General features: G+C 43.5%; 53 protein-coding genes (1 of these 53 running past the window's edge). 24 read left to right on the forward strand and 29 right to left on the reverse strand.

Annotated features, from left to right (window positions below; translation table 11 throughout):
- Positions 1–207 precede the first annotated feature (207 nt).
- Positions 208–681, reverse strand: a complete 474-nt coding sequence (locus O3Q51_13700) for a hypothetical protein (protein ID MCZ4409870.1) — start codon at positions 679–681, stop codon at positions 208–210.
- Positions 682–852: 171 nt separating this feature from the next.
- Here O3Q51_13700 and O3Q51_13705 point away from each other — a divergent pair, with 171 nt between their 5' ends.
- Both O3Q51_13705 and O3Q51_13710 read left to right on the forward strand, forming a co-directional pair.
- Positions 853–1,428, forward strand: coding sequence for a HupE/UreJ family protein (locus O3Q51_13705; GenBank protein MCZ4409871.1), 576 nt, complete (start codon positions 853–855; stop codon positions 1,426–1,428).
- 23 nt (positions 1,429–1,451) lie between these two features.
- The gene (locus O3Q51_13710) at positions 1,452–3,743 is read left to right on the forward strand and encodes a M1 family metallopeptidase (protein ID MCZ4409872.1); all 2,292 of its coding nucleotides are present in this window, start codon (positions 1,452–1,454) and stop codon (positions 3,741–3,743) included.
- 113 nt (positions 3,744–3,856) lie between these two features.
- On the opposite strand, the gene O3Q51_13715 is transcribed toward O3Q51_13710, so the two are convergent.
- The 3 genes from O3Q51_13715 to O3Q51_13725 form a co-directional block, all read right to left on the reverse strand.
- Positions 3,857–5,326 carry a glyceraldehyde-3-phosphate dehydrogenase gene (locus tag O3Q51_13715; GenBank protein MCZ4409873.1) on the reverse strand — a complete coding sequence of 490 codons (1,470 nt, stop codon included), beginning with the start codon at positions 5,324–5,326 and terminating at the stop codon, positions 3,857–3,859.
- A 42-nt stretch (positions 5,327–5,368) separates the two neighbouring features.
- Positions 5,369–6,232 carry a sigma-70 family RNA polymerase sigma factor gene (locus O3Q51_13720; protein ID MCZ4409874.1) on the reverse strand — a complete coding sequence of 288 codons (864 nt, stop codon included), beginning with the start codon at positions 6,230–6,232 and terminating at the stop codon, positions 5,369–5,371.
- A gap of 254 nt (positions 6,233–6,486) precedes the next feature.
- Positions 6,487–7,935 (reverse strand): Do family serine endopeptidase, encoded by a 1,449-nt coding sequence (locus tag O3Q51_13725; protein MCZ4409875.1) that lies wholly within the window; start codon positions 7,933–7,935, stop codon positions 6,487–6,489.
- Between the two features lie 199 nt (positions 7,936–8,134).
- On the opposite strand from O3Q51_13725, the gene dapF reads away from it, so the two are divergent.
- Genes dapF through O3Q51_13750 form a run of 5 tightly spaced genes read left to right on the forward strand, consistent with a single transcriptional unit; the run spans position 8,135 to position 13,448 of the window.
- Complete coding sequence (gene dapF / locus O3Q51_13730; GenBank protein ID MCZ4409876.1) at positions 8,135–8,953, forward strand: diaminopimelate epimerase; 819 nt, start codon at positions 8,135–8,137, stop codon at positions 8,951–8,953.
- Positions 8,925–9,464: a GNAT family protein gene (locus tag O3Q51_13735; protein ID MCZ4409877.1), complete on the forward strand. Its 540-nt coding sequence runs from the start codon at positions 8,925–8,927 to the stop codon at positions 9,462–9,464. Before dapF ends, O3Q51_13735 begins: the two co-directional genes overlap by 29 nt.
- Positions 9,457–10,497: an endolytic transglycosylase MltG gene (gene mltG, locus O3Q51_13740; GenBank protein ID MCZ4409878.1), complete on the forward strand. Its 1,041-nt coding sequence runs from the start codon at positions 9,457–9,459 to the stop codon at positions 10,495–10,497. The genes O3Q51_13735 and mltG overlap by 8 nt, the downstream gene beginning before the upstream one ends.
- Positions 10,494–10,997 carry a hypothetical protein gene (locus O3Q51_13745; GenBank protein MCZ4409879.1) on the forward strand — a complete coding sequence of 168 codons (504 nt, stop codon included), beginning with the start codon at positions 10,494–10,496 and terminating at the stop codon, positions 10,995–10,997. Before mltG ends, O3Q51_13745 begins: the two co-directional genes overlap by 4 nt.
- 51 nt (positions 10,998–11,048) lie before the next feature.
- Positions 11,049–13,448 carry a TonB-dependent receptor gene (locus O3Q51_13750; protein MCZ4409880.1) on the forward strand — a complete coding sequence of 800 codons (2,400 nt, stop codon included), beginning with the start codon at positions 11,049–11,051 and terminating at the stop codon, positions 13,446–13,448.
- Here the strand turns inward: O3Q51_13750 and O3Q51_13755 are convergent, their stop codons facing one another.
- The gene (locus O3Q51_13755; GenBank protein MCZ4409881.1) at positions 13,449–14,582 is read right to left on the reverse strand and encodes a glycosyltransferase family 4 protein; all 1,134 of its coding nucleotides are present in this window, start codon (positions 14,580–14,582) and stop codon (positions 13,449–13,451) included.
- 9 nt (positions 14,583–14,591) lie between these two features.
- Positions 14,592–16,223 (reverse strand): hypothetical protein, encoded by a 1,632-nt coding sequence (locus O3Q51_13760; protein ID MCZ4409882.1) that lies wholly within the window; start codon positions 16,221–16,223, stop codon positions 14,592–14,594.
- A 138-nt stretch (positions 16,224–16,361) separates the two neighbouring features.
- Between O3Q51_13760 and O3Q51_13765 the strand changes: the two genes are divergently transcribed.
- The 8 genes from O3Q51_13765 (at position 16,362) to O3Q51_13800 (ending at position 27,837) form a co-directional block, all read left to right on the forward strand.
- Positions 16,362–17,582 (forward strand): hypothetical protein, encoded by a 1,221-nt coding sequence (locus O3Q51_13765; GenBank protein ID MCZ4409883.1) that lies wholly within the window; start codon positions 16,362–16,364, stop codon positions 17,580–17,582.
- Positions 17,583–17,597: 15 nt separating this feature from the next.
- The gene (locus O3Q51_13770) at positions 17,598–19,613 is read left to right on the forward strand and encodes an FG-GAP-like repeat-containing protein (GenBank protein ID MCZ4409884.1); all 2,016 of its coding nucleotides are present in this window, start codon (positions 17,598–17,600) and stop codon (positions 19,611–19,613) included.
- A gap of 125 nt (positions 19,614–19,738) precedes the next feature.
- Positions 19,739–20,884 (forward strand): glycosyltransferase, encoded by a 1,146-nt coding sequence (locus O3Q51_13775; protein MCZ4409885.1) that lies wholly within the window; start codon positions 19,739–19,741, stop codon positions 20,882–20,884.
- Between the two features lie 7 nt (positions 20,885–20,891).
- The gene (locus O3Q51_13780) at positions 20,892–21,872 is read left to right on the forward strand and encodes a hypothetical protein (GenBank protein MCZ4409886.1); all 981 of its coding nucleotides are present in this window, start codon (positions 20,892–20,894) and stop codon (positions 21,870–21,872) included.
- 21 nt (positions 21,873–21,893) lie between these two features.
- Positions 21,894–22,601: a hypothetical protein gene (locus O3Q51_13785; GenBank protein MCZ4409887.1), complete on the forward strand. Its 708-nt coding sequence runs from the start codon at positions 21,894–21,896 to the stop codon at positions 22,599–22,601.
- A complete protein-coding gene (locus tag O3Q51_13790; protein ID MCZ4409888.1) occupies positions 22,588–24,243 on the forward strand; it encodes a S8 family serine peptidase in 1,656 nt (551 codons plus the stop codon). The genes O3Q51_13785 and O3Q51_13790 overlap by 14 nt, the downstream gene beginning before the upstream one ends.
- A 73-nt stretch (positions 24,244–24,316) precedes the next feature.
- Positions 24,317–25,783, forward strand: coding sequence for a sodium:solute symporter (locus tag O3Q51_13795; GenBank protein MCZ4409889.1), 1,467 nt, complete (start codon positions 24,317–24,319; stop codon positions 25,781–25,783).
- Positions 25,784–25,980: 197 nt separating this feature from the next.
- Positions 25,981–27,837 (forward strand): CHRD domain-containing protein, encoded by a 1,857-nt coding sequence (locus tag O3Q51_13800; GenBank protein ID MCZ4409890.1) that lies wholly within the window; start codon positions 25,981–25,983, stop codon positions 27,835–27,837.
- Between the two features lie 187 nt (positions 27,838–28,024).
- Here O3Q51_13800 and O3Q51_13805 read toward each other — a convergent pair whose 3' ends face one another.
- The 7 genes from O3Q51_13805 to mtaB all read right to left on the reverse strand — a co-directional run bounded on the left by O3Q51_13805 (position 28,025) and on the right by mtaB (position 35,215).
- The gene (locus O3Q51_13805; protein ID MCZ4409891.1) at positions 28,025–28,951 is read right to left on the reverse strand and encodes a phospholipase A; all 927 of its coding nucleotides are present in this window, start codon (positions 28,949–28,951) and stop codon (positions 28,025–28,027) included.
- A 3-nt stretch (positions 28,952–28,954) separates the two neighbouring features.
- Positions 28,955–29,908, reverse strand: coding sequence for a TlpA disulfide reductase family protein (locus O3Q51_13810; GenBank protein MCZ4409892.1), 954 nt, complete (start codon positions 29,906–29,908; stop codon positions 28,955–28,957).
- Between the two features lie 101 nt (positions 29,909–30,009).
- Positions 30,010–32,046: a T9SS type A sorting domain-containing protein gene (locus O3Q51_13815; GenBank protein ID MCZ4409893.1), complete on the reverse strand. Its 2,037-nt coding sequence runs from the start codon at positions 32,044–32,046 to the stop codon at positions 30,010–30,012.
- Positions 32,047–32,297: 251 nt separating this feature from the next.
- Entirely contained in the window at positions 32,298–32,654 is a 357-nt protein-coding gene (locus tag O3Q51_13820) for a helix-turn-helix domain-containing protein (protein ID MCZ4409894.1), read from the reverse strand.
- Between the two features lies 1 nt (position 32,655).
- Complete coding sequence (locus tag O3Q51_13825) at positions 32,656–32,949, reverse strand: type II toxin-antitoxin system HigB family toxin (protein MCZ4409895.1); 294 nt, start codon at positions 32,947–32,949, stop codon at positions 32,656–32,658.
- 174 nt (positions 32,950–33,123) lie between these two features.
- Positions 33,124–33,906, reverse strand: coding sequence for an inositol monophosphatase family protein (locus O3Q51_13830; protein MCZ4409896.1), 783 nt, complete (start codon positions 33,904–33,906; stop codon positions 33,124–33,126).
- A complete protein-coding gene (gene mtaB, locus O3Q51_13835; protein ID MCZ4409897.1) occupies positions 33,899–35,215 on the reverse strand; it encodes a tRNA (N(6)-L-threonylcarbamoyladenosine(37)-C(2))-methylthiotransferase MtaB in 1,317 nt (438 codons plus the stop codon). The genes O3Q51_13830 and mtaB overlap by 8 nt, the downstream gene beginning before the upstream one ends.
- Before the next feature lie 86 nt (positions 35,216–35,301).
- Here mtaB and O3Q51_13840 point away from each other — a divergent pair, with 86 nt between their 5' ends.
- The 3 genes from O3Q51_13840 to O3Q51_13850 all read left to right on the forward strand — a co-directional run bounded on the left by O3Q51_13840 (position 35,302) and on the right by O3Q51_13850 (position 37,245).
- Positions 35,302–35,895, forward strand: a complete 594-nt coding sequence (locus O3Q51_13840; protein ID MCZ4409898.1) for a hypothetical protein — start codon at positions 35,302–35,304, stop codon at positions 35,893–35,895.
- Positions 35,892–36,578 (forward strand): DUF2490 domain-containing protein, encoded by a 687-nt coding sequence (locus O3Q51_13845; GenBank protein ID MCZ4409899.1) that lies wholly within the window; start codon positions 35,892–35,894, stop codon positions 36,576–36,578. The genes O3Q51_13840 and O3Q51_13845 overlap by 4 nt, the downstream gene beginning before the upstream one ends.
- A gap of 232 nt (positions 36,579–36,810) precedes the next feature.
- Positions 36,811–37,245 (forward strand): Rrf2 family transcriptional regulator, encoded by a 435-nt coding sequence (locus tag O3Q51_13850; protein ID MCZ4409900.1) that lies wholly within the window; start codon positions 36,811–36,813, stop codon positions 37,243–37,245.
- Between the two features lie 11 nt (positions 37,246–37,256).
- Here the strand turns inward: O3Q51_13850 and O3Q51_13855 are convergent, their stop codons facing one another.
- From O3Q51_13855 to O3Q51_13905, 11 genes are all read right to left on the reverse strand, one after another.
- Entirely contained in the window at positions 37,257–38,039 is a 783-nt protein-coding gene (locus O3Q51_13855; protein ID MCZ4409901.1) for an ABC transporter permease, read from the reverse strand.
- On the reverse strand, positions 38,032–38,742 hold the full coding sequence (locus O3Q51_13860) for an ABC transporter ATP-binding protein (GenBank protein ID MCZ4409902.1): 711 nt from the start codon (positions 38,740–38,742) through the stop codon (positions 38,032–38,034). The genes O3Q51_13855 and O3Q51_13860 overlap by 8 nt, the downstream gene beginning before the upstream one ends.
- On the reverse strand, positions 38,739–39,938 hold the full coding sequence (locus O3Q51_13865) for a nitrous oxide reductase family maturation protein NosD (protein ID MCZ4409903.1): 1,200 nt from the start codon (positions 39,936–39,938) through the stop codon (positions 38,739–38,741). Before O3Q51_13865 ends, O3Q51_13860 begins: the two co-directional genes overlap by 4 nt.
- A 112-nt stretch (positions 39,939–40,050) precedes the next feature.
- Positions 40,051–40,488 carry a nitrous oxide reductase accessory protein NosL gene (locus O3Q51_13870; GenBank protein ID MCZ4409904.1) on the reverse strand — a complete coding sequence of 146 codons (438 nt, stop codon included), beginning with the start codon at positions 40,486–40,488 and terminating at the stop codon, positions 40,051–40,053.
- 3 nt (positions 40,489–40,491) lie between these two features.
- On the reverse strand, positions 40,492–41,103 hold the full coding sequence (locus O3Q51_13875) for a hypothetical protein (GenBank protein ID MCZ4409905.1): 612 nt from the start codon (positions 41,101–41,103) through the stop codon (positions 40,492–40,494).
- 276 nt (positions 41,104–41,379) lie between these two features.
- Positions 41,380–43,347 carry a Sec-dependent nitrous-oxide reductase gene (nosZ, locus tag O3Q51_13880; GenBank protein ID MCZ4409906.1) on the reverse strand — a complete coding sequence of 656 codons (1,968 nt, stop codon included), beginning with the start codon at positions 43,345–43,347 and terminating at the stop codon, positions 41,380–41,382.
- A gap of 43 nt (positions 43,348–43,390) precedes the next feature.
- Complete coding sequence (locus O3Q51_13885; protein ID MCZ4409907.1) at positions 43,391–43,966, reverse strand: fasciclin domain-containing protein; 576 nt, start codon at positions 43,964–43,966, stop codon at positions 43,391–43,393.
- 9 nt (positions 43,967–43,975) lie between these two features.
- Positions 43,976–44,458: a cytochrome c gene (locus O3Q51_13890; protein MCZ4409908.1), complete on the reverse strand. Its 483-nt coding sequence runs from the start codon at positions 44,456–44,458 to the stop codon at positions 43,976–43,978.
- A 146-nt stretch (positions 44,459–44,604) separates the two neighbouring features.
- A complete protein-coding gene (locus O3Q51_13895) occupies positions 44,605–45,840 on the reverse strand; it encodes a pyridoxal-dependent decarboxylase (GenBank protein MCZ4409909.1) in 1,236 nt (411 codons plus the stop codon).
- A gap of 57 nt (positions 45,841–45,897) precedes the next feature.
- Positions 45,898–46,386 (reverse strand): hypothetical protein, encoded by a 489-nt coding sequence (locus O3Q51_13900; GenBank protein MCZ4409910.1) that lies wholly within the window; start codon positions 46,384–46,386, stop codon positions 45,898–45,900.
- On the reverse strand, positions 46,373–47,587 hold the full coding sequence (locus tag O3Q51_13905; protein MCZ4409911.1) for a hypothetical protein: 1,215 nt from the start codon (positions 47,585–47,587) through the stop codon (positions 46,373–46,375). The genes O3Q51_13900 and O3Q51_13905 overlap by 14 nt, the downstream gene beginning before the upstream one ends.
- A gap of 137 nt (positions 47,588–47,724) precedes the next feature.
- Here O3Q51_13905 and O3Q51_13910 point away from each other — a divergent pair, with 137 nt between their 5' ends.
- The gene (locus O3Q51_13910; GenBank protein MCZ4409912.1) at positions 47,725–48,069 is read left to right on the forward strand and encodes a cupin domain-containing protein; all 345 of its coding nucleotides are present in this window, start codon (positions 47,725–47,727) and stop codon (positions 48,067–48,069) included.
- A gap of 9 nt (positions 48,070–48,078) precedes the next feature.
- Complete coding sequence (locus O3Q51_13915) at positions 48,079–48,465, forward strand: group III truncated hemoglobin (GenBank protein ID MCZ4409913.1); 387 nt, start codon at positions 48,079–48,081, stop codon at positions 48,463–48,465.
- Positions 48,466–48,499: 34 nt separating this feature from the next.
- On the opposite strand, the gene O3Q51_13920 is transcribed toward O3Q51_13915, so the two are convergent.
- On the reverse strand, positions 48,500–49,168 hold the full coding sequence (locus O3Q51_13920; protein MCZ4409914.1) for a hypothetical protein: 669 nt from the start codon (positions 49,166–49,168) through the stop codon (positions 48,500–48,502).
- Between the two features lie 181 nt (positions 49,169–49,349).
- Here O3Q51_13920 and O3Q51_13925 point away from each other — a divergent pair, with 181 nt between their 5' ends.
- From O3Q51_13925 to O3Q51_13940, 4 genes are all read left to right on the forward strand, one after another.
- Positions 49,350–50,762 carry a M48 family metalloprotease gene (locus tag O3Q51_13925; GenBank protein MCZ4409915.1) on the forward strand — a complete coding sequence of 471 codons (1,413 nt, stop codon included), beginning with the start codon at positions 49,350–49,352 and terminating at the stop codon, positions 50,760–50,762.
- A gap of 44 nt (positions 50,763–50,806) precedes the next feature.
- Positions 50,807–51,136: a TfoX/Sxy family protein gene (locus O3Q51_13930; GenBank protein MCZ4409916.1), complete on the forward strand. Its 330-nt coding sequence runs from the start codon at positions 50,807–50,809 to the stop codon at positions 51,134–51,136.
- A gap of 63 nt (positions 51,137–51,199) precedes the next feature.
- The gene (locus O3Q51_13935) at positions 51,200–51,613 is read left to right on the forward strand and encodes a hypothetical protein (protein ID MCZ4409917.1); all 414 of its coding nucleotides are present in this window, start codon (positions 51,200–51,202) and stop codon (positions 51,611–51,613) included.
- A 41-nt stretch (positions 51,614–51,654) separates the two neighbouring features.
- On the forward strand, positions 51,655–53,259 hold the full coding sequence (locus tag O3Q51_13940) for an ABC transporter substrate-binding protein (GenBank protein MCZ4409918.1): 1,605 nt from the start codon (positions 51,655–51,657) through the stop codon (positions 53,257–53,259).
- Between the two features lie 141 nt (positions 53,260–53,400).
- On the opposite strand, the gene O3Q51_13945 is transcribed toward O3Q51_13940, so the two are convergent.
- The 4 genes in view from O3Q51_13945 to mutL are tightly spaced (each overlapping or abutting the next) and all read right to left on the reverse strand, a layout consistent with a single transcriptional unit that may run on beyond the window.
- Positions 53,401–54,528, reverse strand: coding sequence for an endonuclease/exonuclease/phosphatase family protein (locus tag O3Q51_13945; GenBank protein MCZ4409919.1), 1,128 nt, complete (start codon positions 54,526–54,528; stop codon positions 53,401–53,403).
- Positions 54,528–55,430 (reverse strand): rhomboid family intramembrane serine protease, encoded by a 903-nt coding sequence (locus O3Q51_13950; GenBank protein MCZ4409920.1) that lies wholly within the window; start codon positions 55,428–55,430, stop codon positions 54,528–54,530. The genes O3Q51_13945 and O3Q51_13950 overlap by 1 nt, the downstream gene beginning before the upstream one ends.
- Positions 55,431–56,189, reverse strand: coding sequence for a rhomboid family intramembrane serine protease (locus tag O3Q51_13955; protein MCZ4409921.1), 759 nt, complete (start codon positions 56,187–56,189; stop codon positions 55,431–55,433).
- On the reverse strand, positions 56,190–57,671 hold the 3' portion of the coding sequence (mutL, locus tag O3Q51_13960) for a DNA mismatch repair endonuclease MutL (GenBank protein ID MCZ4409922.1). Its footprint extends 375 nt past the window's final position; the window shows 1,482 of its 1,857 coding nt (coding positions 376–1,857); its start codon lies off the right edge, out of view; its stop codon occupies positions 56,190–56,192. It lies immediately after the preceding gene.

Here is a 57,671-nt window from a genome sequence, read left to right on the forward strand (position 1 = left end):
CAAATGAATGCCGTGATTCAATTGCCCGAACTCGCTTCAGGAATTTACACAGTGAATGTTGTGGTAAATGAAGAAAGAGTAGGTGCTAAGAAGCTAGTAGTAAGGTAATAGTTTAAACTACCTTCGATTGAAACCCGCCGAGATCTCTCGGCGGGTTTTTTTGTATAAAGACATAATAATCAATGTCATCAACGGAAACCAGTCAAGTCAGGGTGACTTTTGGAAGATAGCTATGGTTTTTTCAGAAGAAATAAGACCGCTCTGATTTTCATTACCATACTTGAAATGAACAATATGCGATTGATCGGAGAATACGGACATCAGGATTTCATTCTGCACATGAATTTCCTCTCGCATTTGGGTCTTATCACTTTCCAGATAGATCCAAGTCACATCGTATTCTCTCTCGCTACCAATGTATTTTAAGTCAACTCTATCTGCTGCCGAGATGCTGAAGTGTTGATCAACATAAACCGAAATAAGGCTATCGGATAAATCAGTAGAGCTCGAGTCAAATAGATCAATACTTAGATCGGAGAATTCCTCAAGCCCTTTTTCTAAGTCGTCAGTAAAGAGCTTTAAACTAACTTGATAGCTTTCAGAATCTGAGTTGTAATTAATATCGGTTAAACCTACATGAAAAGGATGTAGCATAAACCAAAGGAGTAAAGATGATATCATAGCCGACAAAGGTAGTTCTATCTCTATTACCTCTGTTTAGTATTCGTTTGACTTACAGTGAGGTTAAAAAATGTTCTTTTCCTTTCAACTATTGGAACGGTATAACTTCCCGGGTCGTGGTATAAATAGGAAAGGAAGTTTTAAATATTTGCTACTTCAATTTAGCTTATCATGTTCAGCACCTATTTCGAGCTCGGAGTCCGACATATTGCAGATATTAACGCTTACGATCACATGGTGTTTTTACTTGCATTAATAGCAGTTTATCAGTTGATAGATCTTAAGAAAATTGTGTTACTGGTAACGGCGTTTACCATAGGACATAGTATTACTTTGGTCTTAGCCACTTTGGATCTTATTAACGTAGAATCTAAGTATATCGAATTCTTAATTCCAATTACCATTCTGATCACGGCAATTACAAACCTGATTCAAGGAAGAAGTGCCGGCAAGGGAGCGATGGGGTGGAAATATTTCTTGGCGACATTTTTTGGTCTTATCCACGGGATGGGCTTCAGCAATTATCTTCAGGCAATTCTTTCCAAGCAGCAAGATCTATTCATTCCAATGCTCGGTTTCAATTTAGGCGTTGAGTTAGGTCAGTTGATAATAGTCTTGGTCATTCTGATTATCGGAACCTTGAGTTTTCAAGTTTTCAGGTTTAAACATAGAGACTGGATCTTGGTTATATCAGGTGCCTGTGCTGGTGCTGCACTAATACTAGCAAAGGATACTGTCTTTTGGTAAATTCGCACTTTTTTGTAAAGCCTATGAAATATATACTGACGACCATTATGGTCTCTGTTGCTTGCATTGTTTTTTCGCAAGGAAACTCCAATCCGAACAAGTTCAAGCAATTATACGATGAACTACCAACACCAAATGTCTATCGAACTGCTTCAGGTGCTCCGGGACATCAATATTGGCAACAACGAGCTGACTATGATATAGAAGTGAGACTAGATGAGGACAATCAAGTATTATACGGTGAAGAGACGATCACTTACTTAAACAATTCTCCTGATGCCTTAGATTATTTGTGGATTCAGCTTGACCAAAACAGAAGATCGCTGGACAGCGATAGCTATAAAGTGCGTCAAAGTAAATTGAAAGATCAATACTCCTTAAAAAGCTTTCAGAATCTCTCTCCTTGGTTTGATGGAGGCTTTAAGATCGAGTATGTACAGGATACCAAAGGAAATCCATTGCCGTATGCTATCAATCAGACGATGATGCGGATTGACCTCCCTGAGCCGCTCGTACCAAATGGCGGTATTAGCTTTAAAATCAAGTGGCATTACAATCTTAATGATCGACTGAAGATCGGTGGCCGTTCCGGATACGAATATTTTGAAGAAGAGAACAATTCGATTTATACAATTGCCCAGTTTTATCCTAGAATGGCTGTTTATTCGGATAATGAGGGTTGGCAAAACAAACAGTTTCTTGGTAGTGGAGAGTTTGCCGTTCCTTTCGGAAATTATGATGTAAAAATCACCGTTCCTGCTGACCATACCGTTGCATCTACAGGAGAAATTCAAAATGCCAAGGAAGTCTTGGAATCGAAACACCTTGATAGATTTGAGAAAGCCAAAACTGCCGATCAGCCTGTTGAGATTGTAACTCAAAACGAAGCAAAGGAAATAGAGAAAGGCCGTTCAAAAGAATTGAAAATATGGCATTTCAAAGCAGAGAATGTGCGCGATTTTGGATGGGCTTCTTCCAGGAAGTTTATATGGGATGCGCAGGGAGTTCAGCTAAATGATCGAACCGTGATGGCAATGAGCTATTATCCGAATGAAGCCAATCCCGTTTGGGGTCTTTATTCAACTAAGGCCGTAAAGCACACTGTTGAGACTTATAGCAAGTACACATTCGATTACCCTTATCCGGTGGCAATTTCAGTTAATGCGGCTAGCATCGGAATGGAATATCCAATGATTTGCTTTAATTACGGAAGGTGTGAGCCTGACGGCACATATACCGAAAGAACCAAATATGGTGTGATCTCAGTTATTATTCATGAAGTCGGTCACAACTGGTTTCCAATGATTATAAATTCTGATGAGCGCCAATGGACTTGGATGGATGAAGGTTTGAATACTTACTTACAGTATCTCACCGAGCAAGAGTTTCAAAGGAATTATCCAAGTAGGAGGGGTGAACCCAGAAAAATTGTTGACTATATGAAAGGCGATAAGACTACTATCAGTCCTATCATGACCAATAGTGAGTCGGTGCACCAATTGGGGAACAATGCCTACGGTAAGCCTGCCACAGCGCTAAATATACTGCGTGAAACGGTAGTAGGGCGCGAGCAGTTTGATTTTGCATTTAAGACTTATGCAAACAGATGGAAATTTAAGCATCCATCTCCGGCTGACTTCTTCCGTACAATTGAAGATGCCACTGCGGTGGATCTCGACTGGTTCTGGCGAGGATGGTTTTTCACCACCGACAACGTAGACATCGGAATCGATTATGTGAAGTACGCTACAATGAAAAGCTTCGAGCCGGGTGGAGAGAAACTAGGAGATCAGGCATTGAAAGATAGTGAGCCCGAAAGCATATCAAGTATGCGTAATCTTGATCAGATCAAAGAAACGTATGCTGATAGAGACTCCACGCTGAAAGATTTTTACTACGACTACGATGAAAATGCCTTAACGGAAGCAGATCGCGTGGCATTCGATAAAATGACGGAAAATCTTTCTGAAGAAGAAAAAGCCCTCTTTAAGGATGATCGTCATTATTATGAAATATCATTTACAAATCATGGAGGACTTGTGATGCCCTTGATTGTTGAGTTTACTTTCGCAAGCGGAGAAAAGAAAATTGAGCACATCCCTGCTGAGATCTGGAGGAAGGGTGACCAAACGGTGACCAAGGTATTTGTCATGGATGAGAAAGCCACCAATGTGGTTCTTGATCCTTATTTGCAGACTGCCGACGTAGATTTGAATAATAATTCTTGGCCGGCGGTAGAAGTACCAACGAGGTTTGAACTCTACAAAGAGAAGGAGAGGGCGTCGAGGCCTAATCCGATGCAGAGTGCAAATTGATTTCCGTGGATTGAAGCCGGGCGTTTCCTGAATTTTGACATGAAAAAAGAGACTGCTTCATCAGAAGCAGTCTCTTTTTTATTTTCTTGATACTTAATACTTAATACTAACTACTAGTAATAGTGCTTCCTTCTCACCTTCGCCACATACTTGGCCAAGCGAATCACCTGTTTTGTATATCCGTATTCATTGTCATACCAAACATAAAGAACCACGTTCTTTTTGTCGGGATGCACTAGAGTAGCTCTGCTGTCATATACCGAGCAGCAAGTATCTCCTACGATATCACTGGATACCAATTCAGGTTCAATACTGTAATGGATTTGGTTTACCAGGTCTCCTTTTAAGGCGGCCTTTTTGACCAAAGCGTTTACTTCCTCTACGGAGGTTTCCTTGTGAAGAGAAAGGTTCATTATGGCCAAAGAACCGTTTGGAACCGGAACTCGAACGGCATTTGCGGTAAGCTTATCTTTCAACTCGGGAATGACCTTCGTTACGGCAGCACCTGCTCCTGTTTCCGTAATCACCATATTCAGAGCTGCAGATCGGCCTCTTCTTTCTTTCTTGTGGAAGTTGTCAAGAAGGTTTTGATCGTTTGTGTAAGCATGAACCGTTTCGATGTGACCTTTGTCAATTCCGTACTCTTTCTGGATCACGCTTAGCACCGTACTAATTGCATTTGTCGTACAAGATGCAGCAGAATAGATGTTCTCGTGATCCAAATCCAGTGTTTGGTGATTGATACCGTAAACAATATTCGGAATCCCTTTACCAGGTGCGGTTAAGATAACCTTGGCAATTCCTTTACTCTTTAAGTGCAAGGACAGAGCATCACGATCACGGAAAGCTCCTGTATTGTCCAAGACAATAGCGTCAGAAATACCGTAATCCTCATAGTTTACTTGATCAGGCCCGGGAGCTTGAATCATCTTAACGATTTGACCGTTAATGATAATAGCTTGTCTTTTAAGGTCGGGAACAACCGTGCCTGAGAATGGGCCATGAACGGAATCCAATCGAAGCAAATCGGCTCTTTTGATAATTTCTTCGTCCGTTACCTTTCGGGTAACGATTGCCTTCAAGCGCAATTGCTGGCCTTTACCGAATTGTTGGATCAACTCTCGGGCTGCCAAGCGGCCAATACGGCCAAAACCGTACAATACGACATCTCGAGGACCTCTCCCAGACTCGTCGAAAGAAGTGAACCCTTCAAGCTTAGAGCTGAGAAACGATTCGATCGAGTCGTAGTCGTTCTTTACTTCCATCCATTCGGCTGTGAGTAATCCCACGTCGATTTTTGATGGAGCCAAGTCCATTTTTACAAGGGCCTCGGCTACTGCAGTAGTCTCGTGAACGGAAATTGGTTTTCCTACCACGTCTGCGGCATATTTATGAAGTAGCAATACTTCACTCACGCTGGTGTCTACCAGGTGGTTTCTAAAAAGAACAAGCTCCACGGAATTATCGTAGAGCAAGTTACCAACGGCATTGATCAATTTGACCGTAGCCTTTTTTTTACTGATCCAGGAATCGAGCTCCTCATTATAGGTAGCTCTCCCTGCACTCAATAGGTCAGTGGACATTTTGTTTGTAGGTGGTTATGTTGATGGTGTAATTGAATTCAATTATCCCAAGTAAGCCTTCAAGTGCTTACTTCTAGAAGAGTGACGTAGTCTTCTGATCGCTTTTTCCTTGATTTGTCTCACACGTTCTCGTGTCAAGCCAAATCGGTCACCAATCTCCTCTAAAGTCAATCCATGCTTCATTCCGATTCCATAGAACAGGCGAATCACTTCTCTTTCTTTTTCAGTCAGAGTAGAAAGTGATCGCTCTATTTCTTGAACCAATGATTCATTCAGTAGACCAAAATCAGCAGTAGGAGAGTCGCTGTTTACCATTACGTCGAGCAACGAAGAGCTGTCATCCTCTGTAAACGGTGCATCAACAGACACGTGTCTACCACTCACTTTAAGCGAGTCGGCAACTTTCTCTGCAGGAATGTCAAGGGCCGTAGCGATTTCTTCGACCGTTGGAGGTCTGTCGTATTCTTGCTCCAGCTTGGCGAACATCTTGTTGATTTTGTTCAAACTTCCCACTTGATTCAGTGGCAGACGAACAATACGAGATTGTTCAGCTAGTGCTTGCAGAATCGACTGTCGAATCCACCATACGGCGTATGAAATGAATTTAAATCCTCTAGTTTCGTCAAATCGCTGGGCTGCTTTGATCAGTCCAAGATTTCCTTCGTTGATCAAATCAGGAAGTGAAAGCCCTTGGTTCTGATATTGCTTAGATACTGACACCACAAAACGTAAGTTTGCGCGTGTGAGCTTCTCTAATGCAAGCTGATCACCTTTTTTGATTCTCTGCGCGAGCTCTACTTCTTCCTCAGCTGTAATGAGGTCTTCACGTCCAATTTCCTGAAGGTACTTATCCAGTGATTGACTCTCGCGATTCGTTATGCTTTTGGTGATTTTAAGCTGTCTCATGTATCTTTTGCGTTAAAGTTGTTAAAATCGGACGTGGAAAATAAGCCGCAAAGATAGACCAATGCTTCCTAATTCCAAATCTCTTGTAATTCGTGTCGTTTTTCAAAAAGTATAAAAGCGACCCTTGCTCGTTTGCAGGGGTCGCTTTATTAAATTCAAAATAATTTCGAGATATCGATGGAATTGAGATGAATCGATGTTTACGGTTTCTGATGAGTATCTCGCAGGTTTTATCTTGAATCTTAAATTTATAGTTAAATACCAAAGCCATAATAGTCAGGCATCCCGTTTTGATGAAACCCTTCCACCAAAACCCCGCCACTTTTTGAGTGAAGGATGCGTTTTACGTCTTCAGGACTGTCAACGGGCTGTTTGTCAATATGTGTGATGACAAATCCTTTTTCAACACCCGCTTTCCTGAATTTTCCTTCCTCAATATCCGTTATTCTGACACCATTTACAACTTTGAGTGATGATTTTTCTTCTGAACTAAGTTCCTCAAATTTGGCTCCAAAGATCATATTGAGTTCTTCCTCAGTACGTTTCTTGAGTTCAGTTTTTCCGTAGCGATCGCGCAATAAAACTTCTAAAGAACGCTTCTGATTTTCGCGAAGTATGCTCACTGATATTCTATCTCCAGGTCGGTATTTTCCAACTTGTTCTTGAAGCTCTGTCACACTCTTAACCGGAAAGTCCTCTACTGAGACAATGATGTCTCCTTCCGAAATACCCGCTTGCTCAGCGGCTCCACCTTCTAGAAGACCTCTCACATAAGCACCTTCGCTTACCTCAAGCCCTTGATTCATCATTAGTTCAGGATCAATGTTGCTAATGCTTACTCCAATGTATGCACGCTGCACCTTACCAAACTCCAGGAGATCTGCTGTTACCTTTTTAACGATGCTCACAGGAACAGCGAAGCTATACCCACTGTAAGATCCAGTTCTTGAAGCGATAGCTGTGTTAATTCCAATCAACTCTCCACGACCATTAACCAGAGCTCCTCCACTATTACCGGGGTTTACAGCGGCATCAGTTTGAATAAAAGATTCGAGTGGGAAAGTCTCTGAGTTGGGGTCATAATCCAATATGTTGATGTTCCTTGCTTTAGCACTTACGATTCCTGCAGTTACCGTTGAGGTTAAATTGAAAGGATTTCCAACTGCCAGCACCCATTCGCCGATTTGCAATGCATCGCTATCTCCAAGAGTGATTGAGGGCATTCCGTCAGCTTTGATTTTGAGAAGGGCTATATCCGTCCCCGGATCTCGGCCCACTAAGGTAGCCTCAAAGGTGCGGTTGTCATTTGTGGTAATTTCAATTGTTTCGGCATTTTCAATCACGTGATTATTTGTAACGATAAATCCGTCATCACTTATAATCACGCCCGACCCTGAAGATCTTTGTTGTTTTGAAGAATATGGATCGCCACCAAAATAGCGGCTCCATGGATTATAGTATTGTTGAGCTACAGAGACAGTTTTCACGTGAACTACAGCGTCTAATGATCTGTTAGACGCTTCCACAAAGTCGATGCTTTCTAAAGGCATGGAAGGGGAAGATGTGTAGTTGGTGAGTTTGAACTCTGTCTTTGGTTCAACTTGGTTGGGCAGATTACCACCCTCAAAAAAAGTAACGTAGGTTCCGAGTGCCACGAAACCTCCGAACAATGCTACTACTGCTGTTTTGATCAATTGTTTCATGAGTTTTTTTGAGTGATTTGACAATATAAACAGTCAAAAGGCCTGATTTCTTTTGTCTGTTTTGTTAATTCGTGTTAAGCTACATCCTTGAACGCATGCACTCTACGGGCAATTTGTATGCCAAAGGATTGAAACTGACAATTTGTGAATTTTGTGTGGGTCAATCTGCCATGATTTCCTTTTCTCCGAGCAAGCGTGATTGCAATTAACTGCTACTTTTGTCAGTCCAGATATGACCATTCCTTTTGTAAAGTACAGTGGAACAGGAAACGACTTTATCGTAGTAGATGATCGATGCCGCAATTTTCCTGAACATGATACCAAGCTCATACAAGCTATGTGCGATCGCCATTTTGGTATAGGTTCGGATGGGTTGATGCTATTGCGGGAGCATGATGAATTCGACTTCGAAATGATCTTTTTTAATCCCGATGCAACTCAAAGCTTATGTGGAAATGGCAGTAGATGCTCAGTTCACTTTGCAAAGGAACTGGGACTGGCATCCGAATCGGGAACTTTTATTACAACTGACGGGGTACACGAATACTCTATTCCCCGGAATGACGAAGTAGAGATTAGTATGCATGGCGTAGGATCGGTTCAAATTGTGAAAGGGATGGATTTCTTGAATACGGGTTCTCCGCATCTTCTCATCAGCAAAGAGAACCTTGATTCAATCGATTTAATGAAAGAAGGCAGACAGTGGAGATACGACGATAGCTTCGCTGACACAGGAGGAACGAATGTGAATTTCATTCAGGAAATTGATGCTGATACAGTTCGTGTTCGCACCTATGAAAGAGGTGTAGAATCGGAAACCCTGAGCTGCGGAACAGGCGTAACAGCCGTGGCATTGGCAAAAAAGAAGAATCAAAACGGAAAACATCAGGTTATAGTGAATACTGAGGGGGGAGTTCTACGCGTTACGTTTGTTCGAAATGAAAATGGATTTTCAGACATCATGCTGAGCGGCCCTGTACTTAAAATCTTTGAAGGAGTTTACCATGTTGGAAAATGAGCGAATAAGGCTGCGTGCCCTCGAAATTACCGATGTGGATAAGCTCTTCATTTGGGAAAACAACCGTGCAAACTGGAGAGTTTCTCAGACTGTCACACCTTATTCACGGCATATTCTGATTGATTACGTGAATTCAATATCAGACGTTTTCACCGATAAGCAACTCAGGCTGATCATTGAACAGAAAGACTCTGATCTACCTATTGGGACAGTAGATGTTTTCGATTGTGATTTTAAAAACAAACGTGCCGGTATCGGAATCTTGGTAGCTGAACCAGAGAAAAGGGGAAAGGGTTTCGCTTCGGAAGTGATGGAAATCATCTTGCCATATTGTTTTCAAACCCTCTCGATGCATCAGGTTTACTGCAGTATTCTGACCGACAATACTGAAAGCATAAAACTTTTCAAGAAATATGGGTTTGAAGAAGTGGGAGTAAAGAAGGATTGGACTTTTTACCAGGGGAAATTCTACGATGAAATATTGATGCAGAAATTCAGAAGCAATGGCTAAGAAGATCATATTTGCCTTAGCTCTCCTATGCTTATTGGCAGGTGCTATTATTGGCTATTATTCTTATAGAATGCTCTACGGCCCTGCGTTGGATTTAGAAAACCAGAGTACCGTCTTTTATATCAAGAGTGGTTCGAATGAGCAAGATGTCTTGAAATCTCTAACAGAGGTTGCAGGCCTCCGCCATCCTGATTTTGCCAAGACTTTGATGCAAAAGAAGAATTACCAAGGAAATCTGGTGGTTTCGGGCAAATACACTCTAATTGCCGACATGGGGCTCAATGAATTGATCGATCATCTCAGGGCCGGAAATGGAGAGGAAGAAGTTCTGGTAACTTTCAATGCAGCCAGGACTCTTTCAGAACTGGCAGGTCGCGTGGCTGTAAATATCGAAGCTGATTCGGCTGATGTAGCCCAAAAATTGTCAGACCCTGAGGTGGCGCGGAAGTACGGCTTCAATTCTGCGACTTTTATCAGCATGTTTTTTCCTGATACTTATCAAATGGAGTGGGATACCGATGCCGACGAATTTGTTGAGCGAATGGCAGAAGAATACAAGCGGTTTTGGACGGCAGAACGAGTTCAAAAAGCCAGAAGCTATGGCCTTTCACAGAGTGAAGTCAGCACGCTGGCAAGCATAGTTCAAGCAGAACAGCAAGTGCATCCCGATGAAAGAAAAGTGATAGCAGGATTGTATTTGAATCGATTGAAAAAGGGGATGCGTCTCCAGAGTGATCCAACCGTGGTTTATGCCGTTGGCGATTTTTCAATTAATCGAGTTTTGACAAAGCATCTTTCTACCCCAAGTCCTTACAATACCTATATGAATGCAGGACTGCCTCCCGGACCTATAAATCTACCATCGAAACAATCCATCGACGCGGTACTGAACGCAGATCAGAACAAATACATCTTCATGTGTGCAAAGGCGGACTTCTCAGGTTACCACGCTTTTGCTACCAATCTGAACGAGCATAACAGAAATGCCAGGGCTTTCCAAAGGGCTCTGAACGAAAGGAAGATTTACAAATGAGTCTTAGCGATTCCGTCAAGATTTCCGAGGGAAAGTCATACGCTTATTTGGTCCACAGTTCATTCTTGACGGTGGTCTTCTTTATTTTCGGTTTTCTATTTCCTTGGTGTTTTTTACTCATTTTTCCCTCCCTTTCTCTCCTTTTGATTACTACAGGTGTAGAGGTAGATTCAAGAAATAATCGGGTAAGGAATTACTCCGGTTGGTTGGGTAATAGGTTCGGGGTATGGCTTCCACTTTCTCACTTTCAAAAGGTCAGACTGGAAGAATTTGTGGTCAGTAAAAAGTCAGAAGGCGCAGTGAGATTTAATCCGACGAGTTCAAGAACCTATGACATACTCTTGTTAGATAAATATGGGAAGATTTACGAGCTGAATGACTTCTTTGAATACGATCTGGCCCTTGAATGTATGCGCGAAATTGAGAAAACGGGTATAGAAGCTGAAAATGCATATGCTTTGTACACACAAAGTCTTTATCAGCGTAAAAGGAGAAGATAAGTAGTCAACATTTTTAAAGATTTCATGTTCTTACAGTCGAATTTAAGCTAAATGAGGATCTTCCTAACCTTCACAGCCCTTTTAGCTGTGTTTTCTGTTTTCGGTCAGTCAGGAGTTATTAAAGGCCGAGTTATCGATGATCTCACCAATGAGCCCGTACCTTTTTCCAATGTGGCCCTCCAAGAAACCACCTATGGTGCAGTGTCAGATATCGATGGCAATTATGAAATCACAGGGATAGAACCTGGTCTTTACAACGTCCAAGCGAGTTTTGTGGGATTCAAGACCAAAACAATATTTGAAGTAGAAGTTTTTGCTTCCAAACCTACGGTGTTGGACATACCGCTTGAGGCAGGTGCAACCAATCTGGAAGCAGTAGAGATAACAACCGAAGTTTTTGAGAGAAACGCTGAAAGCCCCGTTTCTCTGCAACAAATCGGAACCAATGAGATTCAACGTAATCCGGGAGGGAACAGAGATATTTCGCGTGCGCTCCAGATTTTGCCGGGTGTAGCTTCGTCACTTTCGTTCAGGAATGACATCATCATCAGGGGAGGAGCCCCCAATGAGAACCGATTTTTTCTGGATGGTATCGAGGTGCCCGTAATTAACCATTTCGCAACTCAAGGTTCATCAGGAGGTCCTGTTGGTATTTTGAACGTGAACTTCATCCAAAACGTTGACTTCTATTCAGGGGCTTTTCCTGCGAATCGAGGAAATGCCATGAGCGCAGTTTTAGAATTCACTCAAAAAGATGGGAATACTGAAGGCTTGAAAGGTAATTTCACCTTGAGTGCCACCGATGTGGGGCTTACACTTGATGGCCCATTGGGAGATAAGACGACATTCATCGCCTCAGCGAGGCGCTCGTATCTGCAATTTCTTTTTGGAGTGATCGGATTACCATTTTTACCGACTTACAATGATGCCCAGATCAAGGTGAAACATCGTATTAATGAAAAGAATGAAATTACCTTCATCGGTCTTGGAGCTTTAGATCAATTTGAGCTCAATGAAAGTGCTGCTCAGGACGCTGAAACAGAAGAAGAGAAGCAGGAGATCAATTATATTCTCAATAATCTTCCCGTAAATAATCAGTGGAATTACACTGTAGGAGCGAACTACAAGCACTTTTCTAATAAAGGTTTTCAAAACGTGGTTTTGAGTCGGAGTCACCTTAATAACCGCGCTGAGAAGTACGAGCAGAATGTTGAATCGCCCGAAAATCTTATTCTGAATTACGAATCAGAAGAAATTGAAAATAAGTTCAGGATTGAGCATACGCAAAGAACAAATGGGTGGCGATTAAATGCGGGATTCAACCTTGAGGACGTGACCTATTCCAATAGCACGTTTAATCAAATAAGTGTAGATACAACGGTACAAATAGTCGATTTTAACTCTGAGATCAACTTTCAGAGATTTGGGTTTTTTGGATCGATTAACCGAAGCTTTCTAGAGGACCGTCTGCTACTGTCCTTTGGTTTGAGAACAGATTGGAGCAATTGGTCAGAGAGTATGTTAAATCCTATCGATCAACTGTCCCCTCGACTATCTGCTTCATATTCCATCACCCCTGAGCTTTCAGTTCAGGCAAATGTGGGGCGTTACTACCAACTTCCTCCATACACCGTTATGGGCTTTCGCGACAATGATGGTGATTTGGTCAATAAAGAAAACGGTGTCTCTTACATTCAGAGTGATCACTTGGTGGCAGGTTTGCAGTATGTTTTTCCGAGCAACACGAAAGTATCCGTCGAAGGATTCTACAAGATTTATGACAATTATCCTTTCACCCTTCGCGACAGCATTAATTTGGCAAATCTGGGCGCCGACTTTGGCGTGATCGGAAATGAGCCCGTTGTTTCTATTGGTGAAGGTCGTTCTTATGGAGTGGAATTCTTGATTCAGCGAAAGCTTTACAATGGTCTTTTTGGAATAGCTGCTTTGACTTTAGTGCGAAGTGAATTCACTGATAAGAATGGAGCTTTTGTCCCTTCTGCTTGGGATAACCGGTTTATTCTAAGTCTTACGGCTGGTAAGAAATTCGGAAAGAACTGGGAAGTTGGAACACGCGTGCAAGTTCTTGGCGGTCCACCTTTTACTCCAGTTGACGAAGAGACTTCTTCGTTGATTCCTGTTTGGGATGTGAATAACAGAGGGATTCCCGATTACGATCGTTTGAACGAAGAGCGCGCCCCTGTGAGCTACCAGGTTGATGTTAGAATTGACAAGAAGTATTTCTTTGACAAATGGTCCTTGAATCTCTACATCGACATCGAAAACATTACGAACGCTGTGGTGGAGCTGGAGCCTTTTATTGACGTGGTACGCGATGGAAATGATCGACCCGTGGTCGATCCCAACGATTCCTCCAGATACCTTTTGACCACGATACCGAATACCAGCGGAACTCTTTTACCTAGTATTGGAGTTGTGGTTGAATTTTAACTAAAGTACTCCTGGCTTGGTGTGGTAATTCTTTCCACCGGTATCAACCAAATCTTGGTAAAATTCAGCCATTTCCTCAATGGTGTCATCGGTGTTTAGTTTTTCCGCAATTCTGCGCTTAGCCAAGACCCCGATTTTCTTCGTCCAGTCTTTTTTGTCATATGCTGCCCACATTGCTTCAGCAAGGGCTTTAGGATTTTTGGAAGGAACCATAAATCCACTATGAGCGTGTTCAATCAAATACTTGTTCCCGGGAATGTCAGTAATTAAAGGAGTTGTTCCAAGTGACATGGCTTCAATAGCCGATTTGGTAATGGATTCGCCATAAATGGAGGCGAGCAGAAATACATCGCTAGCTTTATCTATTTCCAATGCATTGGGCTGAAAACCCGTAAAAATGACACGGTCGCCGTAACCACTCTCATCGGCTATTTTTCGGTATTCCTCCGTTTCAAGACCATTCCCGACCATGAGTAGGTAAAAGTCCATCCCCTTTGGCAAGTGATGCAATGCCTGCATAATATAAATTACCCCTTTCATCGGGCGTGTATTCGCGACACACGTAAAGACAAAGCTTCCCGGCTTTACACCGTATACAGACAGATCAGCGGGTTTGACATCCTCATACCATTCCAGTCGATGGCCCTTGTTGATTGTCACCACTTTTTTCTTGGCGATTGATAACACCTGTTTTCTAAACTCTTCTTCTACACCGATAGAATTGCAGATGATTTTATCGACTCTCGGATGGTAGTACTTAGTATACAGAGAGGGGTCAAACCACTGTAGATTTCCTTGGTATCCGCGGTACAAAACCACTTTTACATCAAGGCCCTTTGCTGCCCTAATACCATTGGTAGATGCTTTGCTATTGTAGAGTTGAAGAATATCAATTTTTTCGTCAATGAGGTGTTTTCGGATTCTTTCGATGGACTTTGTGTCGAATTTCTTTTCGGGATGAAAATCGATCACATTAACTCCTGCTTCTAAGAAGTTCTTGACATAGGGCGAATCCCCGTAAGTCATCACATCTATCTTCCAACCTTTCTTGGCTAGTCCTATGAAAATTTCGGCTTCAGGCCTTACGGTAACGGTACTACGGTAATTACTGATGACTAAAATCTTTGGAGGCATCTCGCGAAATTAAGGTTTCTCAATTTGGTACAAAACCAAAGTGTTTTGAGTCCACTTGTCTTTGAACTCAAAATAGATTTTACTGTCGCTATTCAGTGCGTAGTTCTTTTCACCGAGCAGCCAACTATCCACAATGGGTTCTCCCAAATAAATCAATCGGCTGTTTGTATTCAAAGAGTAGTAGTACGGAATCTGATAGGCGAGTAAGGGTGGTGTAGTGAGACTATCTTTCAAGAAGCTTTGACCGGCCAATGATAATTCGGGTTGAAAGGAATAACTATAACCCGTCCAAAAGACTTCTTGGTGTTCTGTGATTTCTAAAATTTCTTCCACTTGATTGGCATAGTAAGTTGATTTACTATCTACCGCTTGGATAGGCAGTATACAGACATTGTAAGAGATTCTCAAGAAGGCCAATAGCAAGGCAAGATGCAGAAATCCATTTTGCCTGGAGCGAAACTGAAAAACTCCAATTGCCAAAAACAAGAGTCCACAAACCAAGAAAGCAGCAGTGGATATATGTTCTGGCGGCAAAGCTTCTGTAAATGGCAATGCGACAAACGAAGCTCCGATGAAAACGGCCAAAACTGCTGCAATTCGCGAAAGCTTGAAATCAAACTTTTCGGCTTCGACGAGCTTGGTAATAATCTGAGCAATCAAAATGGCTAGAAATGGAAAGAAGGCGTAGAGATATCGATTACGGAGTTCGGGCGAAATCCAGTAAATCCAGATGTTGGCAAGAATAAAAATCAGAGAAAAGACTGCCAAAGGCGACTGTTTCCACTTGGCTCTCTTAGCCCAAAAAAAGAAGATGCTCCACGGCAAGGTGATTTGAATGAGTTGCAAAGGGAAGGAGTAGAGCGCCTTGAAAATGCTTCCGAAACCCGCATTGTTGGCAGATTTGGAAGAACTTTCAGACCAAAGGTTGAGCATGAATGCCGATGCATCTTCGTATTCCGAGTAGGCCAAAAAGTAGCCACCGACGATTCCCATAAATAAGAAGATGCCCATTAAATGTTTCCACGAAAACAACCCTTTCCAATCTCGGTTCCAAGAAAAATAAGCAACGATGGTGAGCCCTTGAAAAGCTACTGATGGAAGGCCTTTGGTTAGCGTGCCGGTGGCTGCGAAAAAATAGGACACCAAGAATAGTAGCAAGAGTTGCTTTCGCTGGTGAAAATGAAAAACAGCCATGACCTGAAGGAAAACAAGTAAAGCGTAGAACAAATCTATTTCCCCAGCATTGACAGCACCGTAAAAAATCAAGTCTCCAAAAGTCAGAAAAATGACTGCAGCGTACAGAGCGGATTTCCATTCCCCGTATTTCCTGACCAGCCAAAAAAGGACTGCTGCAATTATCCAAAGAGAGAGCACTCCGGGAAATCGCACCGCCGAAGGCGAGAAGGATTTATGAAGCTGAAATGAAGTTGCCAAAACCCAATTGTAAACAGGAGGTTTGTTGTAGTAAGGCTCTCCATGGATAGCAGGCACCAGCGCGTTGTTGCCCATTAAAGCTTCAATGCCGACAACTGCCCTTCTGGGCTCTTCGGCCCTAAGCCCCATGATGTCATTAAAAAAGAAGTACCCTGCCACCAGAAGTGCGAACAGCAGAATCACCTCAACTTTTGCGGCCTTGTTCATCACGTCAAAAGTTCAAAAATTTTCTGATTGATCCTGAATTTAATTCAGAACGAATGAAGTTTCTAGCTAAGCTCTCAATAATTGAAGTGTGCCATTTTGTGATTTTTACCATCGTCGGGCTTTCTTTGTGCAACTTGAATGCAAGCAATTCGTCATTTAGAAAACCAAGAATGTGATATGAATCCGGAGTGCATCATTCCTACAAATGATGTACCTTTTGGCCTTAAAATTTTGAATCCGATTATGTTGAAGAAGAATTTCTTCCTATTTCTTTTGTTAGCGCTAGCAATAGTTTCTTGTAAGGAAGATGATGAGCCGCCGATGGATCCTACTCCTACTCCTAGTCCTCCTCCTAGTGAATCACCTGTAAATATTATTTTAGACTCACTGCCATATAATACTCTTGCTGAGTACAATTTCTTCATAGGTGATGACATCTCGGATTTGGTTCCGAATGAGGGGCTTTTGCTTTACGAACCAATTACTCAACTTTTTACAGACTATGCCAAGAAAACGCGTTATGTCTGGATGCCCGAAGGAGAATCCGCTAATTACGTTTCGGACTTCGAATCTTTTGATTTTCCCGATGGAGCGATATTGATCAAGAACTTCTTCTACGAGAACGTTTTACCAAACAATGAACGAAAAGTCATGGAAACAAGGCTTTTGTTTAAGCGCGACGGTGTTTGGGAGTTCGCCGATTACGTTTGGAATGATGAACAAACCGAGGCGTTATTTGACTTAGATGGCCAAATCAAACCTATAGAGGTAGTACTTGACAATGGAGAAAATGTGTCGATCAACTACCGTGTGCCTAGTGAATCAGAGTGCATCACCTGTCATAAGATCAATGAATCTGCTTCGCCAAATGGGCCAAAGCCACAGAATTTAAATGCGGATCTTGAATACCAAGAAGGTGTGATGAATCAATTGATGAAATGGGCAGAAATGGGATATTTAGAGCCTACTTATCCCTCAGAGATAGAAACAATGGTAGATTGGGAAGATGAGACTCAGCTATTACAAGACCGTGTAAGAGCTTACCTCGATGCCAATTGTGGACATTGCCACAAGGACGATGCTCACTGCTCTTACCGAAATATTCGCCTTGCATTTGAAGATAATGATCGCGAGAACAATCTCGGAGTTTGCGTACCATTTGATGAATTCGTACCCGGACAGCCTATGATGGAATATATCATAGAAGCAGGGCGTGCAGATAGGAGTATGCTCATTTACCGAATGATTGCCGAAGAGGAAAATGTTCAGATGCCTCTTATCGGGAAGAGTCTGGTCCATGAAGAAGGATTGGACCTTTTAACGACTTACATCAATTCACTTGAAGAAACCTGTAATTAATCAATAATAGAAACCATGAAGAAAATTTACCTTTCACTTTTAACCATTGTATTTGCGGGCGCTCTGAATGCCCAAAACTCATGTGCGGAAGCACTCGAAATCCAAGCTGGAATCCACACCGTGGATACGGTTGATGGTACGGAAATTCCTAACCCAATTTGTGCTCAAAATGGAAATGGTGCAGATAATGGTGAATGGTATAAATACCAACCCACCGATACTTTTAATTTAGAGATTACCACTGACCTTGTGCAGAACTCAGGTGGGGATACTCGATTTCATGTTTACACGGGCGATTGTAATGATTTAGTTTGTGTAGCTGGTGATGATGACGGTGGTGATGTTGGCAACGGATACTTGTCTACTGATGAATTGGTAGTGTACCCTGAAAATGTCTACTACATCGCTTTTGATGATAGATGGAATCCCAATGGATTTGATTTTGAGCTGATAGAGGTAGTTATCGTTCCTCCTGCACCTGCAGTTTTCTCATTCACTCCTGAACCACTAAACTTAGATGGAACCCTAAGAGGAGCGGTAGACATGGACGGCGATTTTCTTGATGATGTAGTTTCAATAGAGACGAATGCAGTCAACATTGCGCTTCAATCTGACTTTGGATTACTAATGGCCTCTCTACCTTCAGTTCCTGCTTTGTATTCTCCAAGCTGGAGCATGGCTGCAGGTGATGTTGATGGAAATGGTTGGAACGACTTAGTTTACGGAGCAGGTTCCGGTGCAAGTATTATGTTTCGTGCGGATGACGGTGCTTCTTTTGATGAGCAAGTCACAAGCGATTTTTACCTGTTTTCTCAAAGGTCCAACATGGTCGATATAAACAATGATGGAAATCTCGATGTCTTTGTTTGCCACGATGTAGAACCAAATACTTATTTCCTTAATCAAGGAGATGGCACAATGGATTTTATCCAAGGTGGTCTTGGAGATGACGACCTAGGTGGAAACTATGGTTCGATTTGGACCGACTACGACAATGATGGAGACATCGACATGTTCATTGCCAAATGCCGTGGTGGTGAAAACGTGATTAAAATTAATGAGATGCACCGCAACAATGGTGACGGAACCTACACTGAAGTAGGAGAAGAAATCGGTCTTGCCGACCCTGTTCAAACTTGGTCATCAGCTTGGGGGGATTACGACAATGACGGTGATATGGATGTATTCGTTGGAGCGAGCTCTTTTTCTGATGGTTCGCATAAAATGATGGTTAACAACGGAGATGGAACTTTTTCTGATATGACGGCAGGAACAGGTTTGGAAGCTTTGGCTGGAACGAGCATCGAATGGGTTACTCATGACTTTGACAATGACGGTTACCTTGATATTATGGGAGGTGGCGGAAACATCCTGCAGAACAATGGTGATATGACCTTCACTGAGACTGAGATTGAATTTTTCAACGGTCCCGTGGGTGATCTTAATAACGATGGGTTCCTTGATGTAATTTCAAACGGACAGATTCAATTCAATGATGGTAACGATAATAATTACTTAGTAGTTAACACCATAGGTACGGAGAGTAATCTCAATGGAATCGGAGCTCGAATCACTGTTTATACGGAGTCATTTAGCCAAATTCGCGAAATCAGAAGTGGAGATGGATTCCGATACATGAGCTCGCTGAACGCATATTTTGGTTTGGGACAGGATTCTGAAATTGACAGTGTTGTGGTTAGCTGGCCTTCAGGAATTGTTGATGTGATTGAAGGGCCTGCCATAAACACTTCTCTTACAGTCACAGAAGGTGCGAATCCACTTTCTATCGAAAGCGAAATCCAGTCAACTCTTAAGGTGTATCCTAATCCTGCAATCAATGAACTATTTATAGAAGCATCTGAAAACCTAATCGGTAGCAGAGTAGACATCTTTGATGTACAAGGAAAGAGAGTTCAATCTGGAATTTTAAACGCGAATAGAATCGACGTTTCAAGCTTGGAAACGGGAAATTACATTCTTCAAATTGTATTTGGAGAGGTAGCTGTTGAATCTAAGTTCTACAAGAAATAATCAAATCACTTTTAAAATTAACCCTCGGTCGTTTGGATCGAGGGTTTTTTATTTTACACAGGTTTCTTTTCACATTAAAGAATCGCATGTATTCAAGTGGCTAAATCAATCCTTAACTTCGCGCTGTGCCAGCCAAGGAAACAATCGTGCTAGTAGGTCCTGCCTATCCACTAAGAGGCGGAATAGCCCACTTTAATGAGTCTTTTGCAAAATCATTAATTGCGGAAGGATATGACGTTAAAATCGTCAGTTTTTTCCTGCAATATCCTTCCCTTCTCTTTCCTGGAAAAACTCAAACCGCAGAAGGTGACCCGCCTCGCGATTTACAAATATTCCCTTTGATCAGCAGCATCAATCCACTTTCGTGGAAAAGGTCAGCCAGTGTAATATCCAAATGGAAGCCAGCCGTTGTCGTCATCCGTTTTTGGATTCCTTTTATGGGTCCTGCGCTTGGTTCAATTGCTCGCAGCTTGAGGAAGAAAGGTATTCTCGTGGTTGGTTTAGTCGATAATGCAATCCCGCATGAGGCACGTCCCGCTGACAAGGTATTATCGAGCTACTTCTTCAACAATTGCGATGCGTTCTTCACCCTATCCAAAAGTGTAGCAGATGACATTAATCGACTGGCACCCGGAAAACCAGTCGCTACGAGTCCGCACCCGCTCTACGATTTTTTCGGTGAGAAAGTCTCACGGCTTAGCGCCTTGAAAGAATTGAATCTAGATACTGACTATCGCTATATTCTGTTTTTCGGGTTCGTTAGGAAATACAAGGGACTCGATCTTCTGATAGAAGGATTTGCCAAGTCGGGTTTGAAAAGTCAAAAGGTCAAACTCATAGTTGCAGGAGAGTTTTACGATGATAGTTCAACTTATTTCGAGCTAGCAAAGTCTTTGAATATTGAGGACTCAATGGTTTTCAGAAACGAGTACATCCCTGAAAATGAGGTGAAAAATCACTTCTGCGCCTCGTCTATCGTCGCGCAAACTTATCGCTCGGCCACTCAAAGTGGTGTCACTCAAATCGCATATCACTTTGAACGTCCCATGCTGGTGACCGACGTTGGCGGACTTTCTGAGATTGTTCCCCATGGCAAAGCGGGATTCGTAGTCGAACCTCATTCAGATGCAATAGGCGAATCTTTGGCTCGTTTTTTTCAAGAAGACTTGGAGAAAGTGTTTGAAGAGAATGTCGCGATTGAAAAGCAGCGGTTTTCATGGAATCACTTCAAGAATGAGTTTTTATCTTTTATTCAGCAAATCAGGAACTAACCCCATTATGAGTCGATTCTTAGCATTGATCTTATTTACCTGCTTATTCCAGCCATTATTAGGCCAGGTCAATCAAACCGATAGCGATGGGAAGAAGCACGGTACTTGGGAGAAGCGATACGAGAACGAGGAAATTCAATACCGTGGTGAATTCCGCCACGGAGAACCAATTGGAACTTTCAATCGCTATTACGACGATGGTAGCCTTCAGGCAGTAATCAAATACAGGAGCTCGAGTGAAAACTACGCCATTTTGTATTACCCCGAAATAGAAGTCAAAATGGCTGAGGGAAAATACATCGATCAAGAAAGAGATAGCGTTTGGACATTCTATTCAGAAGAGGGAATCCTTACCTCGAAAGAGGCTTACCAAAATGGCGATAGAGAAGGTATGACCGAGATATACTACGCCGATGGAAGTATTTCCGAGCGAAGTATGTTTAAAGGGGATGTAAAAAACGGAGTTTGGGAACAATACTTCAACGATGGAAATTCAAAGCTCAAGGCTACTGTTAAAGACGGGGTTAAATACGATGGTCAATACACCACCTATTATCCTGACGGGGTTAAGCTGGAAGAAGGCAAGTACGTAGATGGTAAGAAAGAAAGCTCTTGGTATCTTTTTAATGAAGACGGCTCGGTACACATCATCTACGTTTATCGAGATGATGTAATTGAAGAGGAGTTTCCAAAAAACGGCACCTTCGAATTGTATTGGCCCAATGATATTCAGCGCTCTGTCTACACCTACAAGAAAGGCAAGCGCGACGGGCCTTTCAAAGAGTGGTTCAATAAAGGTGAATGGAAGACCGAAGAGAGAGTCGACGAGGCCGGAAATCGCTATCCCGTACAAAAGCTCTATGGCACTCAGCTTCGACGTGAAGGAGTTTATAAAGACGGCAAACTTCATGGTGAAGTTATTACCTACAATGAGGATGGCTCAATAAAGAAGAAAGCTATTTACGAGATGGGGGAAATAGTTGATTAACTTGTATTTATCTCGTAGCTTATGAGGAAATTACTCTACATTTTTTTCGCTTCTCTTGTTCTAGTTTCGTGCAATGACGACGAGAGCGATGAGCCTACCCTAAACTTGGGATATGACTATTTCCCTATCGAAATCGGGACTTTTGTAGAATATCGTGCAGATAGTATTTGGCATGATCAACCCAGTCCGAATATTGAAGGAATTCACGATACCACTTCTTATTACATCCGCGAAGTAATAGAATCAGAGATTTTGGATGCTCAAGACGAGCCTTCTCTACGCATCGTGAGATTTAAGCGAAATACGATGTCTGAAGACTGGAATTTGGTGGATGTTTGGTTTGCCAAAAGAACAGCGCAGAATGCGGAGAAAGTCGAAGAAAATGTGCGCTACATCAAGTTGGCCTTTCCCGTAAGGGAGTCAGCCATGTGGAATTTGAATGCATTAAATGCCAAAGAAGAGTGGCCTACATTATACGATAGCCTTTTTGTAGAAAGAGAGATGGAAGACTTCATCTTTCCCAGGACAATAAGGGTCTTACAGCGAGACAACAAAAATTTGATTGAGGATGAATTGGCCTTCGAGATTTATGCGGAAGGTGTTGGGCTCATCAAACGCTACGAGCGTGACTTGACTACGCAGCTCAATTATATCAATGAGCCCACTGCGGAGAACATTAGGCTTGGGCACGAGTTTAAATGGGAGATAATAGATTATGGTGTTGAATAGATGGTTTCCGGTTGGAGTTTTATTTTGTCTTGTTTCTACTGCTTTTTCTCAGGTAGGTGAAAACAGATACTTGGTTTATTTTGAGGATAAGGAAGGTACACCCTTCTCTGTATATGAGCCCGAAGCTTTTTTATCTGAACGAGCAATCACTCGAAGGATAGATCAGAATATTCCCATCACAGAGGAAGACCTTCCTGTGAATCCCGAATACATCGATCAAGTAAGAGAATTGGGAGACTTGGAGGTGATATACTCGCTGAAGTGGTTCAATGCCATCCTTATTGAGACGGACGATCAGGATGTGATCGATGCCATTCTGGACTTAGAAATGGTAGTTGGTACTCAAATAAGTCCTGTTCTACGAAATGATCAGTCGCTTGAAATCGAAACAGACGAATCCATTTCCTCCCCTAAGAATAACTATGCTTACGGCCCTTCGTTTAATCAAATCAACATGATCAATGGGATTCCCTTGCACGAGGCGGGTTACACCGGCGAAGGAGTTTGGATTGGAGTTTTTGATGGTGGCTACTCTTTCGCTCAGCAAGACCTATCACTCCAAAATCTTGTGAATAGCGATCGCATTCTGGGTACGAAGAATTTCGTTGATGGAAATGATGATGTTTATCAACGAAGCACTCATGGCTCTTACGTATTATCTGCAATGGCAGGCTATCTAGACGACAGTCTGATTGGTACGGCGCCTGATGCATCTTACTTATTATGCATTACCGAAGACGTTCCGGTAGAACGGAGAATCGAAGAGGTCAATTGGGCAGCTGCCGCCGAATATGCTGATAGTATTGGTATCGACGTGATCAATACCAGCCTTGGTTACACATTATTTGATTTGGAAGATGAAGACCACTCTTACGAGACCTTGGATGGAAACACTACGTTAATTACTCGTGCATCAAATATTGCTGCGAGTAAAGGAATTTTGGTTGTGACCTCTGCCGGAAATTCAGGAAACTCACCATGGTACTACATAGGTGCGCCTGCTGATGGAGATCACGTATTGGCTGTAGGTGCCGTCAGACCTGATGAAACTGTTGCTTCGTTGAGTTCAAGAGGACCACGGGTTGATGGCGCAGTAAAGCCAAATGTTATGGCACAAGGAATAGCAACGGTCGTGGGCAATCTGGGCGACGGAATAAGAACAGCGAACGGTACTTCTTTTTCTTCACCCGTAATGGCCGGAATGGCAGCAAGCCTCTGGCAAGCAGTACCCCAAGCTACCGCAGAAGAACTGTTTGATGCCATTGAGCAAAGTGCTAGCCTGTACCTGAATCCCAATGACAGTCTCGGTTACGGAATTCCTGATTTTGAATTTGCACTTTCCCTCTTACAGACTCTAACGAGCTTCCGCAATACCGAGTTGGGTGGTAATGACCTTGGTCTTTACCCAAACCCCAGAGCTGATGATGAGATGCTCAATGTTTTAGTGCCCGAAGAATACGGCGCACAGATCACTTTAGAAGTATATGACATTACCGGAAAACGCTTGTTCAGCCAAAGACTTTCCGTTTTTGGTGGGCGAACTAAAGTCGAGTCAATACCTGTTTTTACAAGTGGAATTTATCTGGTCACCGCCCGAGGTGAAAGAGGACAGAAGGCCACCTCAAAGCTGATTATTCAGTAAATCAACAATCGAGGCCTTGAAACTCTGTTGGATTTAAGAAACGCCAAATGATCTTTTGGCGTTATTTGACCACATGTCGCCAACTAGCATTATTCTTCTCATAGCGGGATATTTCCTCACCCTAATTCTTATTGCTAGAATCACAGGGAAGAAAGCAGATAACGACGGTTTCTTCGTTGGCAACCGCAATTCACCTTGGTATGTGGTGGCATTTGGAATGATCGGGGCATCATTGAGTGGTGTCACGTTTATCTCCGTGCCCGGTTGGGTAGGGGATTCTCAGTTTTCCTATATGCAAATGGTCTTGGGCTATGTCCCCGGATATTTTGTCATCGCTTTTGTGTTGTTGCCCCTTTACTACCGATTGCAGCTCACCAGTATCTACACTTATTTACGAGACCGGTTTGGCAGACATGCCTATAAGACCGGAGCTTCCTATTTCTTGCTTTCGCGAATAATCGGGGCAGCTTTTCGGCTTTACCTCGTAGCTATGGTATTGCAGCTGGCCGTATTCGACCGTATCGGTATGGAGGTACCTTTTGCTGTCACCGTTTTTATTACTGTATTTCTCATTTGGCTATACACCTTTCGCGGTGGGATCAAAACGATTATCTGGACGGATACGCTGCAAACAGCTTTTATGCTTCTCGCGGTAGGAATCAGCGTGTACTCTATTTCAACTTCCTTGGGGCTCGATGCGGTAGGCTTGGTGGAGAAGGTAGGTGATAGCGAGTACAGCCGCATCTTCTTTTTCGACGATATCAATGACTCACGTCATTTCATCAAGAGATTCCTTGCAGGGATGTTTATCACTATAACCATGACAGGACTCGATCAGGATATGATGCAGAAGAATCTCAGCTGCCGAAACCTTCGAGATGCTCAGAAGAATATGATCACCTTCAGTTTGGTCTTAGTGGTAGTCAATTTGGTTTTTCTCACCCTGGGTGCATTGCTATTCATTTACAGCCAAGAGAACGGATTAGCGATTCCTGAACAAACCGATCAGCTATATCCCTTGCTGGCTGTAGAAGGTTACCTCGGCCCGGCAGTTGGAATCCTCTTTGTTCTAGGATTGATCGCAGCGGCCTACTCCAGCGCCGATTCAGCTTTGACTGCCCTCACTACATCTTACTCCATCGATATTCTGGAGGTGGACAAACTTGACGAGAAAACTGCCAAACGAAAACGACAGCGGGTTCATATCGTCATGTCACTCGTGCTGATTGCAGTCATCCTGATTTTCAAGGTGATCAATAATGACTCGGTCATTGCACAGCTTTTTACCGCAGCTGGTTACACCTATGGTCCACTCCTGGGACTATACGCTTTCGGGCTGTTTACTAAGCTTCCCGTCCGCGATTTCGAAGTGCCTTATATCGCGGTGGCATCTCCCATTTTATCTTTTCTTCTCGATTACAATTCCGCAGAACTTTTCAAAGGCTACGAAATCGGGTTTGAGATTCTCTTGATCAATGGGGCAATTACTTATTTTGGATTGTGGATGAGTAGTCTCCGTGCGCGAAATATGGATCGCTGATCCATTCTCCCATTTTGACTGATAAAAGATTGTCCGGCATTTCAGATGTTGTCAGCTTCGAAAGAATTGTCAAAATGAAGTAAATTCATTTCTATTATAATCAGTGGATTACCTTGTTCTTCAAAAGAAATTTCGTTTTCTAAAATCCACTGGCCTGTTTCACTCGTTGGTATTACAAATCACTCAAAACAGGAATTATGAAAAAAATTAAACTATTAGTAATGACATTCACGCTTGCCTTGATGGCAGGTACCATTTTTGCAAATCACCTTACAGGCAATTTACTCTTCTCCGCTCGCTTTTCGGGTGCGCAAGAAGTACCACCCGTTGAAACGGATGCTAAAGGGGTAGGAAGTTTCTTTTTAAACTCTTCCATGGACACTTTGTGTTTGACCATTACCGCAAATGGACTAAGCGGCTCGATCACGGGAGCACATATCCATGAGGGTATGGTCGGAATGAACGGTGGTGTTTTAGCAGGGTTTACCGATAATATTGAAGGGAATTCCATCAAAGCTACACTAACAGGTGAAGCTTTGACACCCGAATTATTGGAGGCCATGTTCAATGAAGGGCTGTACTTCAACATTCATACTGAAGCTAACCCTTCAGGTGAGATCCGTGGACAGATTTTGCTCGAAACGGATAAAGCCTATACAGGGATGCTCGATGCAGCGCAAGAAGTACCTGCAGGAAGCAGTGAAGCTACCGGGTTGGCGACATTCAACTTAAGTAAGCAGGGAAATGAGGTTAATTACTACGTCGTAGTAGATGGTTTGACAGGACCGATTCAAATGGCTCATCTTCACAATGCACCTGTAGGTGAAAACGGTGGGGTCATAGTAAACTTGATGGATGGAATAGATGGAAACGTAATTTCAGGATCTTTTGATCCAACTGAATTCGATGGCCTATTGGAAGCTATGAACGCTGGTGAGATTTACATTAACGTACATACAGAGGCCAATCCTGGAGGGGAAGTGCGCGGACAACTCATGCTCCAAGAGAGATTGAGTCATGACGCTTATCTAACCGTTGACCAAGAAATTCCTGCTCCAATGGGAACCGCGGCAAATGGTATAGCAGTGGTAGGATTAACATACGCTTTTGACACGTTGTACTATGACATTCAGCTTGAAGGACTTTCAGGTCCACTAACGGGTGCACACTTTCATGAAGGTGCGTTTGGTGAAACAGGTGGTGTATTGATCGGTATTACTGACGACATCGACGGCAATAGAATAAATGGTTCTGTAACAGGAGAAGCGCTGACAACTGAAAATATTGTCAAGTTCTTGTCGGGTCAGATTTACTTGAATGTGCATACTGATTTGAATCCTGTGGGAGAGATACGCGGACAGGTTTACAAATTGATTCGGGAAGGGTACACCTACGAATTGTCGGGAGACCGAGAGGTGCCCGCAGTTGATACTGACGCTTATGGATCAGGTATCGTAAGTATAGACCGCGATCAAACCAATGTGCACTTTATGATGGCATACAATGATCTCACAGGTCCACAGACAGTTGCGCACTTTCACAATGCACCAGCTGGACAAAATGGAGGCGTTATATTCGACTTGGGTCCATTTTTCGGACAGACTGAAACTTTTGACTCAGCATTCGGATACTGGAGTGACATGGACGGAATGCCGTTCGATGCTGCTGCAGCCGAGGCATTCAGAGAGGGTGAGGTTTATGTAAACATTCACTCTGCTGAGAATCCGGGAGGAGAACTGCGTGGTCAAGTAGATCGAATGCTCGTTTGCTCGCAAGGAACACTCGGTTTGTTCGATCAATTTGAATTTGAATCTTTGAGTATTTATCCGAATCCGACTGAAGGAATGGTAAACGTTGACGTATCATCTTTGGATGGCAGTCAATATCAACTGCTGGTTACCGATATCACTGGTAAGCGAGTAGATAGCCAAATCATTCGTCCGAATGGATCAAGCGTGGTAAGGTATGAGAACAATGATCTACGTTCAGGTATTTACTTCTTGACGATCAACGGAGAGAATGTGGTTTATTCAGCTAAGCTGATGATCCAATAATATTTAGATCAATTTCATTCAAATGGCCTGCAATACATGCAGGCCATTTTTTTGAACTAAAAAACAGAAAATGAAATCTGCAACCGTCTTCGGTTCGTAGATAATATGGTTTAGAACGGTTTGCTATGTGCCGTTCGCGTTTTATGGTTTATTGCTAAGAGAGGGCTCGATAGGGCTCTCTTTTGCTTTACCAATCAATCAGGCTGATGCCAATCCCGAAGGTGTTTTGGTAATTTCGGTAGTCGATCATGGTTTCGCCATATCCCGCGAAAAATTGCAAATGACCTCGGAGATTCCCACTGATGGGAAAAATATAGTTTAACTCAAGACTCCCGCGCTTCAGCTGATTGAAAGGGTGCTTTCCCACTGCGTAAAGCATATGGTCGCCTATGGCATGGATTACTGTCAGCTCGGCTCGACCAATGTAATTTACCGCTTCGGGGTTATCCTCGTCCTTTCCTTTGATCACATACCACGGTCGAAACATCACTTGCCAGCCTTCTTTTTCCATCGCGAAATGGAAAATAATCCTATTCCAACTTCTGGAAAGCGGCAAGCTCTGTCCGTTTGATTCATGATTAAATGCCACACCCGCCATTTTTGCTCGAAAACCGAACAGATTAAAGTCGAGTGGGTAATTAAAGATGACTTCAGGTTCGTAGTTGAGTTCTCTAAACGGTCGCGACAACTCGCGATTGTATACTTGCCATGCTGCTAGCTGCGTATATCCCACCCAAAGATCTCCTTTGTTGTTGAATAGGCCTTGTGCAACCTTGGTCTTAAAGCTGATTTGAAATTTTGACTCTACAACATCCAAGTCGATAGGCTCACTAGTACTGAATTCCGCGTTCTGCCCAACAGGCTGTTGATTAGGGCTGCTTGACCAGCGAGCGAGCATGATATAGATAGGCTGATACGGTTCGAGCTGGAAGGTATTTCGACCCACAGAATCGACCAAATCCCAACGTTCGTCCAGACTGAGTATTTCACCATTCGCGATAAGTTCCTCAAAGAGTTGTGCTTTCGATCCAATTGACCAGCAAAGACTTAATAGGAAAATTAAAATGATCTTAGGAAGATAAGACTCAGCAAGGAGTTTGAGATTGATAGTCATTGCTTAATCGAGTATCGTCACCCTTTCCGGTTGGATCTCAAAATTGAGTTTTTCTTGACTACGAATGCGCCTGATGGCATTAGAAAAATTTGTGGCCAATTCTCTATTGTCACCGAGCTGAGCACCGACTTGAATTTTTTGAACTTTGCCATTGCGGTCGATTATAATATTGGTGGGATAGGCCAGTACTGCAAAAGCTTCAGCTATATTCCTTGAATTGCCGATTTGGCGAAACGAAAAATCGAGGTAAACGGCATTGATATTCTCCGTGCTCTTCATTTTTAAGGGAATTACAAAAATGCTGTCGTTTTGTACCAAAACAGAATCTAAACACAAAGAAATAAGTTGGACGGATTCATCATCTTTCCACTCTTCTCGAAGCCTATTCAAGGCAGGTATCTCTTCCATGCAAGCCTTACAGCCGTAGTACCAAAAATTCAATAGGGTAGTCTTTCCGTCAAAAATGGATGGCGTCACGATTTCTGAAGTAAGATGGTCGTAATGAGAAAACTCAGGTACTGATTGTCCCCAAAACCTAAATTGACTGAAGTTTGACCAAGCGCCAAGACTCTTGCTATCGAGAGGTGAAGGCATTTCTCCTTTTGGGACGTGGTGCCAAGAGGAATCAATCAGTTGATTTACAGAAGCCGTGAGCCCATAAGTTTTTTTTTCAAGTCCTGTTTCTACTTCAATCAGAATGCGCGAAGTGTCGAGCGGCATAACCCAAAGCGTTGTATCGTCTACTCGGTGCTCGGCATTTCCGATGACGTCATAACTTACTTCGGCGGGGTTGAGCTTGTCTTTGCCTTTTTTGAAATAGTAGGCCGACCAGTCAAAAGTTTTCAAGTCGCCTTGTTGGGACACCAGTTTAATCTTCTCTTCCACTTTTTCCACCTTTTCATCTGAGGTGCAGGAAAAAATTAGGACGGGGATAAGAAGGGTCAAGAGCTGTTTCATGGTCTCAATTTAAAACCAAGATAGAATACCCACAATGCTTCAGCAAAATATAGCTGGTCTATTGCTTTCCTTTGCAAATTTCTTAGTGTAATTGATTCGAGTCAACGTGCAATTATAACTTTCTCATTGACCACTTCCTTCTCAGTCGTCAACCGATACAGATAAACCCCATTCGGCAATCCCGATCCATCGAAATCAAATCGGTACTCGGCGTCGGGGCTGGTATTTCCTGCAAAGAGGCGTTCGATTATTCTTCCATTCATATCCAACACTTCCAAAGTGGTATATTGCGGTTCTTTCACCGAAAAGGTCACTTGGGAGAAACCTTCAGTGGGATTGGGATAAGCTACTAAACCAGCAGCATCAGGTGTGGTAAACGGTTGCCACGCCGACCAAGGCCCCGCCACAATCGGCGACTGTGAACACCCACAACGCACGCGCCAAGCGTAGTCCGTGCCGTATTCCAGAACCGATCCGGATAAGAAATAGGATTGGACATCGCCGACAAGTATTTTAAGAAGTGGATTCCCATTCGCAAAACGCAAGTCTACTTGACAGCCAATTTGATAGGGCACCGCTTCCCATTCCAGCAGATAGCTAGTTCCTGCGAAGGTTGTATTAATGCTTGAATTTTCTACGGCGGGAAATGGATTGGCACAGTCAGGGGGACCTGAAGACATGTTGTCTTCAAATTGGGCTAAATATAAATCGCTTCCACCATTCATATCTTCCTGCCAGCTATTTTCATCACCGTAGAATTCCTCACTTCGAGTGGATCCACAGACAGCAAAATTATTTCCATTAACCGCTATTCCTCCCGCAGAATCAACATTTTCTCCACCGAAGGCAGTAATCCAAATCGCTTGGCCTTCAGAGGAAAATTTAGTTATAAAAACATCCGAAGAACCATTCAATTCAAATTGAAAAGGGTTACTGTTGAAACTATCATCATAGGCTGAGCTCCTATAGTTTAGCAAAACTCCGCCTTCGATCCATTCTATATAATCCGCGGCTGGACTCCATGTTCCTCCATAAAAGGTGCCCCATAGGCGCTCTCCATCAGGACTAAACTTCATAAGGAAACCGCTATAATTTCCAACACTTTCATTCCCCCCTTGGTGAGCTCCTTCCGTAGCAATTCCCCAATACGAACCGGTAACTCCTGAGAGATAAACATTTCCGTCGGGATCGGCTGTAATTATACTCTGGTACTCATCCCAACTTCCACTAACATAGGTTGACCAAACTAAATTTCCGTTGGGAGAGAATTTAGCCAGAACGATGCTATTACCAGATCCGGAGGTCTGATAGGCTCCTTGGGTAGCCAACCCTTCTTCGCTATCCGTGTCTATGGCAATATAGATATTTCCGTTTCCATCCGTTGAGATAGATTCTTCCGAATCAACCAAAGCACCAACAGCTTCGACATCAGTATTCGCCGGCAGGTAAGTGCACCACAACAGTGAGCCATCACCGGAAAATTTAGCCAAAAAAGAATTTGCGCCAAGCGATGGATCAAACGTCTCATCGAAAGCCCCGGATGTGGATAGATTGGATGAAAGAGTTCTTCCTGCCAAAATGATAGAACCATCAGGACTACTTTTGATTACCGCACTGCTCTCAGCTGCAAGTCCTCCAAAGTAGGTGCTCCATTCCAACGTGCCGTCGGGATTAAATGCGGCCAGAAATAAATCTTCTTCACCTGCTCGTTCTATTTGATGCGCATCGCCGAAAACGATTCCTTCATCGGACAGGGTAGTTCCGGAAATAATGATTTTTCCATTCGCACTGCACATAGTTTCAAATAAATCATCCTGAGGACCTCCGAAATAATTGCTCCACGCGAATTGTCCGTCATCCGAAAAACGAATTAAGAACGCATCAACTCCACCTGAAACTGAATCCTGATTTATGCCTGAGCCAAATAGCAGCTCTTCGTTCGATTCTCTGCCAGCAATGTATACTTCATTATCTGCACCAAAAGCCACGCCTTCTTTCTTTTCAAAACCCGAAAAAGTTTGGTAAAAAGATGGCCCCCCGATATAGGTAAACCAGTCGAGGGTTTGATCGGTTTGCGAATGTGTGGGAATACAAAATAGGAGCGATAGTGCTAGGCAGGTTAGGATTTTCTTCATCATTTCTGGTGAATATAGTTAACAGAAATATAGGGGTTTATTCTAAAATCTACAACAGGGCCACATGCATACCATGTATCAGAAGTGATTTTTCCATATTTGGTATAAGTCCCTGTGCTCGCTGAGCCAATAAGAGTTAAAATTGTCACCGATAGGAAATGTTGCTCATATCGCTCAGAGTGAGATGTCGTAAGCGACGATAGGAGCTTATGCATTTTACTAAATGTTGCCCTTAGTGTTTTTTCTTTTTTTCTTCAATAATCCTGAATCAAAACTTCCGTAGGTATGCGCAACTGAGTATTTAGCTTTCTAATCATGTCCAAAGTAAGTTTGCGCTTTCTGTTCATTATTTCGCTCACTCGGCTTTTAAAACCAATCATTTCTACTAAGTCCTTTTGTTTCAATCCCATCTGTTCCATTCGAAAATTGATGGCAGAAATCGGGTCGGGCATTCCGACAGGGAAATTCTCATTTTCGTAGTTGTCGATTAGAATCGCCAAAATTTCCAGTTCGTCACCTTCTTTTGTTCCCCGCTTCGCATCAAAAATCACTTCGAGTCTCTCGAGTGCCTTTTTATAATCTTTCTCGTTTCTAATTGGTGAGATGTTCATATCAAATTTCGTTTGCGTTAATCTTATCATAATCAGCGTGAGTTCCAATGAAGCGTATCCATGCCAGTTTGTATTCAAAATTGAATTTTACAATCATTCGATAGTCATTGCCTTTGATGTTGAATACAATTCGGTTATCATTTAGAATACTGGCGCTGGGATAATTGCTTTTCAGTTCGTTTATCGAAGCCCAATTGGATTTTTCGGTTTCACGATACCACGCCTTCAATTGAAGTTCGCAGTCTCCGTGTTTTTCCCAAAAATCCCTTAAGGTTCCACGCGAAAATATTTTCACATTACTTTCTTTAACGCAAAGGTATAATAAAAGTTACCGTATCGGGAACTTTCTGAAGTCTTTTTTTTATTATGGGCAACGTTGGAGCAAGGCGATGTGGGTGAGTCAAAGCTAAATAGTGAAATCGTTCTTACCTCGATTAACACTAGGAGGCCATTTTGAGCAGTCTTCGCGTTACCACCCCTTCACCATATCCACCAAATCTTGGTGAATCAGTCCATTGTCGCAAACAAGGGTACTCCCAAAAAGATAGTCATCCTTTCCGTAAAAGTCGGAGACTTTCCCACCTGCTTCTTCGATGATGATAGCTCCCGCTGCTACGTCCCAAGCATTGAGACCGTACTCGTAAAAACCATCAAATCGGCCGCAAGCCACGTAGGCCATGTCTACCGCCGCTGCTCCGAGTCTTCTGATGCCGCGAGAATTAGCATTGACCTCTGCCAAAATTTTCAGGTATTCCATTTGCCGACCTTTGCTGTCGTATGGAAATCCCGTTGCCAGCAAAGTCAGCTGAATATCGTTTTGATCGGAAACCTTGATTGGCTCCCCGTTGAGAAAAGCTCCCAAACCTTTTGCGGCGCTGAAACACTCGTCGCGCTCAGGGTCGTAAATAACTCCGAGGAGAATCTCGCCGTTCTTCCAAAGGGCCACACTCGTGCAATAGCAGGGAATACCAAAAAGGTAATTGGTAGTACCATCCAATGGGTCGATAATCCAGTTGTAGTCTTCACCACGCTCGCCCGTTCCTTCTTCGGCGATGTAGCCTGCTTCGGGCAGTACTTTGCGGAGATAATCCACGAATCGTCGTTCAGCTTCTTTGTCGGCGCGGGACACGAGATCGTTCTTCCCGCTTTTCATTTCAACCTCGGAAGTCTTGATGCTTTGGCGCTCGTCTTTCAGAAATTTCCCCGTCTCAATGCTGATCTCGATGACTTGATCCAGAATTTCTTTAAGCATGTATCGGCTCATTTAGAAGTTCGACTTTCATTAATCCATCGCGGTCGATTTCCGTCAGAGAAACAGTTCGTACCGTATTAATAAAACTTTCGTCAAATGGGATCTTCACTTTGACGTAATTCTCGGTAAATCCATTCATCATGCCCCCTTCTTCCTCTGCTTCGAAGAGCACTTGACTGGTCGTTCCCAGCTGTTCTTGATAAAAAGCCTTTTTCTTTTTGTGACTCAGCACGCGGAGCATTTTGGTGCGCTCGTAGCGAATAGCCTTGGGCACCACTTCTTCTAGTCTGACAGCGGTTGTATTTGCCCTTTCCGAATAGGTAAAAGCGTGAAGGTAGCTAACGGGCAAGTCTTTGAGGAAGTCGTAAGTGACTAGAAACTCTTCATCTGTTTCACCAGGGAATCCCGTAATCACATCAACGCCAATGCACGCATCGGGCATAAGCGCCTTGATCTTTTCTACGCGCTCTCGGTAAAGGTCGCTGCGGTATCGGCGGCGCATGGCCTGCAGTATTCTGTCAGATCCAGACTGAAGAGGAATGTGGAAATGGGGAACAAATTTCTTACTCGCTGCTACGAATTCAATGATTTCGTCATTGAGCAAGTTGGGCTCAATACTCGAGATCCGATAGCGCTCGATTCCCTCCACCTTTTCCAATTCTCGGATGAGGTCTAGGAAGCTTTCTTCTGTTCCGTTTCCGTAATCACCAATATTGACTCCAGTCAGCACCACTTCTTTGGCACCAGCCGCCGCTGCTTCTCTGGCCACTTTCAAAGTCTCCTCAATAGAAGCACTTCTCGATCTGCCTCGCGCCAGCGGTATGGTACAGAAGGCGCAAAAATAATTGCAGCCATCTTGAACTTTCAGGAAAGTCCGCGTGCGGTCATTGGATGAAAATCCGGGAATGAATTCTTTTGTGTGCTTAATCGCTCGGGCAGCTGTTTGTCCTTTCTCGGCAATGTCTTCGCGCTCCAAATATTCCGCTACATTGAATTTCTCCTCGGCACCCAAAACCAAGTTGACACCGGGGATTTCTGCTATCTCGGTAGGCTTCAATTGGGCATAGCAGCCGATTACGATCACCACCGCTTCAGGATTGATTCGCAGTGCTTTTCTCACTACCGACCGACATTTCTTGTCGGCATTATCCGTCACCGAACACGTATTGATGACAAACACGTCAGGATTGTCTTCGAACGCGACCCGTCCATAGCCTGCATCTTGCAACTGACGTGCGATGGTGCTGGTCTCCGAAAAATTGAGCTTACAGCCCAACGTGTAAAAGGCTACCTTCTTGAATTGAAGCATGGCGCAAAGGTACTATGGTTTTCTTTTCAAAATAGCTGTATTCGGATCGAAACGAGTAATTTCGAATTTCCTACAAGCTTTGGAGTATGAAAAGGATTTCGATACGATTTTGTTTGCTCTCTTTGCTGTTGATTTTATCAAATCAGGCCATCGGTCAGGATAAGGTCGAACGCGAATACAAAATCAAGAAGGAAGAAGTTCCGCAGAAGGCGCTGGAGTTTATCAACGAGATCGAGTCACTCTCGCCGAAAACAAAAGTGAATTGGTATCGAGAAGAAGCCGCGGATTCAGAAAGTGTCGAGGCTAAATTCAAGGTGCAGAAGCGGAGCTACAGCATTGAGTTTTCGATCCAGGGCGAATTGCAAGACGTCGAAATACGGATTGGTGAACGAGACATTCCGAAGATGACCAGAAAAGCAATCAAAGAATCTCTTAACGCGGAGTTCATCAAATGGGCCATCAAGAAAGTTCAACTTCAGTGGGTAGGGGAGTCTTCTTTGGTGATTTCTTCCATCGATCGAAACGAAAGGCAGGAAGGAGTTGAAGAGAATTACGAGATTGTGATCAAAGGAGAGACGGATAAATCCAAAAGCTACTTTGAACTGCTGTTCGATAGCAGTGGCAATTTGCTGAGAAAGTCCCGAATAGTGGAGAATTCAAGTGATATTCTCATCTATTGAAAAAAACTCTTCTCATAGCCTTTGCTGCCATTTTCTCCTTTCAAGGAATTGGTCAAGATGTGTACCGTTTTGGTTTGCTTCCGGTGTTTAACACCAATGCCAAATTGAAAAATGATTTCAGTCTGAACGTCAAGCTGGAGAATCGACATATTCTAAGCAGAGGCACTCTCAACGGTGAGCTAAGAGGGAATGACTATCGATTCGAGAGGCAAGACATCGCGGGGATACTCGCTAAGAAGCTTTCCGCGAACACAAGAGTGGGAGCGGGCTACCTTTTTCGACTCGAATCGGAGAGGGTGATTCACCGATTGATCCAGCAGATTTCTATTACCCAACCCCTGAATAAAGTGCGGATCGCGCACCGATTCAGCTCCGATCAGACCTGGGATCCCGATGAGGCTTTCGAATTCAGGCTGCGCTACCGAATAGGTCTTGAAGTGCCTTTGTCGGGAACTCAGATCGATCCGAATGAGCTTTATTTTAAGTCGAATTTAGAATACCTGGCGCGCTTTCAAGCAGGATTTGTGAATGAATTCAGGGCAATTCCCGCACTGGGCTATCTGGCAAAAAACAAAAATTCCTTTGAGCTTGGCTTGGACTATCGTGTTGGCACCGTATTCGAACCCATCATAGGTCATGGATTTTGGGTTTATTTCGGTTATTATCTTCGACTCAACAACTAGCAACTTATGTCAGAAATCAAACTTTAAATCCCTACTTCACTTGGTGGATTTATAGTTTACAAATATGACTCTATTGAATTGCTGTAGGGATTGCCTAGCACCAATCAAATTTACAATACAATACTTTTTGTAAACCTTTTGCACTTAAGAGTTCTTTAATAGATTAGTCATTCACAAAAAGCGGATATCAAACTCCTTTTATACCTTTATCATTCACTAATCGATTTACGTATTGTTTTCAAAAACTTGCGAGTATGCCATAAAAGCTATGGTATATATTTGGCACAGGGATTATTCGGTTACTACTTGGGCCAGTTTAAAAGAAATAGCTGAGGCTATTGATTCGCCTCCCTCGTTTACCTCAAAAGTGCTCCAGCAGCTCGCTAAAAAAGAATTGCTGCTCTCGATGCGCGGGCCTTCGGGAGGGTTCAGCAAATTGAAAAAAGGAGATATTCGACTGGGAGATGTGATTATGGCAATTGACGGGCCCAAAATCACTAGAAAATGCATTCTTGGTTTCGAAGAGTGCAATACTGCTTATCCTTGCGCTCTGCACGATAAATTTGCCCATATCCGCGATGATCTAAATAAAGTATTGGACGAAACGAAGATTGAGGGATTGGGAGACTTATTTTCCAGCGGGGCTTTCTATTTGAAGGAAGACTAATCTTCGTTCAACTAAAAATCCTTTTTCCCCGATTTGAAGACAATCCTGGCGACAAGGGCAATCGTCCAAGTGATAAGGGTAAAAATGGATAAGAACAATCCAAGGCTGGTGCCAAAAAAATCCTTGAATACGGCACCTGTGTAGCCCAGCAAAGCGGATATATCAAGCTTGAGTAGGATAAGGGTGCGCGAAAGGTCGATGGGATTAAACAGCGTGGCAGCCAATGAAAAAGTATCTAAAGGATACTCCTCAAAAATGATAAGCGACATCAAAAAAGCTCCATCATAGATCACTGCGAAGAAGAGCCACATCAAAACAGCATAGCCAAAACCCTTAATCTTGTTTTCGTTTGATAACGCAATATTGAAAGAGAAAGCCGTGAAAATGAGCGTAAGAAAACTCCCTACTACCAACAGGAGAAGGAAATCGTAAATCGCGTCGCTCACAAATAGGCCATAAAGGACGAATGGAATACCTAGGCCAATAACTAAACTTAGGCTCAACGAGCAGGCTACTCCCAAGTACTGACCCATAAAAATGGAGGAGCGCTTTACGGGTTGGGCGAGCAATAATTGCGTGAACTCCCTTGAGTTGTAATAATACATGATCCCAAAAATTGTGGCGATGAGGGGCACCAAAATTACAATGACATTCATTAGAGTGATCACCGCTTTCGAAAGGTCGTTATTGAGAAAAAGAAGAACGAATCCCAAAACCATATAGAAGACGAGATACACCAAGCTCCAAAGACTACGCACCAAGTCGTAAAAACTGTATTTAAGAATTTTAAGCATAGCTCTTAACTGAAGTTATGGAAGCAATGGCATGTTCTAAATCATCTTGACCTGATTTTTCGCGAAGCTCACTCAGGCTTCCTTTAAAGTAAATTTTTCCTTCAAGCAAGTAGATAATTTCATCGGCTACTTCCTCAACGAATTGCATAATGTGCGAAGTAATCAAGATGGTTTTTCCTTCCTCTTTGGCTTTTCGGATCAGTCCACGAAGGTGTATCATGGCCTGTGGGTCCAAACCTGTGGTGGGTTCGTCGAGAATGACAATAGGAGCGTCAATCATAAAAGCCAGCACTACATTTACCTTCTGTTTGGTTCCTCCCGAAAGGGTAGAAAGCTGCTTTCGCAAAAAGGGCTTTAAGCTGAAAAGCTCGATTAGTTCTTCCTCTTGGCTCTCGGAGCTGCGCATATCCTTGATCATTCTTATCAGCTCAATCAGACGCAAATTCCCCGGAAAGGTCGCAATCTGTGGGAGGTATTGAATTTCTTCGCGATACTTCCACTTCTTGCGAATCTGTTCTCCATTGAGCGAGATGCTTCCCTTATCGGGAATATTCATACCAAGTATAGACTTGATCAAGGTGGTTTTTCCTGAACCATTTGGGCCAAGTACTGCAAAAATCCCAGGTTTGCGGATGTCGAGATTTAGGTCAATCAAAACCTTATTCTTCCCAAATCGCTTGCTTAAATTCTTTACTTCTATCATTCTATTCGGCGCATCATAGGATTGGTATCCACAAGGTTATCGGGAGTAAACACAGGGCTTACCTTTTCTGAAAAGTCAATTATTTCCATGAACAAACTTCGCAACAGCACGATGGTCTCTGGTGTACGATTTACGATGTACGAAAAGAGCTTAACAGGCCGATAGGGCACATCGCCCACCTTATCCTTATTCAAGTCGTAGCCCGTGTAGCTGCTCCAATAGTTCCCATCGAATTCGTTGTCGTTCAAATTGCTGTTATAGGATACATCGAAGCTGTTATAAAGAAAATTGTTCTGCCTGAACTTATTTTCATAGCAGGCGCCAACCACCTTCACCGCCCAGCCGTTTCCGATGAAATTATTGCGCTCGTAATTGATCCTGTTCGACCCTTCGATATTGATACCGATGGTGTTTTCTTCAAAGGTGTTGCCGATGATTTCTGCATCGTTTATTTCCTTAAGGAGCATGCCGTAGCTGGCCGTTCCCCAATTCAACCGAAAGGTATTGTTGAGCATTTTTATCCGCTTTGAAAACATGACCGCAACCCCCGCTCCGTTGTCTTCGAAGGTATTGTTCTCGTAAATATCATCATCGGAAAACATAAAATGGAGACCGTACCTGATGTTTTTGGTGGAGGTGTTATTGGTAATGCTGATGGTATCAGAAAACTCAAGGTAAATTCCATCGCGAGCTCCTTGCACGTGGTTTTGATCTACCTCGATGTTATTGGAGTACCAAAGCTGAATGCCGTTTCCCGAATTGTACTCATCTACCGCATCACCGATGATTTTATTGTGGTAAACCTTTCCGTAGCTCGATTTCTCGAGGTAAATCCCAAAGAAGAGTTTTTCTAACACTACATTTTGAATGGTGAAGTACTTACTTTTTACTACCCGTATGGCTGCGTAATCGGTGGTGTAGCTGGTACCAACGTTTATAATGAATAGGCCATCTAGGGTGACGCTGTCGGAATAGATGGTGATGATCTCACCTTGGTCTTCCCCGTCAATCACGGGGTAGCGATCGCCCTTGATGGTGATTGGACGATCTACCTTGATATTATACTCTTGGTAGGTGGCTTTTTCTATCCAGACAGTATCATGGGGAGATGCTGCATATATTCCCGACTGGATACTTTGTAAAACACAAGTGGGACATACCTTTACGATAGCCCCACTTGCTGGTTTTACAACCATGAAAAGAAAGGTTGTGAGCGCAATAAAACCTAAACTAACCTGCTTTATCGCCCTCATCTAATTTCTCTCAATTTATACAGTCAACTCTTTGAACGAAAGCCCGAATATGACCTTACTCTTTAAATTTTTCCTTCAGTCCTTCCCAATCGTATAACTCTCCGCCATGGGAGGCATGCGCAGCGCTAGCTTCCGCCTCAGAACTGAACCCTGTGAGGAAAGCCCCCATCGGACTGGGAATTCCTTCGCTAATCAAATAAGTAGCATTAGTTGCATCCATCAATTCGCCTGGATTGGAATAATCGTTGGCCAAAAATAGGGCAACCGTTGGCGCATCTGCCTCGTTCATTTGATTCATCATGCACTCGATGGCGTCGTAGTTGAACACCTTTCCCTTGTCAGTTACTATTTGCGCAGCGTGCTGCTTGTCCACAATGGTCATACTGCAATAGTGGCACGCGGCTTCGCCATAATCAATGGGTTTTTGGCTGATGGAACATCCCACCAACAGGAGCAGTAGAATGAAAAGAATAGATAATTGATGTATTCTCATTTTCTAGGATTTTTTTGTGGCCTTCCAACCGATTAAACCCGCTACAAAAGTAAGCCCCATTCCTGCAAACATCATATAAGCTCCCATTCGGGGATAGGAATAAGCATCAAAATTCAACATTTTGGAATGACCTAAAAGTGGCGGCTTATAACTCATGGGGGTACCGTCGGGATTTTGAAGTTTCAGTATGGCTTTTGGATCTAAATTGGTTCCGTAATCGGTCATCCAGAGGTTGAAATCGTACATTCCCAAAACACCGAGAATTGACATTAAAATAAACCAGCCAAAGAACCATTGGTATTTTATTTTTCCCAGAAAGCCAAGGAGTCCAAAGAGAACGCCCAATGAAACCATGGCGATATTGATTCTGGGAAACCATGTAAATTCCCACATCTCATGCGACTTGGGGAGTACCTTCATTCCAATGTAATGGTTAAGGCCGTCGATGTTTTGGACATCAAATTCGTTTTGCCCTCTGATCCCGTCAATGTGAATATTCAACCCGAGTGGATCGGGGTATTGGGGTGCACCGAGTTCGATATTCCAAAGTGGAAATGCGAACAAGCCTAAAAGCAGCAGCGACCCTATTATCATTATCACACTTGCCTTCTTCATTTCATTCCTTTTTTGCATCTGTCTATATAGTCCACTAGCTGCGTTACACTTTTTTTAAAAACAGTCCCGTTCGACTTCGCTCAGGGCAGGCTTTGACCGCTGTCAACTCCTTGATTTTTAAAATTTCGTGTGCCTTGCTACTGAACTCTCTAGCTCAGATTTATATCTACTAGAGTTTTTCCGAACTCTATCTATGGTGAACATCTAAGTTTGATCAAATTTGGAGTGGGGAGCCAAAACACAGCTCCCCTCTACTAAACCAAAATCAAATTATTTTTAGTCCTCGCCTAAGCTCCAGGATAACTCCACATCAGAGTTTGCAGGAGAAACGCGAACATATCCTTGCATCTCTTGGTGGAGTGCCGAACAGAAATCTGTGCAATAGAATGGCCAAACCCCAACTTTTTTGGGCAACCAAATAGAAGTTTTGGTTTGTCCAGGCATGATTAACAACTCAGAGGTATTCTGTCCCATCATGGCAAAACCGTGAGGCACATCGAAATCTTGCTCGTGGTTGGTGATGTGGAAGTACACTTCATCGCCCACTTTTATCCCTTCAATATTGTCAGGTGTAAAGTGAGAGCGTATGGTTGACATATAAATATGCACCTCCTTACCGTTTCTTTCTACCCGTGCTTCGCTTGGGTTGTTAATTCCGTAAGGATGCTTGTTTTCTTCAAGACGATAGATCTTTTTGGAATTGGCCATTAATAGTTCTGCAGGACATCCCGCCGCATAGTGAGGCTCACCGTGAGTTGGGAAATCGTAGATCAACTCCATTTTCTCACCAGAGATATCGTAGAGTTGGGCACTGTGTTCCATCTCAGGGCCCACAGGTAGGTAGCGATCTTTGGTGATTTTATTCATCGCCAAAACGTACTTACCGAATGGCTTTTGAGAGTTTCCACCAGGAATCATCAAGTGACCCACAGAGTAGTAACAAGGCTTGCGGTCAATAACTTCAAACGTTCCAACTTTCCACTTCACAATCTCAGAAGAGATGAAGAATGTGGTGTAGGCATTTCCTTTGTCGTCAAACTCAGTATGGAGTGGCCCGAGACCACCACTGGATACCGTTCCGCCAAGAACATCCTCAAATTTCAAGATCGGAATACCGTAGGCTTCACCGTCGAATTTTTCATTCTCGATGGCGTCGATCATTTTTGTGAAGGAGTGCGCGGTCAAATCTGCAGAGAGCTTACCGTTACCGATGATGTACTCACCGGTAGGGTCAACATCACAACCATGAGGCGACTTTGGCGTTGGAAGAAAGTAAATCGCACCAGGAATCTCGGTAGGATCTACTGTTAGTACCTCTTTCTTCATGGTAGATGTAGCCATGTGCGTATGCTCATCGTACACGTTGTGAGCGTAGTTGGCTGGCATCATCGTACCACCGCCGTTATTGACATACTCTTCAATTTTCTTCCAGTTTACCGCTGCAATAAAATCCTTATCATTTTGAGAAGCGTTAACCTCCATCAATGAGTGAGCCTCCTCGGTATTGTAAGTAGAGAGGAAGTGCCATCCGTGAGATTTTCCGCGACCAGGGTGAGAAAGATCGTAGTTGAAACCAGGCATCAAGATCTGGAATTTAATTCCCATTCTACCCGTTTCCTGATCTACACTGATAAAGGAAACAGCTCCCTTGAAATTACCCTTCATTTCGTTGATGGGCATATCTCTCTGCGGAACCGGAACTGCGAAACGCGTTCCTGCTATTACGTACTCCGTATTTTCAGTAACAAAAGCCGAACTGTGGTTACCTCCCGAATTCGGAATCTCAATAATCTCAGTCGTTTCGAAAGTGGTGAGGTCAATTCGTGCAATACGTGGTGTATTGTTCCCATTGATAAATACCCAACGACCGTCAAGCTCACCGTTGGTTTGCGAAATATCAGGGTGGTGTGAATCATCCCAAGGCACAAAACCAAAGGAAGTGTTGAGCATAGGCTTCGTTTCCTCAGAATAGCCGTAACCCGAAGTAGCAAACTGAGAGAATACCGGGATTTCCTTAAAAAGACGGCCAGAAGGCAGACCCACTACGGTGATGTTACCGCTGTATCCGCCAGAAACAAAGGCGTAAAACTCATCGTACTCCCCAGGAGCTACGTACACTTTCTCAGCGTTGTTTGATGAAAGCGCACCATTTTTATTGGAGCCGTTTCCATTTTGATTTCCACATCCAGAAATCATCAGAGCGATTCCCATCAAGGCAATCAGGCTGTATTTTATGTTTTTCATATCGTTTGGTATAATCTGTTAGTTGAAATAGAGTGTAATGGAATTATTCAGGTAGGATGACCTTATCTACGACGTGCACGATACCGTTGCCCGCATCTACACTAGCCAGAATTTTGGCACCGCCTACATAAACATCGTCTCCTTTGACTTCAATCGTAACGTTGGTGTCATCGGCTTGACCGAGCTTCTTGAATTTCTTCAAAAACTCCTTGTCGTATTTACCCGCAGTTACGTGGTGCTTAAGAATAGTAGCCAATTGCTCTTTATTCTCAGGCTTTAGCAATGTTTCTACGGTGCCTTCTGGCAATGCGTCGAAAGCAGCGTTTACAGGAGCAAAAACCATCAATGGCCCTGCATTTACAAGGGCATTTTCTAAATCGGCAGCTTGCACAGCCGCTACCAGAGTGGTGTGGTCTTCTGATCCTATAGCGATTTGAAGCACATTGGGCTTTCCTACATCACCTTCAATAAAGGCCTGACCTGCTTCCTTGCTAATCTCTTCGGTTTCGGCTGGAGCCGATGCAGAAGAAGATTCAGCATTAGGCGATTGACACGAAGTGACAACCAATAGCATGGAAGCCAAACTGGGGAGAATTAAATTTTTAATGATCCTTTTCATGGTGGTTGGTTATAGGGTTCTGAAATATTCCAAAACGGCGCGTGTTTGCTCCACGGTCATATTTTGGTTGGCCATTGCGGCACCGTTAAATTCTACAAGTAAGTCTTTCGCACAGCGATCTTCTTCAACCATGAGTTGAGGATCGAGAATCATATTCATAATCCATTCGGGGCTTCTTCTTTCCAAAATACCTTTTGGCGATGGGCCGATAAAGCGCTTATCTACTTTGTGACACGCCGTGCAATTTGTTTTAAAAATAGCAGCTCCTTCGGCTACCATATCCTGATTGATCTCAGGATCAAGTGTAATCTCTTTGATCTGTCCTACTCCTTTGTCATCGAGTGTGATTCTTTCAGATGCGGGTGGAAGTTTTTCTTCAAGCATTGATTTAGGTGCGGGAGCATTGGTGGCTTTTTGAGGTTCATCACCACCTCCGCAACTAAAGAGGGAAACAAGGAGGCAAACACAAGTGATTTTGAGAAGATCGTTCATCAGAGTAGTTTTATTTTTCGGGTCAAATGTATAACCCGATGGTTGAATGAAATATGATATTTGTCATAATTAAAGACAAAAGTATCTTTATTTCTTTAATGACAATTTAACATTTTAAAGTGGTGGGTTGATGGCAGCTACGCACTCTATAAAGTAGGCTGTACAACCGCCTCTATAAGAGCTTCCAGCTTATCTATCGTGACATGTTCCATTACAACTATTTTGAACCACTTAGGATTCGCGTGATTATCGGCTACAAGGCCAAAGCGATGAGCGGTGGATGGATTGATGGAAGTACTTTTGATGGCAACAATATTGGATGATGGGTGGCGATAAAAATCCATATCCATACGCTTTAGTTTTTGGCAGAGCCAATTGGTGCGTTGCTGAAGGATAGATACCTTTTCGTGCCAACCATGCGGGCCATTTTTTGTGAGAATCATCCAAACGGCTATGGCGTTTGCGCCTGATCTGCTTCCAATGAGTGTACAGTCTTCACCTTCTACATAGCTTGCCTCCTTGGTGTGGACATGGTGTATAAGATTCTTGCGAATGATAAACACACCTGTTCCGTATGGAGCCTGAGCCATTTTGTGTGCATCAAGGGTAAACGAAGAAATGTGAGGATTCTCAAAGGTTAGGCGAGATTCAGGATTGCAAAAAGGATAATAAAAACCTCCGTAAGCACCATCTACGTGCAGCTTGTATAGGCACGATTGGGCCTCGAGTTGCTGGGTGTAAAGGTCGATGTCATCAACCGATCCAAACATGGTCGTTATCATATTGCATACCACAACGAAGTATTTCTTGCCCTCGGCCTTGGCAGCTCGAATGGCTGCGCTAATGTTATGACCACTTATTTTTCGAGAGTCTTGTTCTACCTTGACTTTGTAAATACTCAATCCCAAAAGATTGGCCGCTTTGCTCATAGAGTAATGGCTGTCTTCACTACACAGCACGCAGATTTCTTCACTTTTGGCAGCAAATAGGTCTTGATAATAGTTTCGATAAGTCCAAACGGCTTGAATATTTGCTTCCGTACCTCCCGAAGAAACGTAGCCGTCCTGCGCAGCTCGTTCTCCTTTCAATATGTCAACAGCACATATTTCTATCAGCTCCCTCTCAATTTGGTGGGTTCCTTTGAAAAATGATTCGGACTTTCCCAGGGTGTGGCAACCGATGTGGTTGGGGTTTTGCAATAACGCAGATAGATAAGGTGCTTCTTGCAAAAAGCTCACATCCTGATTAAAAACCTGCTTATCCAAATAAGATGCAGGTACTCCCAGTGCATGATGCTTTCGGTAGTCAACCGTTTCGGTCAAGGCTCCAAAAACAATTTTTTTAATCTCTTCCTGAGACTTCTTTTTCCAGACTTGGTTCATAGGTATGTGTTTTCACTAAGAGAAGGTGTATCAAAATTTTCAGTTGTTTGCATTTTTTTATTTCATCCATTGCCAGCCATGGCTCCCTGCCACCACACCAGCAATGGTCATAAGGCTTATGATGAGCAATACCCAATGTGCTCTTTGCATGATGGTAAATACCTTTTCGGGGTGGGATTCAGCAAACGCGGCCATTCGTTTTTTAAGTACGAATGGTTCCAGAACAAAAAGAATGATCGTAAAAAGAATCCACACCAAAGTCATGGCGTGAATCCACCAATACCGATAATCCAGGTACCGATTCCAGGCATCCATCTCGTATAACATGTAAAACCCCGTAAGACCCGTAATCAAGGTGGTGATTTTGGCCACTCGCGCAAACCGTCCCTCTATGCGCTCAAAAGCTTCTATTCTATTATCGGTTGCGTCAAATTGCTTTAAAGAGGGTAGAATTACCAAGGTAACCATGGCGACTCCACCTATCCACAACACTACTCCCAATACGTGCACCACCCTGGCCAAAGTAAAAATCTCATATTCTTCCATGGGCCTTATTTTTTAAGGTGCTACTAAAGATTTTGAGGAGAATGCCCATGGCCATTCCCGCACTGCCCAGAATTAGAAAAATTTGGCTGAAAATTTGGCCAAGTCCACGGGCAGCTAAGAGTATTTCTGTAAAGACGAAGCAGAGCAAAAACAAAAAGCTTCCCGCTCTGGAAAGAGCGTTTATTTTTATCCATTTATGATGCACAATGAGGGCGAGGAAAACAAGCGAAACAGCCCCGATAAGGCTCAAGTGGAGATAGGCAATGACGATGGGTTTATTAAAAAAAGCGTACGCTTCAAAATAAGGTAAAGCAGAGAGGCTTTGTAAGGTGGTTTTCAAAATGAATGAGCTCAAGAATCCCAGGATAAAAAGCCTTACCACAATCTCTTGGTCGCTAAGGTAGGCGAGAAGATTTTTGGGTAAGGCGAGTACGAAAAACACCAATGCTGCAATGGTGAGCGCTGCGGCCAAGAAGGCTGGCACCCTCACCGCATCGGCGAAATCCATTCCCAGCAGTGATAGCGAAATGGCGGGTATCACGGCAAGGACAAATAAGACGTAAAAGCGTTTGAGGTGTTTTTGGTCGACTTTCAAACCGCTGCTTTCCAAAAAATGGAAGAAAAGCCCGATGGCAACAAACAGAAACCATCCATTGTACTGAAGGTGCAAAAAGGAGTAGACCATGGATTGATAAACCTCCGAATTCCCTAGGCCCCTTGCCGATAAGGCTCCTATTCCAAAAGGCAGTAAGGTAGATATTGCTCCAAGCCATAGCCCCGTTATAATAAAGCGCAAAGACGTGGTCTTTTCAAGTCTCAGGGGATGCTGTCTCGTATCGCTGATAAATCGATAGATAAACCAGTAATTCAAGATTTGGAAAAGGGTAGAAAACACAATAGAGTAGAGTCCATAACCCTTCATGGCAAAGGAAATAAGCACGCCGATCACCACCGCAACGCTGAGCTTAAACTGGAGTACGTACCTTCCCTTTTGAATTTGATCCTTGGTCAGAAAAGTCTTGGTGAGCAGGAGGATCATTATGGTGTAGATCCAGCCTTGAAAAGCCACATGAGAATGGGCGTGCACCAAATTCATGTACTCCAGAGGAAGGCCGACATAAGAAACCGATCTCAAAAGAGTGCCAATAAGGGCAACGGCCAGAAAAAACAACAGGCTTATTTCGTACCACTTCCCTTTCATAAGAATTTTCAGAAGGCTTTTTCACCTTTGCGTCAAAAGTAGAAGTATGAATGAGGGGGTACTATGATAAAAGTCATATTTCGGATACGAATGTCTTTTATTTGTAATTTTGGAGAAGAATCACCAAATAATACAAGATGAAGAAGTCATCCTTTGAAAACGAACTGAAATACAGCAGTGAGCGGGTTCAAACCAAGCTTATACTTGAAAGCTCTTTTACCAAGGAGATTGGAATTGCGATGGAATCGGGTCAAATAATGAAGGAGCACCAAACGCCTTTTCCCATTATCGTGCACATCCTGAAAGGGGAGATTGACTTTGGTGTGAATGGTGAAGTGAGTCGCTTGCATGAAGGAGATATCCTGAGCCTGGAAGGAGGCATACCTCACGATCTCACAGCTAAAAAGCCGAGCATCGTGCGCCTCAGTTTGAGCAAACTCGACCGAACTGAGCGCGTTCAGCAAGTAGCTAAAAACTCCTGATTTCACTTTATGAAAACTCTGACTTCACGAGAAGATATCGCCAACCTCGTTCATTCGTTTTATGCGAAAATTAGAACAGACGACATGCTCGGATCAGTATTCAACCGACACATCGCTGAAGATGAATGGCCCGCTCACCTATCCAAACTCACCGATTTCTGGGAAATGAAGCTTTTGGGTGGCACCAATTTTCAAGGCAGTCCCACCCGCAAACACATCGAAGTTGATCAAGCTTCGGGGCATACCATCTCTCAAGATCACTTTGCTCAGTGGCTTCGCCTTTGGCATGAAACCATCGACGAATCGTTTACTGGCGCGCTGGCCGAACGCGCAAAAAGGCAGTCCCGAAAAATGGCGACGGGTCAGTATATTGGGATTTGGCAGAGTAGGCAATGAACTTTCCCCATGTCTCCATTCTTATCAGGGTGTTTCAATTTTCGACTTCGTAGAGTTTCGGCTCCTCAGTACCTCTTTGCAGCATCAAGTCTTTGTTCATCTCGAAGTGGCTTTTTGTCATGCGATTCAAATATTCTTCCAATGGAATCAGACCGACAGCTTTTCTCCTGGTGTTGACATTTGAGCTATCCGCAAGGGCCTTGGGAATGGCCTGCCCTGTTTCCATGATGTAGGTGACCTGTGTGCCGTAAACTTGCTTTTCCCCTGAGTTCAGGTTCACGCGGTCAGTCAGCAAGGCATAATTTCTGCCGTCAGCATTTCCCTTCTCGTATTGAACCTTTAATTTTTTTAAGACTCTTCGTTGGAATGCCGGATCAAAATCACAGTGTTGTACCATGACCCAATAATCTCTCTCCCCTTTTTCACCTACCAGATCATAACCAGGATAACCATGAATATCCAAAACTCTTTCCAAGAAAGCCTTATTGGTTCTAAACACACTATCCTTAAATGCGCTCCATTCTTCGCTTGAGTAGTCTTCGTACTTTCCTTGAGGTATGTACGCAGCGATTTGGTCAAGTTCAGACCTCGCACTCAGTTCATCAGCCAAGGATTGGTTGAATACAGTGTTGGGGTTTCCCTCTTCCTGAGCCAGACAAAAAATGGATAATATCGATAGAAAAATAGTGAATGAAACTTTCATCTCGCATGTTTTAAGAATCGGAGGCGCAACTTTTTCTCCTTCGCGGCATGTAGCACACCATTCAAATTTACTGAATACTTGTTTGTTTCCTCTCAGGTTGAGCATAGGGTTTTCGAAGGAGAAGAACTCATATGATAGAAATAGAAAAAGATGTAGAAGAATCAGCTATTTTTGTGCGCCTATGTCTAGACTGATTTCTTCCTTTATCCTCATATCTTTTGTACAATTTTCCCACGCGCAAAACATCCAAAAGGACATTGAGCTTGGGAAGCAGTACTCCGAATATGTAGAAGCTTCGGTTGGTATATACGATAACCCAGAGTTGACGGATTATATCAAAGCAGTAGGAGACAACCTCACCGCTCAACTGGAGGAGCCTCTCTTCGAATACCAATACACCATTTTGGCGACACCTGAGCCCAATGCCTTTTCCATTCCGGGAGGCCATCTTTATATCACCACCGGCATGTTTCCTTTTCTCGAATCAGAAGATGAGCTGGCTTGCATCATGGCTCATGAGATCATCCATGCAAACAATCGCCATGTGATCAAGTCCAATAGAAAGGGAATCATTCCAGGGATTCTTCAAATACCTGGCGCTATCATCGGCGCTGTGGTCGATGAGAATCTTGGAAACGCTCTTCAATCTCCCTTTCAACAATTGGGACTTTTGACACATGCCTCATACAACCGAAAGCAAGAGACTGAAGCAGATCTCGAAGGTGTAGAAATTGCCGCGAAAGCCGGATATGATCCGAATGCGTTGAAGACCATTTTATCTCGAATAGGTGAGTATGGGGAAATTGTATCGGGTGAGGAGGAAGAGAAGAACGCCTACGCCAGCCATCCCATGACCGATGACAGAATAGCCAGAATTGATAAAATTCGATCAACTCTAGAGGTAGGAGAGAGGTCCTACGTAGCAAGTGACTTTTTGGAGAAATTTGATGGAGCTTTAGCGGGAAGCGATCCATCTAACGGAATATTTGTCGAGCAGAATTACCTCAATCCTAAAGATGATTTCAAACTAGATTTCCCTGAAGATTGGGAATGTGACTTTGTAGGAAATTTAATCGCAGGAGTCAATGTAGAAAAGAAAGAGTACATGCGAGTGACTTTTGAGCGAAGTGATGTCAATCCCACGGAGGCAGCGCAAAAGTATTTGGAGAGTTTGAGTTCTTATGCCAAGGAGTCTATGATTGGGTCAGAGCCGGTTTCAATAGGTAATAAGATTGGTCATATCATTGCCTTTAAAGAAAAGTCGGGCGAAGACGTTTATTACGGATCCAAAACTTGGGTAAAGCAAGATAGCCTCCTCTTTGCTTTTATGGCCGTGAGCACCAGTCAAGACCAAGCCAAGATGGAAGGAATTCTGTATAGCCTGGACTCACTTAGCGAGGAGGATATCCAAACTATTAGCGTCCCAACTCTTGAATTGGTGAGTGCCAAAGAAAACGAAACAGCCGGCTCGATCATTGAAAGAACTAAAACGGAACTGACTGAGGCCATTACCCTCTTAATCAATCAAAAGAAAACGGGAGACCTATTTCAAAAAGGAGAGACCGTGAAGGTCGTGGTTCCGGAAAAACTCTGAGTGCGTTTCAGTACCTTGTGCGAAGCAACCATTTCAAAGGACTTATGGCTTCTGATCAAAGTTACGTCGACTATGTTTTAGACCACATTCATGGTGCGGGAGAAATCGTCGCCAAGAAAATGTTTGGTGAATATGCAATCTATTCGGATGGAAAGATTTTCGGCAGTGTTTGCGACAATCGACTTTTTATCAAACCCACCAATGCAGGCAGAACGTTTATTGGTGAGCCAACCGAAGCTCCGCCTTATCCAGGAGCTAAACCCAATTTTTTGATCGAAGAAAAGATTGAAGATAAAGCTTGGCTGAGCCAATTGATACGACTGACTCTTGAGGAGCTTCCGGCGCCCAAACCCAAGAAGAAGAAAAAGAAATAGTCTTGAGTCTCAATGAGGCTCTTTTAGTATTTCTTCAGCTCTTTTCCCGTTATTGATCTTTCCATGAAAAAATATCTCTCATTTGTTTTTTTGGTTTGCCTTGCTTGCAATGAAGAGCCTCAAGAGGAGAGCTTAAAATGCTTCAAGGTTTCTGTGACCGCTTACAACAGTTTGCCATATCAAACACGACCCGGAACACCTGGAAACATCGCCGCATGGGGAGATACACTTGAACCGGGAATGAAGTGTATCGCTATTTCACGTGATTTACTGGATAGCGGACTCGTGAGAAATGCACGTGTGCTCGTAGAAGGTTTTGAAGGCGATACCTTTTTGGTCATGGACAAGATGCACCACCGTTTCCGTCGTCGTATTGATCTCTACATGGGTGTCGATGTTCAGATGGCTAAGGAATTCGGTTTTCAAAAAAGATGGATCTGCCTGATTGAAGATAAGTCTGTGGGAAACGAAAATTGAATTTCAATTTCGCCATTGAAAAAGCTCCTTAATTTGCATCAATGAGAGGATTCATCATCATATTTGTCTTGTTTCTTTTTGGCTGCGCCAATGAACACACTCATCCTGACAAGATGATCTTCCGCTACAACGAGTCGGCGGGGATTTCTTCTCTTGATCCCGCTCAAAGCCGCAACTTGGAAAATCTTTGGGCCTGCAATCTTCTCTTTAACGGCTTGGTAGAAATAGATGACCACTTAATGGTAAGGCCCGCTATCGCCCATGCCTGGGAAATAGACTCGACAGGTACCATTTACCGATTCTTTCTTCGTGATGATGTGTTCTTTCACGACAGTGAAGCTTTTCCCGATGGAAAAGGCAGAAGGGTAGTCGCGAACGATTTTGTCTTCAGTTTTAAAAGGGTGATTGACCCGATGAAAACCACGCCGGGCGCATGGGTTTTTGGAAATGTCAGTGAAAATGAGCCATTTGAAGCTATTAATGACACGACGCTCGAAATTCGACTCAATCGTCCTTTTCCGCCATTTCTCGGTCTTTTGGGAATGAAGTACTGCTCTGTTATTCCAAAGGAAGCCATTGAAAAGTACGGCGACGATTTTCGGAGCAATCCCGTCGGAACGGGCCCTTTTAAGTTTCACTTTTGGATTGAGAATTCCCGATTGGCACTCCACAAGAATGAGAACTATTTTCAAGTTGATGAAGCGGGGGAGAGGCTGCCCTATCTCGATGCAGTCGCGGTTTCCTTTATTCCTGACAAGAGTGCGGCCTATCTAGATTTCCTCAAAGGGAATTTCGACTTTATGTCGGGCTTACACGCCAGTTATAAAGACGAATTGCTCACGGCTGTGGGGGAACTCAACCCAATCTATTCAGACAAGTTTTATTTACAGCGTCATCCATTCTTAAAGACGGACTACCTCGGTTTTCAAATCAGCGATTCACTCAACGAGGGCAGCCCTTGGCTCAATGCCGATTTGCGCCGAGCGGTAAACTACGCCATCGACCGCGACGCTATGGTGCGCTACTTGCGCAACAATGTGTACACACCTGCCCACGGTGGGTTCATTCCCAAAGGAATGCCGGGCTACAACGAAAGCGCCGGATATACGTATCGACCCGATTCGGTAAAAGCCATTCTGAAAAGAGCTGGATACCCCAATGGTGTCGGCCTTTCTGAATTGACGTTGAGTACAACTACAGATTACGTCGATCTTTGCGAATACGCTCAGCATCAACTCAGCGAGTTTGGGATCAAAATCAAAGTCGATGTCCTTCCTGCGTCCGTGCATCGAGAAAGCACATCAAAAGGGAATTTGCCTTTCTTCCGAAAGTCATGGCTCGCTGACTATCCCGATGACGAGAATTTCATGGCTTTATTTAATTCAGAGAATAAATCACCGAGTGGTCCGAATTATACGCATTTCGATAGCCCCGAATTTGATGAGTTTTACCGACTAGCTTTGAGTGAAAACGACCCAAAAAAGCGTGCAAGTCTTTACACCGATATGGATAGTCTCATGATGGCTCAAGCGCCGATTGTCCCACTCTACTACGACGTGGTGATGAGGTTTGTCTCCAAGGATGTTTCGGGGCTGGATGCCAATCCGATGAATGTGCTAGACTTGCGGCGTGTTAGGATTAATTAGAGTCTGTCTATAAAGTCCGCCATCTGCCTTCCACTTGATCTATAAACAGTCATTGACCCATGTCAACTCCTTGGTTTATAGCCCTGCGTGCGCGTTGCTATCAAACTTTCTAGTTCAGGCTAATACGGTTAAGAACGGAATCTAGTCTTTTTTAACCCACACAAACGAACTAATCGCATTGTGATCCGAAATACCCTCTTCGTAACGGGTGTAGTTTGCTGATTCCAAATCTTCCGAGTGGAAGATATAATCAATTCGAAAGGAGGGAAATGCCCCCAAGTATGTACTACCGATTCCCAATCCACCGCCTTCCCGAAAGGTATCAACCAAGCCATCTGAGATAGTGGCGTAGCTGTAAGAAACGGGCGTATCGTTAAAGTCGCCGCAAATCACTACCGGATAGGGACTATCGCTGGAATGCGCTTTTACTTGTTCTACCTGCTTGGCTCTTCGTGCAAAGGCGCCTGCAAGTCGTTGGACGATTCCCAATGCCTCATCTATTTCGACATGGGCTTCTTGTTTTTCATCGTTCAACTCTTTGATGAAAGCATATTGAGAGTCGCTAAATCGGATGGAAGCCGCGTGTACATTGTAAATCCGAATTGTATCGCCATAAGCCACCACATCAGTATAGATGCTCATGTTGTTATTCGTCTCTCCTTCAAATCTAATTTTGCCCTGACCCACAATTGGAAACTTGCTGAAAGTCGCTATGCCGTAGTGTTGATTCTTCCCCACTGTTGAAGTGTACTCGTCGTATACATATGGCGCACCCAAGGTCAACTTTAAGAGTTCTTTTGTTTCAAAAATCCCTGGCCCGGAATTGTGAAAGTATTCTTGGAAACAGAAGATGTCTCCGTTCATTTTTTCCAATTTCAGCATCATGCGATCTCGCAAGGCAATATTCTCTCCCCAATTGTACCAGCCGAAGAGCTTCACATTTTGGGAGACTACCTTCACCGACCGCGCAGGTGGATTTTTTGAATTCAAATCGGGAATAGCTTGAAAGTAAGAGGCGAGGTAGGTGAAGCCAAGCAAAATGGCGAGGGTGGAGATCAAGGCGAATCGCTTTTTCACCAAGAGCCAGAAAACGATAAAGATGATATTGGCAACCAAAAAGAAGCCATAAGCAATTCCAAAGAAGGCGAGATATGGGAATTTATCGGGGCTGATTTCAGTAGCGAGGTAGGCCAATCCAATCCCAATGACCATAATGATATTGATGGTCAACATGGCGGACTTGCTAAAAGACCTGAGGCGCTTAATCACTACTTCTTACTTGCGTTAAACAGAAACTCCTTTTCTGCTTTCGTCAAGCTGTCGTAACCGCTTTGAGAAATTTTATCAAGGATTTCATCTATCTTCTTCTGCTGCGACACTTCTTCTTTGCTCTTCTTGGCTTGGCTGCGCGAGCTTGAGCCGGATGCAGCTGACCTGGCCTTTGACGAGGCCACTTTCATTTTCGGTTTTGGCTTGACCAAATCGCGAAAGAAATTGACGAAACCGTAAAATCCATTTGACCAATCATTGCCCTTGCTAAGACTTCTGGCGTAAGAAAAACCGAGTAGTGCACCGCCTAGGTGAGCCAAGCGTCCACCTGTATTTCCACCGTCGAGGAATAAAATGTCTAAGGCCACAAAGAAGATGGCGATGAATTTAAGTTTGACATTACCGATAAGGATAAGCCGCACTTCCATGTCTGGGTTATAAGTAGCTATTGCGACCAAAATGGCAATAACCGATGCAGACGCGCCAATAATGGTACTCTCAGCTCCTGAGAAAACGGGGAAAATATTGTAAGAAACAAAGTAGAGCAGGAAACCCGCTATACCACCATAAAAATAAACGGCTACCAATCGTCGGTCTCCTAGCAGGTCACCAAAGAGCCTTCCCGAAAACCAGAGCATGATCATATTGACAAAGAGATGCCACAGCCCCTCGTGGACAAACATGTACGTCATCACGGTCCAAGGCCGAAACAACATAGTCTCCCAATTGGAAGAGCCAGCTACCCAAGGAACTACTACTCCCAAGAAGTCACTTTTGTAAAAGAAGCCAAAAACGCGAATGAGACTCAAAGCCACGAAAACACCTACATTCAAAAAGATGAATCGAGTGACCATATTGCCACTGTGGTAGCTGCGCTTTAAGTCGTCTAAGATTGAGGCCATTTAGTGTCCGTATGAGGAGTTTCCTTTGTTACTATTCCAATATTTGATTAAGATAAAGCCAAATAGCATTCCCCCCAAATGGGCGAAGTGGGCTACGTTATCACCAGGTTGATTGGCTATACCTGAAAAGAGCTCGATGGCACCGTACCCAATAACAAAGTATTTGGCTTTGATAGGAACGGGAAAGAAAAGCAGCATTAGACGAGTATTGGGAAACATCATCCCGAAGGCCAATAAGATTCCAAAAACTGCTCCTGACGCACCTACTACCGGTCCATTGTATAAGCCATTGAGCTTGCCTATAACAGGATCAGTGTAATTACGGTTATTGATTACGAGCTGTGCGCCTTCTGTCTTAATGACTTCCAGCATTTCGCTGCTTACCTGAGGCAAAAGCTGTTCAATTTGATAAGCTACGACCAGGTAGTGCAAAATAAAAGCTCCAAATCCTGTAACGAGGTAGTACAGCAAAAACCGCTTTCCACCCCAAATTCTTTCGATAGCCGAACCAAACATCCAGAGAGCGAACATATTAAAGAAGATGTGAGGAAAGCTGGCATGCATAAACATATGCGTTACAATCTGCCATGGTTCAAATAGAATTGATTTCCAATAGAACGCGGCAAAGTAAACTTCCAGGTCAATGCCCTGAGGTTTTAATGCAATCGTGGCTAAGAAGAATAGGCCATTGATGATCAATAAATTTTTGACCACTTCGGGCATATTACCAAATGCACTGCTACTTTGAAATGCGCTCATCTAAGCTTTGAATTTTCTTTGAATTTCATCCAGTGTAAAGTTGAGAATCACTGATTTGCCTGAAGGGGTGATCTGCGGTTGCGCACATGCAAACAAACGATCTACCAAATCGAGCATTTCCGTATTCTCCATCTTCTTCCCTTCCTTGATTTTTAAACTTCTCGCCATTCCCGCAGCTATCTGGTCGTGGTGATCGTTTTGAAATTGTCCTACTGAGCTTTTGTACTGTTCCAAGAAGTCTTGGATTAGAGCTCCTACATCCAGACCTTTTGCTTCGGCCGGAACTCCGTTTACCACCGCGCTTTCATTATCGAAAGTTGAAATGTTAAAGCCGAGCTTAAACAAGTCCTCCTTCAAGTCTTCCAGCAACTGTAGGTCTTTTCCGTCGAGTTCAACACGCTGCGGAAACAATTGTTGCTGGCTGAATCCGCTGCCGCGTTCCAATCCGCGTTTGATCTCTTCGAACAGCACACGTTCGTGTGCCCGCTGCTGATCAATGATGATAAAGCCTGACTTGATTTGAGTTAAGATGTAGCGACGGTGAAGCTGGAATATCGGGCGATCGCGATCGGTTACAGAAACAACCGGTAAATCGATCTCTTTCTCTTCCTCTCGGTCAAAAAGCGGAGACTGTTCCTCCCCATCTCTCTTTTCCGTAATACTGTAAAGCTCCTTCCAATTTTGGCTGAAACCACCGGAGCGACCTGAGTTGAATCCTCCACCACCACCATTTGTGGGCTGAGTCGCTTTGGTTTCAAACGGGTTAAAATTAAAGTCTTTCGATTCAGGTGGAGCTACTTCCACATTTTGTGGAAGCGGCTGAATATTGAGAATGGCTTCTTGATCGAAATCGAGGCTTGGAGCAATATTGTATTTGCCCAAGCTATTTCTCACCGAACTGTGCACGATGGCATAGATCGATCGTTCTTCGGTGAATTTTAATTCCGTTTTCGTAGGATGGATGTTGACGTCGATACTGGCGGGATCTACCTTGAGGTAAAGAAAGTAAGAAGGGTAGGAGTCCCGACCGATCAATTCGTCGAAAGCTCTTGTCACCGCGTGATTGAGGTAGCTGTTTTTGATGAAGCGGTCATTTACGAAGAAGTACTGCTCTCCACGCGTTTTCTTGGCGTATTCCGGTTTGCCGATAAAGCCCTCCAGCCGAACGATGGCAGTATCTTCCTTAACGGGAACCAGTCTCTCGTTGAACTTCGATCCAAAAACATTTACGATCCTTTGCCTTAAAGTCGAAGGCTTTAAGTTGAAGAGTTCGTTGTCGTTGTGGTGAAGGGAAAAGCCAATATCGGGGTGAGCCAATGCTACTCGTTCAAATTCTTCGACGATGTGGCGCATTTCTACCGCGTCCGACTTTAGGAAATTTCGTCGGGCGGGAGTATTGTAGAAGAGATTCTTAACTGAGATTGAGGTGCCATGTGCCGCAGCACATGGTTCTTGATTGCCGATTTCACTACCTGCAATCGT

The sequence above is a fragment of the Cryomorphaceae bacterium 1068 genome, from assembly GCA_027214385.1.
In the GTDB taxonomy this organism is placed as follows: Bacteria; Bacteroidota; Bacteroidia; order Flavobacteriales_D; family Cryomorphaceae; genus JAKVAV01.

Coding starts and splice junctions, on each gene's coding strand:
- O3Q51_13865 (MCZ4409903.1), bottom strand. CDS start 39,938: ATGGTTGTAAAACCAGCAAGTGGGGCTATCGTAAAGGTATGTCCCACT.
- O3Q51_13700 (MCZ4409870.1), bottom strand. CDS start 681: ATGATATCATCTTTACTCCTTTGGTTTATGCTACATCCTTTTCATGTA.
- O3Q51_13780 (MCZ4409886.1), top strand. CDS start 20,892: ATGAGTCGATTCTTAGCATTGATCTTATTTACCTGCTTATTCCAGCCA.
- O3Q51_13795 (MCZ4409889.1), top strand. CDS start 24,317: ATGTCGCCAACTAGCATTATTCTTCTCATAGCGGGATATTTCCTCACC.
- O3Q51_13805 (MCZ4409891.1), bottom strand. CDS start 28,951: ATGACTATCAATCTCAAACTCCTTGCTGAGTCTTATCTTCCTAAGATC.
- O3Q51_13935 (MCZ4409917.1), top strand. CDS start 51,200: ATGAAAAAATATCTCTCATTTGTTTTTTTGGTTTGCCTTGCTTGCAAT.
- O3Q51_13720 (MCZ4409874.1), bottom strand. CDS start 6,232: ATGAGACAGCTTAAAATCACCAAAAGCATAACGAATCGCGAGAGTCAA.
- O3Q51_13745 (MCZ4409879.1), top strand. CDS start 10,494: ATGAGTCTTAGCGATTCCGTCAAGATTTCCGAGGGAAAGTCATACGCT.
- nosZ (MCZ4409906.1), bottom strand. CDS start 43,347: ATGAAAAACATAAAATACAGCCTGATTGCCTTGATGGGAATCGCTCTG.
- O3Q51_13905 (MCZ4409911.1), bottom strand. CDS start 47,587: ATGAAAGGGAAGTGGTACGAAATAAGCCTGTTGTTTTTTCTGGCCGTT.
- O3Q51_13920 (MCZ4409914.1), bottom strand. CDS start 49,168: ATGAAAGTTTCATTCACTATTTTTCTATCGATATTATCCATTTTTTGT.
- O3Q51_13810 (MCZ4409892.1), bottom strand. CDS start 29,908: ATGAAACAGCTCTTGACCCTTCTTATCCCCGTCCTAATTTTTTCCTGC.
- O3Q51_13875 (MCZ4409905.1), bottom strand. CDS start 41,103: ATGAAGAAGGCAAGTGTGATAATGATAATAGGGTCGCTGCTGCTTTTA.
- O3Q51_13940 (MCZ4409918.1), top strand. CDS start 51,655: ATGAGAGGATTCATCATCATATTTGTCTTGTTTCTTTTTGGCTGCGCC.
- O3Q51_13910 (MCZ4409912.1), top strand. CDS start 47,725: ATGAAGAAGTCATCCTTTGAAAACGAACTGAAATACAGCAGTGAGCGG.
- mltG (MCZ4409878.1), top strand. CDS start 9,457: ATGGCTAAGAAGATCATATTTGCCTTAGCTCTCCTATGCTTATTGGCA.
- O3Q51_13770 (MCZ4409884.1), top strand. CDS start 17,598: ATGAAGAAAATTTACCTTTCACTTTTAACCATTGTATTTGCGGGCGCT.
- O3Q51_13705 (MCZ4409871.1), top strand. CDS start 853: ATGTTCAGCACCTATTTCGAGCTCGGAGTCCGACATATTGCAGATATT.
- O3Q51_13855 (MCZ4409901.1), bottom strand. CDS start 38,039: ATGCTTAAAATTCTTAAATACAGTTTTTACGACTTGGTGCGTAGTCTT.
- O3Q51_13790 (MCZ4409888.1), top strand. CDS start 22,588: ATGGTGTTGAATAGATGGTTTCCGGTTGGAGTTTTATTTTGTCTTGTT.
- O3Q51_13800 (MCZ4409890.1), top strand. CDS start 25,981: ATGAAAAAAATTAAACTATTAGTAATGACATTCACGCTTGCCTTGATG.
- O3Q51_13950 (MCZ4409920.1), bottom strand. CDS start 55,430: ATGGCCTCAATCTTAGACGACTTAAAGCGCAGCTACCACAGTGGCAAT.
- O3Q51_13765 (MCZ4409883.1), top strand. CDS start 16,362: ATGCAAGCAATTCGTCATTTAGAAAACCAAGAATGTGATATGAATCCG.
- O3Q51_13750 (MCZ4409880.1), top strand. CDS start 11,049: ATGAGGATCTTCCTAACCTTCACAGCCCTTTTAGCTGTGTTTTCTGTT.
- O3Q51_13885 (MCZ4409907.1), bottom strand. CDS start 43,966: ATGAAAAGGATCATTAAAAATTTAATTCTCCCCAGTTTGGCTTCCATG.
- O3Q51_13785 (MCZ4409887.1), top strand. CDS start 21,894: ATGAGGAAATTACTCTACATTTTTTTCGCTTCTCTTGTTCTAGTTTCG.
- O3Q51_13725 (MCZ4409875.1), bottom strand. CDS start 7,935: ATGAAACAATTGATCAAAACAGCAGTAGTAGCATTGTTCGGAGGTTTC.
- O3Q51_13890 (MCZ4409908.1), bottom strand. CDS start 44,458: ATGAACGATCTTCTCAAAATCACTTGTGTTTGCCTCCTTGTTTCCCTC.
- O3Q51_13895 (MCZ4409909.1), bottom strand. CDS start 45,840: ATGAACCAAGTCTGGAAAAAGAAGTCTCAGGAAGAGATTAAAAAAATT.
- O3Q51_13840 (MCZ4409898.1), top strand. CDS start 35,302: ATGAAAAGGATTTCGATACGATTTTGTTTGCTCTCTTTGCTGTTGATT.
- mtaB (MCZ4409897.1), bottom strand. CDS start 35,215: ATGCTTCAATTCAAGAAGGTAGCCTTTTACACGTTGGGCTGTAAGCTC.
- O3Q51_13820 (MCZ4409894.1), bottom strand. CDS start 32,654: ATGAACATCTCACCAATTAGAAACGAGAAAGATTATAAAAAGGCACTC.
- O3Q51_13715 (MCZ4409873.1), bottom strand. CDS start 5,326: ATGTCCACTGACCTATTGAGTGCAGGGAGAGCTACCTATAATGAGGAG.
- O3Q51_13755 (MCZ4409881.1), bottom strand. CDS start 14,582: ATGCCTCCAAAGATTTTAGTCATCAGTAATTACCGTAGTACCGTTACC.
- O3Q51_13710 (MCZ4409872.1), top strand. CDS start 1,452: ATGAAATATATACTGACGACCATTATGGTCTCTGTTGCTTGCATTGTT.
- O3Q51_13930 (MCZ4409916.1), top strand. CDS start 50,807: ATGGCTTCTGATCAAAGTTACGTCGACTATGTTTTAGACCACATTCAT.
- O3Q51_13955 (MCZ4409921.1), bottom strand. CDS start 56,189: ATGAGCGCATTTCAAAGTAGCAGTGCATTTGGTAATATGCCCGAAGTG.
- O3Q51_13760 (MCZ4409882.1), bottom strand. CDS start 16,223: ATGAACAAGGCCGCAAAAGTTGAGGTGATTCTGCTGTTCGCACTTCTG.
- O3Q51_13815 (MCZ4409893.1), bottom strand. CDS start 32,046: ATGATGAAGAAAATCCTAACCTGCCTAGCACTATCGCTCCTATTTTGT.
- O3Q51_13900 (MCZ4409910.1), bottom strand. CDS start 46,386: ATGGAAGAATATGAGATTTTTACTTTGGCCAGGGTGGTGCACGTATTG.
- O3Q51_13870 (MCZ4409904.1), bottom strand. CDS start 40,488: ATGAGAATACATCAATTATCTATTCTTTTCATTCTACTGCTCCTGTTG.
- O3Q51_13925 (MCZ4409915.1), top strand. CDS start 49,350: ATGTCTAGACTGATTTCTTCCTTTATCCTCATATCTTTTGTACAATTT.
- O3Q51_13860 (MCZ4409902.1), bottom strand. CDS start 38,742: ATGATAGAAGTAAAGAATTTAAGCAAGCGATTTGGGAAGAATAAGGTT.
- O3Q51_13915 (MCZ4409913.1), top strand. CDS start 48,079: ATGAAAACTCTGACTTCACGAGAAGATATCGCCAACCTCGTTCATTCG.
- O3Q51_13830 (MCZ4409896.1), bottom strand. CDS start 33,906: ATGCTTAAAGAAATTCTGGATCAAGTCATCGAGATCAGCATTGAGACG.